Origin of the sequence: Hyalangium sp. (genome assembly GCF_045802625.1) — a bacterium.
Taxonomy (GTDB): domain Bacteria; phylum Myxococcota; class Myxococcia; order Myxococcales; family Myxococcaceae; genus Hyalangium.
Window position 1 is genome coordinate 1 of record NZ_JBJMQP010000069.1, and the last position, 57,671, is coordinate 57,671.

The 57,671-nt window shown below is 68.9% G+C and carries 42 protein-coding genes and 1 pseudogene (1 of these 43 running past the window's edge); 22 read left to right on the forward strand and 21 right to left on the reverse strand.

All coding sequences use genetic code 11. The features are described 5' to 3' along the window. Both ACJ8AT_RS13680 and ACJ8AT_RS13685 read right to left on the reverse strand, forming a co-directional pair. A pseudogene (locus tag ACJ8AT_RS13680) lies at positions 1-503 on the reverse strand (hypothetical protein); the annotation flags it as partial. Between the two features lie 147 nt (positions 504-650). Further along, positions 651-2,393, reverse strand: a complete 1,743-nt coding sequence (locus tag ACJ8AT_RS13685; RefSeq protein WP_407738152.1) for a DEAD/DEAH box helicase — start codon at positions 2,391-2,393, stop codon at positions 651-653. 78 nt (positions 2,394-2,471) lie between these two features. Here ACJ8AT_RS13685 and ACJ8AT_RS13690 point away from each other — a divergent pair, with 78 nt between their 5' ends. From ACJ8AT_RS13690 to ACJ8AT_RS13700, 3 genes are all read left to right on the forward strand, one after another. Continuing rightward, positions 2,472-3,185, forward strand: a complete 714-nt coding sequence (locus ACJ8AT_RS13690; RefSeq protein ID WP_407738153.1) for a hypothetical protein — start codon at positions 2,472-2,474, stop codon at positions 3,183-3,185. Positions 3,186-3,253: 68 nt separating this feature from the next. Continuing rightward, on the forward strand, positions 3,254-3,949 hold the full coding sequence (locus tag ACJ8AT_RS13695; protein ID WP_407738154.1) for a histidine phosphatase family protein: 696 nt from the start codon (positions 3,254-3,256) through the stop codon (positions 3,947-3,949). Between the two features lie 20 nt (positions 3,950-3,969). Further along, positions 3,970-5,037 (forward strand): phosphotransferase family protein, encoded by a 1,068-nt coding sequence (locus ACJ8AT_RS13700; RefSeq protein WP_407738155.1) that lies wholly within the window; start codon positions 3,970-3,972, stop codon positions 5,035-5,037. A gap of 23 nt (positions 5,038-5,060) precedes the next feature. Here ACJ8AT_RS13700 and ACJ8AT_RS13705 read toward each other — a convergent pair whose 3' ends face one another. Further along, positions 5,061-6,161: a hypothetical protein gene (locus ACJ8AT_RS13705; protein WP_407738156.1), complete on the reverse strand. Its 1,101-nt coding sequence runs from the start codon at positions 6,159-6,161 to the stop codon at positions 5,061-5,063. Positions 6,162-6,685: 524 nt separating this feature from the next. Here ACJ8AT_RS13705 and ACJ8AT_RS13710 point away from each other — a divergent pair. From ACJ8AT_RS13710 to ACJ8AT_RS13725, 4 genes are all read left to right on the forward strand, one after another. Further along, positions 6,686-8,524: a hypothetical protein gene (locus tag ACJ8AT_RS13710; protein WP_407738157.1), complete on the forward strand. Its 1,839-nt coding sequence runs from the start codon at positions 6,686-6,688 to the stop codon at positions 8,522-8,524. Positions 8,525-8,541: 17 nt separating this feature from the next. Then, entirely contained in the window at positions 8,542-9,609 is a 1,068-nt protein-coding gene (locus ACJ8AT_RS13715; protein WP_407738158.1) for a hypothetical protein, read from the forward strand. 123 nt (positions 9,610-9,732) lie between these two features. Then, positions 9,733-10,887: a MalY/PatB family protein gene (locus ACJ8AT_RS13720; protein WP_407738159.1), complete on the forward strand. Its 1,155-nt coding sequence runs from the start codon at positions 9,733-9,735 to the stop codon at positions 10,885-10,887. 53 nt (positions 10,888-10,940) lie between these two features. Further along, positions 10,941-12,356, forward strand: coding sequence for a B12-binding domain-containing radical SAM protein (locus tag ACJ8AT_RS13725; protein WP_407738160.1), 1,416 nt, complete (start codon positions 10,941-10,943; stop codon positions 12,354-12,356). Here the strand turns inward: ACJ8AT_RS13725 and ACJ8AT_RS13730 are convergent. The 3 genes from ACJ8AT_RS13730 to ACJ8AT_RS13740 all read right to left on the reverse strand — a co-directional run bounded on the left by ACJ8AT_RS13730 (position 12,333) and on the right by ACJ8AT_RS13740 (position 17,700). After that, the gene (locus ACJ8AT_RS13730) at positions 12,333-16,652 is read right to left on the reverse strand and encodes an AAA family ATPase (RefSeq protein WP_407738161.1); all 4,320 of its coding nucleotides are present in this window, start codon (positions 16,650-16,652) and stop codon (positions 12,333-12,335) included. The genes ACJ8AT_RS13725 and ACJ8AT_RS13730 overlap by 24 nt on opposite strands. Before the next feature lie 3 nt (positions 16,653-16,655). Further along, the gene (locus ACJ8AT_RS13735) at positions 16,656-17,057 is read right to left on the reverse strand and encodes a hypothetical protein (protein ID WP_407738162.1); all 402 of its coding nucleotides are present in this window, start codon (positions 17,055-17,057) and stop codon (positions 16,656-16,658) included. Between the two features lie 115 nt (positions 17,058-17,172). Further along, complete coding sequence (locus ACJ8AT_RS13740; protein ID WP_407738163.1) at positions 17,173-17,700, reverse strand: molybdenum cofactor carrier protein; 528 nt, start codon at positions 17,698-17,700, stop codon at positions 17,173-17,175. 291 nt (positions 17,701-17,991) lie between these two features. On the opposite strand from ACJ8AT_RS13740, the gene ACJ8AT_RS13745 reads away from it, so the two are divergent. Next, positions 17,992-18,336, forward strand: coding sequence for a hypothetical protein (locus tag ACJ8AT_RS13745; protein ID WP_407738164.1), 345 nt, complete (start codon positions 17,992-17,994; stop codon positions 18,334-18,336). A gap of 36 nt (positions 18,337-18,372) precedes the next feature. Here the strand turns inward: ACJ8AT_RS13745 and ACJ8AT_RS13750 are convergent, their stop codons facing one another. The 6 genes from ACJ8AT_RS13750 to ACJ8AT_RS13775 form a co-directional block, all read right to left on the reverse strand. Then, complete coding sequence (locus tag ACJ8AT_RS13750; protein WP_407738165.1) at positions 18,373-21,672, reverse strand: protein kinase domain-containing protein; 3,300 nt, start codon at positions 21,670-21,672, stop codon at positions 18,373-18,375. Positions 21,673-21,683: 11 nt separating this feature from the next. Then, a complete protein-coding gene (locus tag ACJ8AT_RS13755; protein ID WP_407738166.1) occupies positions 21,684-22,547 on the reverse strand; it encodes a hypothetical protein in 864 nt (287 codons plus the stop codon). Between the two features lie 10 nt (positions 22,548-22,557). After that, entirely contained in the window at positions 22,558-25,101 is a 2,544-nt protein-coding gene (locus tag ACJ8AT_RS13760) for a TonB-dependent receptor plug domain-containing protein (RefSeq protein WP_407738167.1), read from the reverse strand. A gap of 370 nt (positions 25,102-25,471) precedes the next feature. Further along, positions 25,472-26,374, reverse strand: coding sequence for a PhnD/SsuA/transferrin family substrate-binding protein (locus ACJ8AT_RS13765; RefSeq protein ID WP_407738168.1), 903 nt, complete (start codon positions 26,372-26,374; stop codon positions 25,472-25,474). Then, positions 26,371-28,893: a tetratricopeptide repeat protein gene (locus ACJ8AT_RS13770; protein ID WP_407738169.1), complete on the reverse strand. Its 2,523-nt coding sequence runs from the start codon at positions 28,891-28,893 to the stop codon at positions 26,371-26,373. The genes ACJ8AT_RS13765 and ACJ8AT_RS13770 overlap by 4 nt, the downstream gene beginning before the upstream one ends. 12 nt (positions 28,894-28,905) lie before the next feature. Next, on the reverse strand, positions 28,906-30,519 hold the full coding sequence (locus ACJ8AT_RS13775; protein ID WP_407738198.1) for a SpoIIE family protein phosphatase: 1,614 nt from the start codon (positions 30,517-30,519) through the stop codon (positions 28,906-28,908). A gap of 323 nt (positions 30,520-30,842) precedes the next feature. Here ACJ8AT_RS13775 and ACJ8AT_RS13780 point away from each other — a divergent pair, with 323 nt between their 5' ends. From ACJ8AT_RS13780 to ACJ8AT_RS13795, 4 genes are all read left to right on the forward strand, one after another. Then, a complete protein-coding gene (locus ACJ8AT_RS13780; protein ID WP_407738170.1) occupies positions 30,843-32,081 on the forward strand; it encodes a metalloprotease in 1,239 nt (412 codons plus the stop codon). A 123-nt stretch (positions 32,082-32,204) separates the two neighbouring features. Next, a complete protein-coding gene (locus tag ACJ8AT_RS13785) occupies positions 32,205-33,212 on the forward strand; it encodes a thiamine pyrophosphate-dependent dehydrogenase E1 component subunit alpha (protein ID WP_407738171.1) in 1,008 nt (335 codons plus the stop codon). A 2-nt stretch (positions 33,213-33,214) separates the two neighbouring features. After that, entirely contained in the window at positions 33,215-34,270 is a 1,056-nt protein-coding gene (locus ACJ8AT_RS13790; RefSeq protein WP_407738172.1) for an alpha-ketoacid dehydrogenase subunit beta, read from the forward strand. A 93-nt stretch (positions 34,271-34,363) separates the two neighbouring features. Beyond that, entirely contained in the window at positions 34,364-34,855 is a 492-nt protein-coding gene (locus ACJ8AT_RS13795) for a GNAT family N-acetyltransferase (RefSeq protein WP_407738173.1), read from the forward strand. A 14-nt stretch (positions 34,856-34,869) separates the two neighbouring features. Here ACJ8AT_RS13795 and ACJ8AT_RS13800 read toward each other — a convergent pair whose 3' ends face one another. Beyond that, a complete protein-coding gene (locus tag ACJ8AT_RS13800; protein WP_407738174.1) occupies positions 34,870-35,232 on the reverse strand; it encodes a TIGR02266 family protein in 363 nt (120 codons plus the stop codon). A 348-nt stretch (positions 35,233-35,580) separates the two neighbouring features. Here ACJ8AT_RS13800 and ACJ8AT_RS13805 point away from each other — a divergent pair, with 348 nt between their 5' ends. Then, positions 35,581-36,852: an SGNH/GDSL hydrolase family protein gene (locus ACJ8AT_RS13805; protein ID WP_407738175.1), complete on the forward strand. Its 1,272-nt coding sequence runs from the start codon at positions 35,581-35,583 to the stop codon at positions 36,850-36,852. A 135-nt stretch (positions 36,853-36,987) separates the two neighbouring features. Further along, positions 36,988-38,196 (forward strand): hypothetical protein, encoded by a 1,209-nt coding sequence (locus ACJ8AT_RS13810; protein ID WP_407738176.1) that lies wholly within the window; start codon positions 36,988-36,990, stop codon positions 38,194-38,196. Here ACJ8AT_RS13810 and ACJ8AT_RS13815 read toward each other — a convergent pair. Together ACJ8AT_RS13815 and ACJ8AT_RS13820 are read right to left on the reverse strand one after the other, a co-directional pair. Beyond that, positions 38,127-40,793, reverse strand: a complete 2,667-nt coding sequence (locus tag ACJ8AT_RS13815; protein WP_407738177.1) for a phosphoenolpyruvate carboxylase — start codon at positions 40,791-40,793, stop codon at positions 38,127-38,129. The genes ACJ8AT_RS13810 and ACJ8AT_RS13815 overlap by 70 nt on opposite strands. 176 nt (positions 40,794-40,969) lie before the next feature. Continuing rightward, complete coding sequence (locus tag ACJ8AT_RS13820; protein WP_407738178.1) at positions 40,970-42,757, reverse strand: bifunctional metallophosphatase/5'-nucleotidase; 1,788 nt, start codon at positions 42,755-42,757, stop codon at positions 40,970-40,972. 261 nt (positions 42,758-43,018) lie between these two features. On the opposite strand from ACJ8AT_RS13820, the gene ACJ8AT_RS13825 reads away from it, so the two are divergent. Then, on the forward strand, positions 43,019-43,213 hold the full coding sequence (locus tag ACJ8AT_RS13825) for a hypothetical protein (protein WP_407738179.1): 195 nt from the start codon (positions 43,019-43,021) through the stop codon (positions 43,211-43,213). Between the two features lie 33 nt (positions 43,214-43,246). Here ACJ8AT_RS13825 and ACJ8AT_RS13830 read toward each other — a convergent pair whose 3' ends face one another. Further along, on the reverse strand, positions 43,247-45,790 hold the full coding sequence (locus ACJ8AT_RS13830) for a DEAD/DEAH box helicase (RefSeq protein WP_407738180.1): 2,544 nt from the start codon (positions 45,788-45,790) through the stop codon (positions 43,247-43,249). 82 nt (positions 45,791-45,872) lie between these two features. Between ACJ8AT_RS13830 and ACJ8AT_RS13835 the strand changes: the two genes are divergently transcribed. The 3 genes from ACJ8AT_RS13835 to ACJ8AT_RS13845 all read left to right on the forward strand — a co-directional run bounded on the left by ACJ8AT_RS13835 (position 45,873) and on the right by ACJ8AT_RS13845 (position 49,388). Next, positions 45,873-46,682, forward strand: coding sequence for an SDR family oxidoreductase (locus ACJ8AT_RS13835; protein WP_407738181.1), 810 nt, complete (start codon positions 45,873-45,875; stop codon positions 46,680-46,682). A 114-nt stretch (positions 46,683-46,796) separates the two neighbouring features. Continuing rightward, positions 46,797-48,401, forward strand: coding sequence for a fumarate hydratase (locus ACJ8AT_RS13840; protein ID WP_407738199.1), 1,605 nt, complete (start codon positions 46,797-46,799; stop codon positions 48,399-48,401). A gap of 15 nt (positions 48,402-48,416) precedes the next feature. After that, positions 48,417-49,388, forward strand: a complete 972-nt coding sequence (locus ACJ8AT_RS13845; protein ID WP_407738182.1) for an ADP-ribosylglycohydrolase family protein — start codon at positions 48,417-48,419, stop codon at positions 49,386-49,388. Positions 49,389-49,399: 11 nt separating this feature from the next. On the opposite strand, the gene ACJ8AT_RS13850 is transcribed toward ACJ8AT_RS13845, so the two are convergent. Beyond that, the gene (locus tag ACJ8AT_RS13850) at positions 49,400-50,362 is read right to left on the reverse strand and encodes an ornithine cyclodeaminase family protein (RefSeq protein ID WP_407738183.1); all 963 of its coding nucleotides are present in this window, start codon (positions 50,360-50,362) and stop codon (positions 49,400-49,402) included. Positions 50,363-50,640: 278 nt separating this feature from the next. On the opposite strand from ACJ8AT_RS13850, the gene ACJ8AT_RS13855 reads away from it, so the two are divergent. Then, complete coding sequence (locus ACJ8AT_RS13855; protein ID WP_407738184.1) at positions 50,641-51,264, forward strand: DUF2378 family protein; 624 nt, start codon at positions 50,641-50,643, stop codon at positions 51,262-51,264. Here ACJ8AT_RS13855 and ACJ8AT_RS13860 read toward each other — a convergent pair. Next, complete coding sequence (locus tag ACJ8AT_RS13860) at positions 51,209-52,081, reverse strand: MnmC family methyltransferase (protein ID WP_407738185.1); 873 nt, start codon at positions 52,079-52,081, stop codon at positions 51,209-51,211. The genes ACJ8AT_RS13855 and ACJ8AT_RS13860 overlap by 56 nt on opposite strands. Before the next feature lie 148 nt (positions 52,082-52,229). Here ACJ8AT_RS13860 and ACJ8AT_RS13865 point away from each other — a divergent pair, with 148 nt between their 5' ends. Beyond that, a complete protein-coding gene (locus tag ACJ8AT_RS13865) occupies positions 52,230-53,270 on the forward strand; it encodes a hypothetical protein (RefSeq protein ID WP_407738186.1) in 1,041 nt (346 codons plus the stop codon). A gap of 39 nt (positions 53,271-53,309) precedes the next feature. Here ACJ8AT_RS13865 and tgt read toward each other — a convergent pair whose 3' ends face one another. After that, on the reverse strand, positions 53,310-54,479 hold the full coding sequence (gene tgt / locus ACJ8AT_RS13870; RefSeq protein WP_407738187.1) for a tRNA guanosine(34) transglycosylase Tgt: 1,170 nt from the start codon (positions 54,477-54,479) through the stop codon (positions 53,310-53,312). Between the two features lie 255 nt (positions 54,480-54,734). Here tgt and ACJ8AT_RS13875 point away from each other — a divergent pair, with 255 nt between their 5' ends. Both ACJ8AT_RS13875 and ACJ8AT_RS13880 read left to right on the forward strand, forming a co-directional pair. Further along, positions 54,735-56,336 (forward strand): ABC-F family ATP-binding cassette domain-containing protein, encoded by a 1,602-nt coding sequence (locus tag ACJ8AT_RS13875; protein WP_407738188.1) that lies wholly within the window; start codon positions 54,735-54,737, stop codon positions 56,334-56,336. 66 nt (positions 56,337-56,402) lie between these two features. After that, positions 56,403-56,798: a DUF2914 domain-containing protein gene (locus tag ACJ8AT_RS13880; RefSeq protein ID WP_407738189.1), complete on the forward strand. Its 396-nt coding sequence runs from the start codon at positions 56,403-56,405 to the stop codon at positions 56,796-56,798. Between the two features lie 50 nt (positions 56,799-56,848). On the opposite strand, the gene ACJ8AT_RS13885 is transcribed toward ACJ8AT_RS13880, so the two are convergent. Then, complete coding sequence (locus ACJ8AT_RS13885; RefSeq protein WP_407738190.1) at positions 56,849-57,589, reverse strand: double-CXXCG motif protein; 741 nt, start codon at positions 57,587-57,589, stop codon at positions 56,849-56,851. A 5-nt stretch (positions 57,590-57,594) separates the two neighbouring features. Then, positions 57,595-57,671, reverse strand: partial view of a TIGR02269 family lipoprotein gene (locus ACJ8AT_RS13890; protein WP_407738191.1) — the final stretch only. It continues 643 nt past the right edge of the window; the window shows 77 of its 720 coding nt (coding positions 644-720); its start codon lies off the right edge, out of view; its stop codon occupies positions 57,595-57,597.

Consider the following 57,671-nt stretch of genomic DNA (forward strand, 5'->3'; position numbering starts at 1 on the left):
TCCAGCACGGGGCTCTTGCTCAAGGCCATGGCGAGCATGTACCGGCCTTGCATGTCCAGGTACTTGCCCCCCACGAGCGCGCCCCCCAGGCAATCGCCCTCGAAACCCTGGGCACTGCGACACCATGCCTTGTAACGGCTGACGAGCTGCTGTTCCCCCTCCGTCAACGCCCCTTCCAGGGGCACGCCCGACTCCAGCGGGACGAGCTTTCGCTCTCGCAGCAGGTAGAGGTAATCCCCATAGAGCGCGTCCAGTTGAAACAGTCGTTCCACTGTCTGCCGGGGTGAGCCCGTCAAGCGCACCTCGCGCGCCAGTCTTCGGATCGCCTCGGTGACTTGCTCCGGTGCCACCTCCACGGGCTCCGCCGTGGCGGCGCGGGAGATGTAGATCAGCGTTTCTCCCTCTGCTCCTGAGTCCACCCGGATCACTGGCTGAGCGGTGCTGCACCCCACCAACACGGCAAGGAACAGCGCTTCGGCCTTCCAGAGAATCCGCCAGAGCATGGGCACCCCTTGGTGTGAACAGGGGAGCAGGTTAGGAGGCCGCCACCCGGCAGAGGAGGACATGCCGGGTGGTGTTCGCTCCAGGAACCACGGGCTCCGCGGGCAGGTGGCTCCCCCGCGAAGAGCTGCCGCTCTCCGCCAGCGCCTTCAGCCCCGATCCCGGCGCACGGGGACCTTCTTGCCCCGGAGGGTCGCCTGACGCAGCGCCGTGATGATCCGCTCCGCGTCCGGCTCGGGCACCTCCACCAGCGAGAAGGCATCCGCGATCTGGATGGCTCCAATCTTCGAGGACTCCAGGCCCGCCTCGCCCGCGATGGCTCCCACCAGATCCGCCGGGCGCATGCCCGCGCTCCGGCCCGCTCCAATGTACAGCCGGGTGATGTCCCAGTCCGGCCGCTCCGCCCGGCGCCGGGGACTCCGATCCGCCCGCTCGGGGCGTCCACCGGCGGGAGGCTCCTTCCCCAAACGCCCCGTGGAGGGGGCTCGTCCGGGGGGCTCGGAGCGGGGCTTCTTCTCCGGCGGCGGCGCGACGGCGGGGATCTCCTCCTCTTCCCGAGCCTTGCCGTCGTCCCGAGACTCCTGAAGCAGCTTCACCGCCGCGGCGGCGACGTCCATCACATCGAACTCGGCGGCGAGCTCCTCCACCACGCCTCGGAAGGAATCGATCCCGCCGGCCACCAGCACCTCTCGCAGCGACGCTCGGGTGAGCTCCAGGTGCCGGGCGCGCAGATCCGCCACGGTGGGCACGGCGGCCACCTCGATGCGCTGCCCCGCGAGCTTCTCGAGGTTGCGCAGCAGCCGGTGCTCTCGCGGCTCCACGAGCGTAATCGCCACGCCCTCGCGCCCGGCCCGGCCCGTGCGCCCGATCCGGTGCACATAGGCCTCGGGCGCGTTGGGCACATCGTAGTTCACCACGTGCGACAGCCTCGGAATGTCGAGCCCGCGCGCCGCCACGTCCGTGGCCACCAGCAGATCCGCCGTGTGCGACTTGAGCTGCTTGATGACCCGATCTCGCTGCTCCTGGCTCATGCCTCCGTGGAGCGCCTGGGCCCGCCAGCCGCGGCCATTGAGGGACACGGTGAGCTCGTCCACCTCGGTGCGAGTGCGGCAGAAGACGATGGCCGCCGTGGGCGACTCCACGTCGAGCACCCGGCAGAGCGTGGCCACCTTGAAGCCCCGAGGGACGATGTACGCCGTCTGCCGGATCCGAGGCAGCTCGCCCGGCTCCACCTTCTCCTTGGCGATGCGCACGCGCACGGGGTTGCGCAGGTGGCGCTCGGCGATGCCGGCGATGCGCGGCGGGAGCGTGGCGGAGAAGAGCGCGGTCTGCCGCTTCTCGGGGGTGGCGGAGAGGATGGCCTCGAGATCCTCGGCGAAGCCCATGTCGAGCATCTCGTCGGCCTCGTCGAGCACCACCATCTGCACCTGCTCGAGCCGCAGCGTCTTGCGCTCCAGGTGATCCAGCGCGCGGCCCGGGGTGGCGACGACGACGTCCACGCCGCGCTTGAGCACCCGGAGCTGCTGGCCGATCACCTGCCCGCCGTAGAGCGGCAGCACGCTCACGCCGAGCTTCTGGCCGTAGCGGTGGATGGCCTCGGCCACCTGCATGGCGAGCTCGCGCGTGGGCACGAGCACGAGCGCGGAGGCGGTATGCGGCGCGCGGGCCCCGGGCGTGAGGTGTTGCAGGAGCGGCAGGGCGAAGGCGGCCGTCTTGCCCGTGCCCGTGGCGGCGATCCCGAGCAGATCCTTGCCCTCGAGCAGCGGCGGGAGGGCCGTGCGCTGAATGGGGGTGGGCTCCTCGTATCCAAGGTCCCGGAGGGCCTCGACGAGCTGGGGCTTGAGCCCCAACGAGTCGAAGCTGGCATCAAGAGGTGTAGAAGGTTCCTTCACGGCCGCCGCTTGTAACACCCTCCGGAGGAGCAGGTCGGAGGAAGACGCTTCCACCGTTCGGGGGTGTATGAATAGGCCATGACCGAGTCGACTCCGAGACCCTCCGGCTCCCCTCCTCCCGAGCTCGGGCGCATCGCGTTCCATGCCGTGGCCTCCGGGCTGACGCCGCTCATCCCCATCCCCTTCCTGGATGACTACGCGCTCCGGCAGGTGCGCGAGCGCATGGTCCGGGCCGTGCTCGCGGAGCATGGGCTGTCCACGGTCCCGCCCAAGGCGGTGGGGATCCTCGCCGGCTCGCACGTGACGGCCACGCTGGGGGGCCAGCTGCTCGGGCTCCTCAAGACGCTGGCGCTCTTCCCCTTCAAGAAGATCTTCCGCAGGACCTTCATCGTGCTGTGGGTGAAGGACTGTGTCGACATGGCCTCGTACTCCCTGCACCACGGCTACCTGCTCCAGCACGCCCTGGCCCGGGGCGATCTCAGCGCGAGCACCGTGGAGGGAGAGGCTCCGTTGAAGGTGCATGGCGCCATCGTCGCCGCGTGCAAGGAGCTGGACTCGCGCCCCATCAACCAGCTCCTGGGACGGCTCTTCGCGGGCAGCAAGCTGCTGATCGCCGAGGCCACCAAGGCCCTGCTGAATCCCCTGCTCGCCCAGCCTCGCGTGCCCGAGCAGGGCGAGGCCGCCGAGGTGGCCTCCCTGGCGGACCGGCTCGCCGCGGCCCTCTGGGAAGAGCGCGGCTACTTCACCACGCTTCAGGAGCGCTACGAGAAGCACTTCGCCCAGGGCCGCTGATCCCTGAAGAACGCCTTGGACGGGCGCGCTCCCGGGCGTTAGCTTCGAGCCCTTCCCCACTCCGAGCAATGACCCGCCTCTACCTCGTCCGCCACGGCCAGGCCTCCTTCGGCGCCAGCCACTATGATCGGCTCTCGCCTCTGGGCGAGCGCCAGTCGCTCCTGCTCGGACAGCACCTCCAGCGCACCGGCCTCCGAGCCGACGCCTGGATCAGCGGCACCCTGGACCGGCAGCGCTCCACGCTCGCGGCGATGCTCCAGGGCCTGGAGACACCGCTCTCCACCGACTCGCACGCCGGCTTCAACGAGTACGATCACGAGGCCATCTTCGGCGCCTACCTGCCCCGGGTGATGGCGGAGCTGGGGCTGTCGCCGGATGATCGGGTCGCCCTCTTCTCCGACACGCGCCAGTTTCAGACGGCCTTCGTGCGCGCGATGCAGCACTGGATCGAGGGCACCCCTCACGAGCGCCCGCCCTTCGAGACGTGGGAGGCCTTCCAGGGCCGCCTCCGCGAGAGCCTGGAGCACCTGGCCCGCTCCGGCCACGAGCGCATCGTCGTCGTCACCTCGGGGGGCCCCATCGCCTTCGCCGTCCAGGCCGCGCTGGGCCTCACCACCGAGAAGACCTTCGCCCTCAACTGGACCATCTACAACGCCTCCGTCACCGAGCTGCGCATGCGCAAGGGCTCGCTGATGCTGTCCGGCTTCAACGCCGTGGCCCACCTGGAACTCGCGGGCGATCCCAGCCTGCTCACCTACCGCTGAGCCCTCCCCGAGGAACGACCATGAGCACTCGCGACGAGACCTCTGCCCCCCGCTCCGGCGAAGAGCTGGATGCCGGCAAGCTGCTGGAGTGGCTGAAGCGCCAGAACCCCGTGTTCACCGGCCCGCTGCAGATCACCCAGTTCCCCGGCGGCGCCTCCAACCTCACCTACCTGCTGCGCCAGGGCGGCCAGGAGTGGGTGCTCCGCCGGCCGCCCTTCGGCACCAAGGCCAAGACGGCCCACGACATGGGGCGCGAGTTCCGCGTGCTCTCCGCCCTGCACCGCGTGTTCCCCTACTGCCCCAAGCCCACCGTCTCCTGCGAGGACGAGAGCGTCATGGGCTGCCCCTTCTACGTAATGGAGCGGCTGAACGGCATCATCCTCCGCAAGGATCTGCCGCCGGAGCTGACGCTGAGCCCCCAGGACGCGCGCACGCTCTGCGAGCACCTGGTGGAGGTGCAGGTGGCCCTGCACCACGTGGACGTGCAGGCGGCGGGGCTGGCGGACTTCGGCAAGCCCGAGGGCTACGTGCGCCGCCAGGTGGAGGGCTGGAACGAGCGCTTCCGCAAGGCGCGCACCGACGACGTGCCGGACGCCGAGGAGCTCATGAAGTGGCTCGCCGGGCACCTGCCTCCCGAGAGCGGGCGCGCCGCGCTCATCCACAATGACTACAAGTTCGACAACGTCGTGCTGGATCCGAAGGATCCGCTGAAGATCATCGGCGTGCTCGACTGGGAGATGGCCACGCTGGGCGATCCGCTCATGGACCTGGGGTGCTCGCTGGCGTACTGGATCCAGGCGGATGATCCCGAGGAGCTCCAGCTGGCGCGCATGCTCCCCACGAACGTGCCGGGCATGATGACCCGCCGGGAGCTGGTGGACGACTACGCGCGCAAGTCCGGCCTGCCCATCCACGACTTCCACTTCTATTACGTGTTCGGCCTGTTCCGCCTCGCGGTGATCGCCCAGCAGATCTACTACCGCTACGTGCAGGGGCAGACGGCCAACAAGCGCTTCGCCCAGTTCGGCCTCTTCGTGGGGCTGCTGTGCTTCCGCGCCGAGCAGGTCATCCAGAGCGGCACGCTCTGAAGCACGGCCCCACGCAGCCCCGGCTATTGCCCCTCGTCACGGTGCGCGCTGCTGGGCCCCTGCGAGGGTGCAGGCGCCGTCCCAGGCGCGGCGCTCTCCGCGATCCAGCGCGAGATCAGGGTGGTCGCCTCGTTGTCCACGATCACGGTGCCCAGGGGCGGCATCTGGAGCGCCACGTAGCGTGAGCTCATTCGCTGGAGCACCACGCTGCGCTCGGGGTGTCCGGGCTCGATGCGAAACACCGCATCCTGCGTCTGCCCCGAGGCCCTGGCCTTGACGGGGTGCAAGACCGCCGTGGCGATGGCGCGCTCGAGCGTGCCGGGCTCGTGGGTCAGCGCATGGCGCAGCGCGAACTCCAGGTTCTTCAGCTGGCTGTCATCACTGTGGCAGTGGCCGCAGTTGCCGTGCAGGTAGCCCAGCGCGGTGCGCTCGGTGGGGTTGGCCGCGGCGATGCGCGGCGGCGTGTCCAGCAGCGCCTTCGGCAGCCCCCGGAGCAGCTTGTTCTTCACCAGGTAGCTCAGCTCCACCCCCGGCGCGGGCATGGGCTCGCCATGCAGCGCGTTCGGATCCCGGTCCGGAGACAGCTGGAGCGCGCTGAAGCCCAGCACCTCCGCGCTCCGCCCCTGGTGGCAGGCCTTGCAATCATTGAGGCTGGGGATGGAGTGGGCCTGCCCCGCGCCCAGCGGGTACGCACGCGGCTGGCCCTTGTCCGAGACGAGCACCGCCTCGGTCTCGTCCGCGTTCCACGCGTACGTGGCATACAGCCACGTGCCGTCCCCCTGGCGCTCCAGGTAGCGCGTCTCGATGCGCCGGCCGCCGAAGGAGAACTCCTTCCAGAACTTCGTGCCCGCCGGGAAGACCCACGCATCGGGCTTGGAGCCGTCGATGAACGTGCCCGGTGGCAGCCGGAACCAGCGCCGCTTGGCGGCCGCGTCCGTCCAGAGCGGGTACTGCGGCGAGTACTGCAGGTTCTCCGGGGCCACCACGTGCTGGTGGAAGTCGGAGTACAGCCCCGTCTCGCTCAGCAGTTGGGGGGCCGCGTGCGTGCGCGACACCTTGCGCGCGCCGGCCGCTCCGGCCCAGAGCACCACGGCCACCGCCGCCACCCCAGCAAGCCATTTCATCCCAGGCCTCCGGACTTCCATACCCATCTCGATATGCTGGACCGTAATGCATCCCTGGGTGAGCGCCAAGCGAGCCTGGCCGCCTCCCAGCACCGCGAGCAGAAGGGGCCGGGCGCTCCCGGAAACGCTCTGCCAGGGAGGGCTCCACCACCCGCCAAAACCCACCGGCTGCAACCCCGCCCGCTGACCGAGCAGGGCGGGTGCCTGGACCCCTCCGTGGGGAATGCCGTAGCATGTCTACCTGCAGACAGAAGGAGCTTTGCCGTTGTCCTCCCCGGCCGGCGTCCGGTCGTGACGCACTGCCTCACTCCCACGCCCCAGGGTGCGCCCCCCCGAGAGTCAAGCCCCAGGATCCCTAATCCGTGGGCTGCGTTTTGTCCGTAACAGGTGCCTATGCTATGACCGCCAGCCTCCATTCCGCCCATAAGAACGACTCTGGTGCAGTGTCAATGACCCGATCCTCACTTCTGACCGGCGCACTCTGTGCGCTCTTGTTGCCCAGCCTCGCTTGCAATCTCCTGAATGTGTCCGATTCGGAGAACGCGAAAGGCCGCGGCGCTCAGGTGTTCGACCCGTATCAGGCCTCTGCCTCAGGTGCCATCCGCCTGTCGCTGCAGTGGTACAACGGCTGCGCCATGCTGCCCACGGGGCAGACGGTGCCCAAGAACTCCACGCCCATCCCCTACCCGAACACGTGCCCGGATCCGACGGAGGCCCCGCCGTTCCCCAACGTGCACCCGCCCGGCGAGCTGCGCCTGCTGGCCAACAACACCTACTTCTGGAACCAGTTCACGGTCACTGACACCGTGGTCAACAAGCACACCAACGGCCAGGACATGTCCGCGCCGTTGAACTGGATCAAGCGCGAGTCGCGCTTCAAGAACCTGGACTGGACCAACGTCGGCCAGAGCCTGGAGGACTGGCTGTTCTTCAACCAGATCCCCGGCACCTCCCAGGACCGGTGGAGCCGCGTCGTCTACTTCGACAACGCCAGCTGGCGCCAGGTCAAGGACGATTCCTTCAAGCTCGAGTTCCTCGACGCGGAGGGCACGGTGCGCGGCACGCCCGTGGAGTACAAGCGCTCTGAGTTCCTCGTCGAGTCGGCGCAGTCGGGCCACACCTCCTTCACCTGGCGCGTGGAGGGCGTGGGTCCCCCGAAGTTCCCCGGTGACACCGAGGTCCACCCGCTGCCGGAGATCCCGGGCTGGCCTCCGCAGTCGCCCACCTACCGCACCATCGCGCGCATGGATGTGGTCGGCAGCACCAACCCCTTCAAGACCTTCAAGACCCCGGATCTGCGCGGCCCGGGCGCCGTGCGCGTCACCTGGAGCCAGCTGCCGGACGAGCCGTTCTACTTCCCGGTCACCTACGTCACCAAGGACGACATCGCTCCCACCTGCTACGACGACAACGGCAACCAGACGGTCCAGTGCGGCTTCGGCATCAACCCGACCGCCAAGTTCATTCCCCCCGCCAACGGCCAGTACTACGTGCCGGGCGAGGTGGTGAACATCATGGTGGACGTGCGTGACGGGGATGGCAACCGGCTGCACCACCCGGACCAGCTCCCGAGCACCTCGGACTTCAACGCCAACAAGACCAACGGCCTGCTCTACGCGAGCCTGCCCACCATCGCCAACCTGACCGAGGTGGACCAGTTCCCCATGGTCAACGTGGCCGGCCCGCTGCAGAACATGAAGACGGCCAGCAACCCGAAGGAGCCCAAGCCCTACTGGACGCCCGCCTTCGCCTTCGCGATGATCAACGAGACGTCGACCACCCCGGCCTTGTTCGGCGACATGGAGCCGGCGTGGAACACGCGCTACGGGGTGCAGCTGCCCAAGAACGCGCAGCCCGGTACCTACGTGGCCCTGGTCAAGTTCAACCGCTACTGGCTGGGTGAGCGCGTGGCCAAGCTCAAGCCCTTCTTCTTCCAGGTGGGCACCACCGAGAAGACGCGCTACCCGGGCCGGGTGGGTAACTGCCAGATGTGCCACCGCGGCGTGCTCTCCCTGGACAACCTGCGCCATGGCCTCTCGGTGGACCACGTCGAGGCGTGCAAGACGTGCCACGCGACCGAGAACTCCAACGCCGGCTCGCTCATGGAGCACGTCCACCGGATCCACATGCGCTCGGCCAAGTACCCCATGCCGAAGAACGACTGCACCACCTGCCACCTGCAGAAGGAGAGCGCCACCCGCCCGAGCCTCTTCGCGTGCACCTCGTGCCACCCGTCGGCCCACGGCGAGCAGTACTTCGCCTCCAAGTTCGTCAACGGCACCGAGCCGAGCCAGTACGGCAACTGCGCCCAGAGCTGCCATGGCGACAAACCGCCCCAGCTCCACATCCTCCCCCAGAACTGACAAGGATGCTGCTCACCATGAATCGCTACATCCGTTCCGCGGCCCTCATTGGCACGTGCCTCCTTGGCGTGGGGTGCGAGCAGTCCACCGCTCCTGACGAGTCCACCTTCTTCCCCGAGGCGGAGTACATGCCCGCCGGCGCCATGACCCCCACCACGCGCGTCTCCGGCGTGGCGTGGGATCCCGAGGCGTTCTTCATGAGCATCGCGGCGTGCGGCCCCAACTGCACCATGCCGCCGTTCCTCAGCGAGGGCATCCCGCTCTACCAGCGCTCGGCGGTGGGGGGCGCCTCTGTCCTCGCGTTCGATCCAGTCGCTGGGCACCCCGTCGGCCCCCCGGCGACCTCGGCGCCAATCGGCTTCTGGCAGCTGCCCCAGGTGCCCAGCCGCGGAGACGCGCCGTTCTTCATCGTGTCGACGGGACAGGGCTCCATCCCCTCGACGCCCGTCCTCCCGAACCCGCCGTTCGCGCCCATTCCTCCCACGCAGTACATGCCCACCTTGACGATGCGCCCCATCCGCACCGTCTGGGGGCACTGCACCTCGCAGGAGGCCGTGAGCGTCGGCAGCAACGGCATCCTGGAGGCCGTCGCCAAGTACCTGTCGGTCGTCAAGGGCCAGCCCACCCAGGTGACGGACTTCCTGGATCCCACCAAGTTCCTCTCGGTGGTCGTCGTCGACGCCTTCCACGCGGGCAACTTCGATCTGAGGGCCCCGGCGGACTCCGTGGCCATCGAGGCCACGGCCGGGCAGGTCTACTACATTGACTGGGCGCCTCCGGGTGTTCCGCCGGCCAGCCTGCGCTCCACGCGTGGCTTCATCGTCAACGACACGGCCACGACGGCCTCCCTCGGCATCGCCGTCGTGTTGTTGCCGTCCAACGGGCCGCCCCCGCCGGTGATCGCCTACACGCTCAAGGACACGAAGACGGACAACGTGGCGAGGAGGCCGTGGGTCTTCCCGCCGGTCGCCGCGCCGCCCGCGCCGACCATCATCGGCTTCCTGGGGCTGCAGGCCCAGTACGCGCCGGGCCCCACTCCGATCTACGAGGACCCGCCGCCGCCGTTCTTCTGCCTGCCGGAGTAACCGGCTGACTGCCATCCGCTGAACCGAGGGGCGCCTTCACGGGCGCCCCTTTTTTATTTTCCCGCCTCCCGCCCTGCCCCGGTGCGCACGCCAGCGCCGGGCGGCTCGTGAGAAAGTGGGGCCATGGCCCCTGACTTCGACACGTTCATCGACCGGAGACCCAGCGACAGCATGAAGTGGCGCCAGTACGGGCCGGACGTGCTGCCCATGTGGGTGGCGGACATGGACTTCCAGGCTCCGGAGGTCGCCCTGCGCGCCATGCGCGAGCGGCTCGAGCACGGTGTCCTGGGCTACGCCTACGAGCCGCAGTCGGAGATCCTCGAAGCCATCACCGGCTATCTCTCCCGGCACCATGGCTGGAAGGTGGATCCCTCGGCCGTCGTGCTGCTGCCCGGCACCGTCCCCGGCTTCCACGTGGCCTGCCGGGCCGTCACCCAGCCAGCGGACAGCCTGCTGACGCTGGTCCCCGTCTATCCCCCCATCCTCCAGTGCGCGAAGAACCTCGGGCTCGGCCTGGACGAGGTGGTGCTGACGCCCGACGCGAGCGGCGCCTACGGGATCGACGGGGAGGCCCTCCAGGCGGCGATCCACTCGCGCACGCGCGTGCTGCTGCTGTCCAATCCCCACAACCCCGTGGGGCGCGTCTTCCGGCGCGAGGAGCTCACCCTGCTGGCGGAGGCGTGCCTGCGCCAGGGGCTGAGCATCGTCTCCGACGAGGTGCACTGCGATCTGGTGTTCCGCGGCCACCCGCACCTGCCAATCGCCCTGCTGAGCCCCGAGGTGGAGGCCCGCACCATCACCCTCATGTCGCCCAGCAAGAGCTTCAACCTGGCCGGGCTGAAGACGGCCTTCGCGGTGATCCCGAACGCCGCGCTCCGGGAGAAGTTCCTCGCGGCGCGCGAGGGCCTGTTGGCGGCGCCCAACCTGCTGGGCTGCGCGGCGATGAACGCCGTCTACCGCGAGGGAGATCCATGGCTCCGAGCGCTGCGGGAGTACCTGGAGGGCAACCGCGACTTGCTCGTGGACTTCGTCCGCACGGAGCTGCCCGGGGTGCGCGTCACGGCCCCCGAGGGCACCTACCTCGCCTGGCTGGACTGCCGCGAGGCGGGGATTGCCGGGCGCCCCTTCCCCTTCTTCCTCAAGCAGGCCCGCGTCGCGCTCAACCCCGGCGAGAGCTTTGGCCGGGGCGGCGAGGGCTTCGTGAGGCTCAACTTCGGCTGCCCGCGGGCCGTGCTGCGCGAGGGGCTGGAGCGGATGCGCCGGGCCCTCCATGAATGAACGACTCTAAAACTGTCCTTCGTTCAACGGTGTGGCAAGATTTCACCCCCATTATGCGCATTGCCATCATCGCCACGTACACCCATCCCACCCGGAAGCGCGTCAAAGAGCCGTCCATCATGCAGTCCTCCGTTCCGGAGCTCATCGCCGGGCTGTGTCCGCCCCACGCCGAGATCGAGCTCTTCAACGAGAAGGAGACGGACATCCCCTTGGACCGGCATTGGGATCTCGTCTTCTTCAGCTACCTGCACTCGTACTACGAGCACACGAAGGTGCTCTCCACGCTGTTCCGCCAGCGGGGCATGAAGACGGTGGCGGGCGGGCGGCACGCGGGCCACTTCGCCGAGGACGTGGAGCAGTACTTCGACGCCGTGGTCACCGGAGAGCCCGAGGCCAACGTGCCCGCGCTCATCCAGGACTTCGAGAAGGGCCAGCTCCAGAAGCGCTACAGCCGGCCCTCGCTGGGGGCGGCCGCCATCCAGCCGTACCGGTACGATCTCATCGACTACAAGAGCAACCGGTGGCGGATGCCTCAGATCGAGGCCTCGCGCGGGTGCCCCTTCACCTGCAACTTCTGCGTGCTCACCGGGCACGAGAAGTACCGCTTCCGGCCCGTGGCCCAGGTCATCGAGGAGATCCAGACGAAGATGACGTGGAACCGGAACTTCTTCGGCGTGGTGGACAACGTCTTCGGGTTCCTGGACAACAACCTGGGCGGCTCGCCCAAGTACCTGCGCGAGCTGTGCGAGGCGCTCATCCCCCTGAAGAAGATCTGGGGCTGCGCGCTCACCTTCAACATCCTCAAGGACGAGGCGCTGGTGAAGCTGATGGCGCAGGCCGGGTGCCGCTACATCTACACCGGCCTGGAGTCGCTCAACCCGGACTCCATCAAGTCCATGAACAAGGGCCAGAACAAGCTGTCCGAGATCGACGCGGTGATCCGCCGGGCCTTCTCGCACGGCATCGTCCTGTCGTTCGGGCTGATCGTCGGCTCGGACGGAGACACCAACGAGTACCTGGAGAAGATCCCCCAGTACCTGGCGGACCTGCACTACTTCTCCATCACGTTCCTGGGCATCGTCTGCCCGTACCCGGAGACGCCCTTCTTCCGCGAGCTGCAAGCCGAGGGGCGCCTGCTGCCGGGCACCCTCAGCCGGGACTATGACGGCTATACCCTGTGCCACCGGCCGAAGAACCTGCACCCCTCGGAGGTGGTGGAGCACTTCCAGCGGCTGTGCTCCACGCTGGGCACGCTGCCCAACATCGTCCGGCACTACGGCTCCAAGCTGATGATGAGCGACATGCCCCGCTACAAGGGCGCCCTGCTCGTCTCCGGGCCGGAGATCCTCAGCATCCGCAACCCGGTGAAGAACAAGGCCCGCCGCTACATCGCCGGCCAGGACGCGCTCGAGGAGTGGGACGCGCAGCAGCTGGAGAAGCTGGGGCTACAGCCGCAGCGACTGAGCTGAGGTGGCCGTGGCCGAGGGCAGAGCCGCGGGCTGCTTCAGCAACGGAGCGCCCTCGGCCTCCAGCCGCTGCACGCGCCGCAGCTCGCCCTTGGCGCCGATGGCGGTGAAGATCTCCCGGGCGCGCGCCAGCAGCGGCGCCCGCCGGTGCGGCAGGGCCACGGCCGCGTCGAAGCACGCCACGCCCAGCTCCCACCGGTTGGGCCCCTTCTCGAGGATCTCGATGGCCTGGAGGAACAGGGGCTCGGCGGCGGGGATGCCCTTGCGCAGCCGCAGGGAGCGGGCCGTCACCCGGAGCGCCGGGCCCTTCATGTACGGGTAGATGCGGGACAAGGCCCGCGCCTTGAAGGAGCCCAGCCGGACGATCCGCAGCAGCTTCGAGCGGGGCACCGAGGTGGCCCCCTGCTCCAGCGCGAAGAGCGCCGCCTCGGCCGCGTCCACCAGGCCAATCTGGAGGAAGGGCACCAGCACCTGGTACTTCCACACCGTGTCGAAGGCCTGGACGGCCAGCTTCGCGGCATCCTCGGCCCAGTGCTCGCGCACGGCGACGTTGGCCAGGTGGTTGAGCGCGGCGCACTGGTTGGCCAGATCATCCACGTCGATGCTGATGTTCAGGCCCTTCTTCAGCTCTCCGCAGAGCTGCGCCACGTCCCCCTCCCCGCGGAGGTAGCGGCACATGGGCACCCAGGCGTGGGCCCACCCCTGGTGCATCATCGCGTTGAGCTCCAGGCCCAGCTCGCCCATCTGCTGGTAGTACCGCTCGGCCGTCTCGAAGCGGGAGGCGAGGAAGTGGCTGGTGGCCACCACCATCATGGAGGTCTGCACCTCCCACCGCTCGCCCACCTGGCGGAGGATGGCCACGGCCTCCTCGCCCAGCTTGCCGGCGTGATCCAGCTCGTTCTTGAACATGGCGTTGAAGCCCAGCCGCTGCAGCGCGACGCCCTCGGCCACCGAGTCGCGCGAGCGCCGGCCGAAGTCCAGCGCCCGCTCGAGGTAGCGCGTCGAGCGCTTCAGCAGCCCCGCGCCGAAGAGCACGGTGCCGTAGTACGAGCTGGCCTGGCTCAGGCCGTACTCCGTCCGGGAGCGCTCCGCCATGTTGATGGCCACCAGCGTGGCCCAGATGAGCTTGGAGAGATCCACGAAGTAGTAGATCCGCCCCAGGGAGATCAGCGTGTTGAGCTGCTTGATGAAGAGCGCCAGCCGGTGGGCGGGCACGGGCCGGAGGATCCCCGGGAAGACGATGCTCAGCAGGTGGACGCCGAAGTTGAGCGCCGTGCGCAGCACCAGCCCCGCCCGGGTCCTCGGCGGCGCGCGCCCCATGAGCTTCATCGCCAGCTCCAGCTCCTGGATGGCGCGGCCGGACTCGCCCTTCTCCTGGAAGGCGCGGCCCAGGCCCACGTGGATCTCCGCGCGCAGATCCGCCGCGTCCTCATCGGCCAGGCGCTGCTCGAACATCGAGATGGCGTCCTGGTACTGGCCGGCCTGCAGCAGCGTCTGCGCCAGCTCGAGCATGACCTGGCGCGTGTCCTCGAGCACCACCACCCGATCCAGCGTCTCCGAGGTGGAGAGCACCTCCAGGGCCTTGTTGTAGTGGTGGATGGCCTCTTCGTTGGCGTACTGCCGCTTGGCGGCCCGCGCGGCCATCAGCGTGTACTCCAGCCCCTTGGCCTCGTCGTTCCCCGCCAGGTAGTGGTAGGCGAGGATGCCGGCCGGCTTGACGGGGGTGTCCTCGGCCTTCTTCTCCAGGAAGCGCGCCAGGCGCCGGTGGAGATCCTCTCGCCCGGACACCAGCAGCGTGTTGTACGCCACGTCCCGGATGACGATGTGCTTGAAGAGGCAGGTGAAGGGCTCCTCCATCTCCAGGAGGATCATCCCCAAGCCCGTGAGCGCGGACATGGCCCGCTTGGCCTCGTCCAGCTCGATGCCCTCCGGCAGCAGGGCGTGCACGGCGTCCAGCGAGAAGATGCGGCCGACGACGGAGGCCACCTTGACGATCAGCTTCTCCAGCTCCGGCAGCAGATCAATGCGGTTGAGCACCACGTCCTGAATGGAGTCTGGGATGCGGATGCTCTGGAGGCTGCGGCGCAGCACCCGGCCGCCGCCCTCCAGGTCCTCCAGGTGGCGCTCCTCCACCAGCCCCTCCACCAGGGCCTCGATGAAGAACGGGTTGCCCTGGACCTTGGCCAGCAACATCTCCTCCAGGGCCGTGTTGGGCGGAGACAGCTTCAGGTGCAGCCGCAGCAGCTCGCGTGCGTCGTCCTCGTTGAGCTGGGCCAGCTCCACCATGCGCAAGGTGTCCAGCTCGTGCAGCGAGCGCAGCGCCTCGCCCGGCCGCATCGTCACCAGCAGCGTCATCCGCAGCGGGGAGATCCGCGTGGCCACGTACTCGATCAGATCCAGGGAGATCCGGTCCGCCCAGTGCAGATCCTCGAAGAAGAGGAGCAGCGGCATGGCCTCGGACAGCTTCACCAGGATCTGGTGGATGATGTGGAAGACCTGCAGGTTCTTCTGGCGCGCATCCAGCGCCGCGGTGAGCTCGGACTCCACCACGGACAGGCCCATGATGGCCGCCACCACCGGCACCCACTCGAGCCCCACCCCCTCCAGCCCCTGGAAGAGGCGGCGGATGCGCTCCAGCCGCTCCTCCGGGCCGTGCGACTCGTGGAACTGGAAGGCCTGGACGAGCACCTCCTTCCACGGGAAGAACGGGGTGAACGTCTCGTAGGAGTAGCAGATGCCGTACAGCGTCAGCGCGCCGTGGGCCTCGGCCAGCTCCACCAGCCGGCTGGACAGGCGCGACTTGCCGATGCCCGCCTCGCCCGAGATGACGCAGATGCGCCCGGCCCCCGCGACGGACTCCTCCACCGCCCGGCGCAGCGTGTCCAGCTCCGCCCGGCGGCCGACGATCTCTCCCTGGCCCTTGATCAGCAGGCTGCGCACCTGCCGCGACTCGGTCTGCACGCGGTAGACGGGGACCGCGCGTGAGATGCCCTTGAGCTGCTCGTTGCCCACCAGCACGGTGGAGAACTCGTGGTGCACCTTGCGCTGGGTGGTCGCGTCCACCTGGACGGCGGACTTGCCCGCATGCGCCATGAGCCGGGCGGCCAGGTTCACCGCCTCGCCCAGCGCCCAGTAGCCCTTGCGCGAGGGGGCCCCCATCTCCCCCCAGTACGCGGGGCCGGTGGCGATGCCGATGCGCAGATCCTCGATGGAGGGGAACATCGCCTGGCCCTGCAGCAGCTTCTTGGCGAAGTGGCAGGCCAGCACCTCCTTGTTCTGCTGCGCGGTGGGCGCGCCGAAGACGAGGTAGAGGACGTTGCCCTTGTCCGTGAAGTCCGGCATCAGCAGCACGCCCCGGTGCGCGGTGCTCTCGCGCTGGGCGAACGTGAAGAAGGCGTTCATCTCCCGCACGAACGCCTCGGCGTCCACGTGGGGGCTCCGGGTGCCCACGCGCACGAAGACGCAGGTGAGATCGCGGAAGTCTCCGGTGAAGCCCTGGTGCGTGGTGATGACCTTGCGCAGCAGCTCCGGGTGCAGCAGCTGCGAGCACTGGCCCAGCGCCCGCGCGCCGCCCACCGGCAGCGGCCGCGTGGGCAGCGTGGCGAGGTTCGCCGGCGGCACGAAGTGCAGGAACCCGTCGCGCAGCTCCCCCGCCGAGCCCCGCGGCAGCAGCGCGCTGGCCTCGCGGCTGAGGACCACCTCTCCGCCGCCGGACTTCTTCTCCGCCGCCACCGCCTGCTCCAGCGGCTGGCCGATCAACCCCGACTGCAACCACTGGTCCGGCTCACCGAGGATGATCCGGTAGCAGCCGCCCACGCCCACGCCGATGCGCGAGGACAGGGTGAAGCGCTGTCCCAGCAGCTCCACGCTGGCGTAGCGGGCCAGCCGCTTCTGCACCTGCGTGCCGCAGATGGCCGCGCGCCGCACCACGTCCGCGTCGCTCTCTCCGCGGTCCGGCTCGAAGAGGGCCAGCACCGAGTCCCCGGCGAACTGGTAGATGTCACCGCCGTAGTCCCGGATGCCCTCCACCATCTCCGTGAAGTAGCTGGACAGCAGGCGCTGGAGCGCGTCAATGCCCCGAGGCCCGGCGCCGCTCAGCGAGACGACGATGGGCGTGAAGCCCGCGATGTCCAGCAACAGGCTGGCCCCGTGCGCCGACTCCACCGGAGGCAGGGGCACCTCGCCCAGCTGCGCCAGCCTGCGCACGATGGCCGCGGGGACGTAGGGGGCCAGCGACGCCAGCGTCATCCGCTCGTTCACGCCTCCCCCCTCGGGAGCTGTGCGGCTGTCAGCGGCCATGGCTCAGGCCAGCACCGAGAAGCGGATCCACATCGACAGGCCGCAGACCAGCGCCCAGACGGCAATCTCCAAGGTCTCCGAGAGCGGCTGGATCTTCCGCACCGCGCCATAGAGGTGAATGAGGACCATCAGCCCGCAGGTGAGCGTCACCAGATCGAACAGGCGGTAGTAGCCCTTCGGATCCGGGATGGCGTGCGCGATCGCGATCAGCATGGCCAGCGCCACTCCGCCCAGGCAGCGCCCGAAGTAGACGGTGAGATCCGTGCCCCCCTCCGGCAGCTTCCACCGGAACCAGCGCGCCCACGTCAGCGGCACGAACAGCAGCGGCAGGGCGACGACCACCATGAAGAAGAAGGTGGCCACCACGAGGAACCAACTGGCCAGCGGATAGTCAGGGCTGATCATGGAGGGGGCGGCGTCTGGGCTGCCGTGCTAGAGGAGGCACAAGGTGGCGGAACTCTTTGCCACCCAGCATAGCAGAGCCCTCGCGCGGCCAACCCCGCAGGTTTGCGAGACCCAGCTAGTGCACCGTCTCCAGCAGCCAGTCGCAGACCCGCTCCAGCGAGTCCGTGCGCTCCAAGGGCTCCGGAAAACGCCGGAACTCCCGCTCTGGCCCGAAGAGCACGGCGGGCTTGCGGTAGCGCACGGCCAGCGCCGCCTCGGAGGCCGTCCCCGCCCCTCCCGGCAGCACCACGAGCGCCTGGGCCGTGAGGACGTTGAGGTGGTTGCGGCTCATTGCTTCCTCACCCTGCGAGCCCCTCAGCGGCAGGTGGGTGAACACGGGCAGCTCCACGCTCGGGTTCGGGTAGCCGGCCCGGGCCCGGTACACCCCGTCCACCAGCTCGCCCGGGACGATGCCAATGGACAGGCCCTTGCGCCCGGGCACCGCGACGAACGCCTCCGCCGCCACACGCATGACGCCCTCGCCGGCGCCCGTGAGCAGATCGTACCCGTGCTCGGCGATCCACCGCGCCAGGGGTACCACCCACTCGCGGTACTCGTCCCTGCCGGAACCCAGCACCCCGATGACCTTTCTGCGCTGCACCATGACCCTTCCCATGTAGGGAGGCGGAGCCTCGAAATCCAGACTTTCGATGCAATCTCGGTGCTCAGCACAGCCACCGGCTTCCAATGCGTCGAGCAGGCGAGCAAGCCTCTTCGCCCGGCACTGAACCTTCCGCGATGCTCTTCTCTGTAAAACATGCCCGCTGCGCGACACGTTCCCTGGACTCGGGTCGCACGGGCCACGCGGCAGGGCTCCCACCCTCGCGGCGTGGCCCCGGAGCCTCATGTCGGATCCGGATCCTACCGTGGCTCCAGGTAGCCGGGAGGATCAGGGATGTTCGATGTATGCGCGGGGTGCGAGCGGCGCGGCCAGGTGTATGAGATCTTCGACTGGTGCGCCCACTGCGAGCGCTCCCTCTGTCCGGGCTGCCTGCGGGAAGGGTGCTGCCAGAGCATCCCCGCGCGCTCCGGCCAGCGGGCCTTCAAGCAGCGCCCGGGGCGCCCGGGCTGGCGGGCCCGGTGGCTCAACGTGCTGAGCTCGCCGGACCGAGCGGAGCCGCCCCTGCCAGCGCACTTCGGCGGGCGCTGCTGTGCCCGGGCCAGGGCCGTGCAGTGCTCGTGCGCGTTCCACTGGATCTGCCCCAGCCACGGGGACCGGCACGTCGGCTCTCACGACTGAGGCGCGGCCGCGCCCCGGGCCTCCCCGCGCCCGGGCCTACTTCCTCGGCCGCGGATCGATGTCGATCTCCTGCCCCGGCACGGCCATCACCGAGGTGGCGAACACCCCGCTCGGGCAGGTGACGATGACGTCCAGCTCCTTGCCCGCCTCGATGGGCGCCTTGAGCGGAGTGGCGCTCTGCAGCATGTCGTTGCCGACCTTGGCGTGGCAGGGAGCGGGATCGCCGCCAATGTTCAGCGTGCCCGCGCCCGGCTGCGACAGCGCCTCGGGGATGGTCCGCACGTCAATGCGATCCCGGCGCTCCGTCCTCCCGAAGCGGTGCAGCTTGCCATCCACGGCGGTGGACACGAGCAGCGCCCCTGGCTTCTCGAGGCGCGGGGAACCATCCACGCGGATGCCGCTGATGTAGAGCCGCTCACCGGGCGCGAGGTTGACCACCTCGATGCCACCGCCACTGGCCAGGGAGCGCCAGGCGGCGAACCCCAGGATGGCCAGGGCCACGAGGGCCGAGAGGGTGATGACGAGCCCCTTGCGCGACGAGGCCTGCTCGGGCGTGACGGCCGGAGCCGGAGCGGGCGCCGGGGGCACGGGGACGGGAGCGGGCGCCACCGCCGGCATGGCAACCCGGGACTGCGCGGGGGCCGGAGCGGGCGCGGAGCGAGGAGCCGTCGCCACCGAGGCCATCTGCGTGCTGGGGCGCTGCACGGGGGCGGTGGCCACCGCGGCGGCCTGAGCCGAGGCCGCAGCGGCCCGCTGAGAAGTCGTCGGTCCCTGCGCCACGGCGGCCATGGGCGCGGAGGCCACCCCGGACGGAGCGGGCGCGGCCGAGCCCGTGGTGGGCATCTGCTGGATCCTCGAGCGCGTGGAGCCGCTGGCGGAAGCCTGGGCCGCCGGGGCCGCCCCCGAGAGCGCGGGGCGCTGCCCTGTCTGCCCCGTCCGGGCTTGCTGGCCGGCGGCCTGCCTCATGGGGGCCTCCGCCTCCATGCTGGCAGCCTCGACCACGGGAGCCTGAGCCGGCTGCGCGGCCGGGATGGGCCGGGGAGCGCTGCCCGTGCGGGGCGGAGCGACGGGGTTGGGACGAGGGCCGGAGCCGACGCCGGGGCGCGAGCCTGTCAGGTTGGGACGGGAGCCCGAGCCGGTGCCGGAGTTGGAGGCAGACCCCGCCAGCCGCGCCGAGGAGCGCGTGTCGGAGGGAGCCAGCTCGCCGGTGTTCCCGGTGGAGATGCGCGGGTGCGAGCCGGAGCCGGACGAGGTTCCGGCCGAGGCGGGCGCGTACTCCACCAGCCTGTCCGACAGCGTGTCCTTGAAGAACTGGGCCACCGCGGCCGGCGAGGAGTTGAGCCGGTGGTGCGCCATCACCGCTTCGATCTCCTCGCGCATGGCCGCCGCCGAGGGCGTGCGCCGCGACGGATCCTTCACCAGCGCGCGGAGGATCAGATCCGACACGTCCTGGGGAATGCTCGGCTTGAGCTGCGAGGGGACGGGCGCCGGCTCACGGACGATCGCGTTGAGCGTGGCCGCGTCATGATCGCGGCGGAACGGCAGCTGGCCGGTGAGCAGCTCGAAGAGCACCACGCCCAGGGCGAACACGTCGTTGCGCGCGTCCAGCGGACGGCCCGCGGCGGCCTCCGGGGAGATGTACGAGATCTTCCCCTTGAGCACGCCCGCCTGGGTGTGATCCTCGCCCTGCACCTTGGCGATACCGAAGTCGCTCAGCTTGATGGCGCCGTCGAGCGACACGAGGATGTTGTGGGGGCTGACGTCGCGGTGCACCACCGGGTGCGCGTTGCCGGCCGGATCCACGTAGCTGTGAGCGTAGTGCAGGCCCGCCGCCGTCTCGGCGACGATCTTCAGCGCGTGCTCCATGGGCAGCGCCAGGCCCTTGCGGCGCAGCTCGTTCATGAGCCGCTTCAAGTCCGGGCCGCGCACGTACTCCATCAGGATGTACGCCACGCCCTCGGTGACACCCACGTCGAAGGTCTGCACCACGTTGGGGTGCGTCAGGCGCGCGTTCGCCCGGGCCTCGGCGAAGAGCATGTCCACGAACTCGGGATTCTCCGCGAACTGCGCGAGAATCTTCTTCATCACCAGGAACTTCTCGAAGCCCTTCACGCCCACCTGCTTGGCGAGGAAGACTTCGGCCATGCCGCCCTGGCCCAGCCGGCGGATGATCTGCAGCTTGCCGCCGCCGTGCGAGCCGCTGATGTCCGTGTTGCCCGGGTTGGCCTGGGGCTCGGCGTTGGCGGCGAAGAGGAACTGCGTGGTGGCCTTGGCCTCCAGCGCCTCCACGTCCTCCAGCAGGCGATCCGTCAGCGGCACGCGCGCCAGGAACTGCGGCAGGTTGGGGATGGAGGCCAGCCGCGAGGCGCCGCCGCACACGGAGCAGGGGCGCTCCTGGCCCTCGTTCTGGCGCAGCATCTGGAGGAAGGTGGCCGCGTGCTGGCGCTGGTGGTGCAGCTGGCCGCAGTTCTGGCACTCGTACGGCAGCCACAGCGAGTGGATCTTCGCCGGCAGCGGCTTGCCGGACTTGGCCAGCGGCGAGAGCACCGAGGGCGGCACGCGGCAGAGCACCACCTGCGAGCCCTTGCTGGCCGTCTCCAGCACCTGCTCCAGCTTCAGCACGCCCTCCAGCTCCACCTTGGCCACGTGCGAGAAGTCGAACGCCACGCGCCCTTCCAGCCCCGAGGCCAGCCGGCGCACGTTCAAGTCACCCCGGATCACGCTGGCCAGGGTGACGTAGGTAATATCGTCCTGCACCACCTTCAGGTGCGTGGGCAGATCCAGCGGCTCGGCGGCCACATAGAGCCGCAGGTAGCGCATCACCACCGGATCCACGGTGCCCAGGTTCTGCCGGCGCATGTAACCGAAGAACTCGCCGGGCAGATCCGCGAACTCCAGCGGGTTGGAGCACACCGGGCAGTTGTGCTCGGGGGCGCGGTTCTCGGAGATGATCTGCGCCTCGTCCATCAGGTTCACGGCGCGCAGCCGGTCCTCGCTGCACGTCTTGCACGTGTACGGCGCCAACACCGTGAGCACGCGCGAGACGCCCGCAAAGCCCTCCACCATGTTCAGCTGGTCCACCACCACCGGCGGTGCGTAGACCACGTACATGCTGATGGCGCCCGGCGGCAGCCTGGAGACGAACTCGATCCACTTGCGCACGCCGAACGAGCTGATGCGATCGATCGCGCCGAGATCGACGATGACAATCCCGTTGAGATCGGGGCTGGCGGACGTGAGCGGGAACGTCTCGTCGATGACGCCGGAGATCCGCACGTGGGTGATGTTGCCCACGCGGAAGCGGTTGATGACTGCGTTGGAACCCTGGTTCTCCACCGGCCCTACCCTCATTCCGTACAGAAGAGCAGCGACTTGGGGAGCGCCGCTCGGCGGCGCGCATCCCCCAGATCCACCGCGCAAAGGACCCGCGACTCACGCCCTCGCACCACACGCACAGCAATGGCATCGCTGTGCTCGATCATCCGCCTCAGCCCCAGCCCCGCCCCACCGCCCGAAGAATTGACCTGCACGCGCCCCCCGTAAGACTCCAGCGCCCGGGCAAACGGCCCCGTCGTCAACCGGCCGAACCGATCCACCGCCTCCAGGTACATCCTCGCGCCGTCCACCGCGAGCGCCAGCTCGCAGGCGTCCTCCGCCTCCACCTCCTGCACCTCCGTCCGCCGGTGTGCGTACTTCGGTTGGCCCGTCGAGTCCACCGGAGCGTCAAGCAAGGCATTGGCCGCCAGCTCGTGCAGCACGTCCGCCGCCAGCTGGGCCGCCGTCTTGGAACCCCCGGACTCCTGCACCACCAGCGAGGCCGCCTCCGCCGCGTACTGCATGTCCTTGAGCCGCCGGATGCGCTGCCGGGCCACGGACAGCCCGGCGGGCATCAGCGTGCCGCCTCGCAGCACCGCCCCCAGCAGGTGCGCCTCCCACTCGGTGGGGCCACTGTCCGGCGCACGGGTGGCGAGCAGGAGCGTGGGCGGATCGCGGGTGAGCAGCTCCGCGTGCGCCGGCGTGAGCCGGCCGTCAAAGAGGACCAGCCGGCGGGTAGGGCCTCGCGGGCTGCCCGCCTCGTCGGTGCTCGAGTACAGGGAGACCCCACCGCGTGCCAGCGTGGGGGCTACCTGCTCGAGCACCGTCGGTGCGAGCGAAGGATCTGCGATCAGCAGGAGGCCACGGGTGGCCTCCAGGTGGGGGGCGGTTCGCACAGCGGCCTTGCTAGTAGTGAAGCTTGACTTCCGTGTAGAGCCCCCGAGGCGGCGCCGGGAAGCCGTGAGACTCCTCGTACTTCGAGTCGAAGAGGTTGGTGCCCAGCAGCGACACGGACATCTCATCCGACACGTTCACGCCGATGCGGGCGCTGGCGGTGACATAGCCCGGCAGGCTCACGCGCTGCGTCTCGCCCGTGTCCTCCACGATGAAGCCCGGATCGAAGCGGTTGCCCACATACAGGCCATACACCTCGACGAAGCCCAGCTTGCCCATGTTGGTGCGGGCGCGCGCGTACACGCGGTGGTGCGGGGCGTAGTCCAGCTGGGTGGAGGGGCTGCCGTCATACGGCAGGTTCGTCGCGTCCAGGTACTGGTAGGCCACGTCGAAGGAGGAGTTGGCGGCGGGGATCTGCGCGGAGGCCTCGAGCTCGGCGCCCAGCACCCGCGCGTTGCCGATGTTGCGGAACTGCGAGGTGGAGCCGAACAGCAGCGTCTGGTTGATGAAGTTCTGGGCGCGGTTGTAGAAGCCCGTGGCCGTCAGGCGCACCCGGCGCTGGAAGGGCCAGAAGTCCACCGCCAGCTCGTAGGTGTCCAGCGTCTCGGCGCGCAGGTCCGAGCTGCCCAGCAGCGTCGCCGCGTACATCTGCTGGTTGATGGCCAGCTCCGCCAGCGTGGGCGCGCGGAAGGCGCGGCCGTAGTTGGTGCGCAGCGTGAGATCATCCATCGCGTGGAACACGATGCTGGCGCGCGGAGAGATTTGATCCGTGCGGTGGGCCCAGATCTTGTCGGGGATCTGGTAGCGATCGTAGCGGGCGCCGGCGCCCAGCACCAGCCGCTGCGTCGGCCGGTACTCGGCGTCCACGAAGCCGCCGATGATGGTCTCCTTCGTGTCATCCGAGGTCAGCCCCGTGAGCACGTTCTGGTTGTTGACCAGGTCGTCCTTGGCGTCGCCGCCGAAGGTGAGGTTGAGCTTGCCCAGGGACGCCAGGGCGCGCACCTCACCGCCGTAGCGGCGGCGCTTGCCGAGCGAGGGCTGCAGATCGGTGGTGATCAGGTTCTTCAGGCTCACCACGCGGCGCTTGAAGAGCGTGTAGCCCTGAGCGAACACGCGCACGTTGTCCGTCACCTGCTGATCGAACTGGGCCGAGGCGTTGAGGTTCTGCACGTGCTCGTTGTCGTCCGGCGTGTAGTGGCAGCGGCCGCAGTTGCCCACGGTGGAGATCTGCTGCCCGCCCGGGCGGCCCAGGTTGGAGTCGGTGAAGTCCGCGTTGAGCGAGAAGTTCTTCACCTTCACCTTGCCGCTCACCTGATTCACCTTCGAGTCCTCGTTGGTGTCGGTGATCTGCTTGCGCGCGTCGGTGAAGAGCTGCGGGCCGTCCGAGAAGAAGCCGTAGTAGCTGGCCAGCGCCTCCACCGGGCCGCCGCGGCCGGCCACCGTGGTCTGCACGCGGTAGGTGTTGTTCTGGCCCGCCAGCAAGCGCCCATCGGCGCCCACGTTGTGGCCCTCCTGGATGAGGTCGCCCGGCTCACGCTCGATGAGGTTGATCACGCCGCTGAAGGCGTTGGAGCCGTACAGCGAGGATCCAGGGCCGCGGATGACTTCCACCTGCTTCAGGTTGGTCATCGGCGTGGTCTCATCCGCGTAGAACTGGCCCGTCCACGGATCCGTCAGCGGGCGGCCGTCCTTGAGCAGCAGCAGGCGGTTGGACAGGTAGTTGGAGCCGAGGCCGCGGGCGCTCACCGCCACCTTGCGCATGGCGCCGCGGCGGCACTCCAGGCCGGGGAAGTACTGAACGGCCTCGCAGAGGCTGAAGGCGCCGGTGCCCTCGAGCTCCGAGGCGGGGATCCACGCCACCGTGAGGGGCACGTCCTGGATCTTCTGGGCGCGCTTACCGGCGGTGGTCACCACCGCCTCGCTCAGCAGCTTGTTCACGCCCTCCTCGATGGAGTTCGCTCCACCGAGCGGATCCTCGGGGCCAATGCCCGCCATGCTGGAGGGCGGCGGCAGCGCGCCCGTGCCCGTCGGCCCGGAGAAGCGCGAAGAAGACGGGGTGTTGGAGGTATCGAGCGGGTTGCCCGCCAGACCGCCGGGAGCAGGCGTCGCGGGCGAGCTCGCCGCGGAGGAGCCCGCCGCGGAGGCAGGCGCCGTCACGGGAGCCGGGGCCGGAGCCGGCTCGGAGGGCGGCGGCAGAGGCAGCGTGGGCGACTCGGTGCTGCCGCTCGGCACGGGCGAGGAGGACGCATCCGGCGGCGGGGAGGCCGTGGGATCATCCGTGGACATCCCCTCCATCGGAGCCGGCGCGGGCGCGGGCGCCGGCGCGGGCGGCGCGGCCTGGGCGCCCTTGCCCTTCTTGGGGAGCTTGCCCTTGAGGGGCTTGCCGGACTTGGTCTTCGCATCGGCGGCGCCGACGGCCCTCGGCTTGGGCTGGGCCTGCGCCGTGCCAGCCGCGAGCCCGGCGGCGAGACAGAACGCCAGGGAGATCCGCAGGTACGCGCGAGCCCCGTGGGGCCCCGAGAGAACCAAAGCCGCAACACGCTGCGGCCAACTCATGACAGTCGAGTGCATCATTCTCACATCCGCTAGAGGAGCAGCCTTGTTCTTGAAGCCCCGGTCCACAGTCCGCGCGGAGGAGCCCCCTCCTGCCAAGGGTGGGGCGCAATCGCTCGAACTGTCAGATTCAAGTTACCCTACTGCATTGATATGAGCCAAGTGTAGGGCCAGAACCGCCCTGGAGCCGCATCCCCACCCACCCCATGGAGGGCGATGACGCGGCGCAAGGCGGCCCGAGCCTGACCCCTGGCTCCCCAACCCCTGGCCCATTTCCCCCCTGCCCTCCCCCACCTGACAGGTGCGGGAGTCCCTTGCCCTTCATTCCTACCTGCCCGGTGGTGACGCCCCGGGCCCGGTGCACAGCCCTGCGTCAGTCGTCCGGCTGCTCGTCGGAGACGTCCATGGCGCTGACGAAGTTGGGCAGCACGGGGTTGAGCTCCGCCGAGTTCACCAGCGCGTCCGTGTTCACGCGCAGCACCGGAGACTCGACGATCACCGGCTGCCGGCGCGGCGGGCCCTGCTGAACGAGCTTGCGGAAGTCCTCGAAGTCCTTGCCCTGCACCTTCACGAAGGCGCTGAAGGGCTCCACGGCGCCCAGCTTCCCCAGGCTCTCGTCCACGTTGGCGCCGCGCAGGGTGACGAACACCGCGCCCGGCACCTTCGTGCTGCGGTAGATGACGCGCGCATCCTTGGGGGCGTGCGACAGCGGCACCAGCGCCGCCTCGGCGCCCTTGGCCTCGAGCATCTTCAGCGCCGACTCCACGTTGGGCACGGACACCATCTTGAAGTGCTTCTGCGCGTCCAGATCGCCCGCGAAGATGACGTTGGAGACGAACTTCGGATCCGAGGACCCCGCGCCCTTGGTGATGGCCAGGCGCTTGCCGGACAGATCCTTCACGGAGCCCTTGCCGTAGGAGATGACGGCCCAGCGCTGCGCGGTGTCCCCGGACATGGCCGCGAAGGCCACCGGGACGGCCCTTGCGCCCAGCTGCACCGCCGCCCACGCGTCCACCACCGCGAAGTCGAGCGTTCCATCCGAGATGGCCTTGGAGAAGTCCTCGTAGCGGCCGAAGCTCTTGGCCGCCACGGGCTGGTTGAGCGAGGCGCCCAGCTGCGCCGCGAGCTTCTCGGCGAAGCCGAAGCGCTGCTGGCCATCCGTGAGGGTGGTGGGCAGGAACACGCCCAGGGTGGTCTTCTTCTCGGCCCGCGCGGCGGGTGCCCAGGCACACACCAGCGCAAGCCCCAACAACAACGAGAGGCGGGTGATCTTCATGGAGTGGTCTCCGTGGCGGTGGCCTCGCTGGGGTTGGCGTCGGCGGAGGCGCCGCCCAGGCCGTAGATGGCCACCAGGCGGTCCTTCCACTCGCGCACGGTGGCCATCCGGGGCCCCCCGCTCGAGGACAGGTAGCGGCGGTAGGCATCGACCGCCTCGGGGATGTCATTGCGGCGCTCCTGGGCGTCGATGCCCAGGTTGAGCGTGGCGGTGGACACGGAGGACTCCAGCCTGCGCCAGGCGGCCACGGCGTCATTCGCCTTGCCCTTGCGGTAGTCCACGCAGGCCAGGTTGTGCTGGAGCAGGGCGTTGTCCGGATCGGCGGCGAGCGCGGCCTTGAAGGCCTTCTCCGACAGCTTGAAGTTGCCGGTGGCGTAGGCGTGCTCACCCTCGAGGCGGTTGAGCGCGTTGGCGAGGGAGGCGATCCACTTGGCCTGCCAGGGCGAGGGCTTCTTGGAGCCGCTGGCCAGCACCTTGCGCGCCTGGGGCACCAGCTCCTTGCGGTAGAGCATGTACGCCTCCGTCAGCGCGCGCGTGTTGGCGCTCGCCCAGCGCGGGGCCGGGACGAGGGCGCGCTTGAGGAACGCGCTCGGGTCCGCGCCGCGCCGCTCCTCGGTGATGACGAGCGCGCGGGTGAAGGAGGCCAGCCTGGCCAGATCCGGCTGCTTGTTGAGCGGGAACTTCTCGGCCAGCTCCACGTCCTTCTGCGCGGCCCCGGCGTCGCCCTTCTCGAGGCTCGACAGCGAGCGGCGCAGCAGCATGAGCGGGAGGTTGGCCTGGGCCAGCTCGCGGGCGGCCTTGGAGGGGCCGGGCTCGGACAGCCGCTGCACGGCCTCGTCCACGCGATCCAGCCCCACCTGCGCCAGCGCCGCGCCCACGGACACATCCGCCAGCTCTCCGGGCTCCTCCGTCAGCTTCCCGGCCTGCTCGAAGGACTCCAGCGCCTTCTGCGCCTCGCCGGCCCCGTTGCGGGCGTAGCCCAGCAGCCAGTGATCGCGCCAGGTGACTCCCGGCAGCGTCACGCCCTGCTCCAGCACCATGCGCGCGCCGGCGAAGTCACGCTTCTCCAGCAGCGCCGCGCCGAGCCTGCGGGCCATGGGCGCGCTGCGCTCGAGATCGAACGCGCGGCGCAGATCTCTCACGGCGTCATCCAGCCGGTTGCTCTCGGCGCGGCCGCGAGCGCGGTGCGCCAGCGCGCGAGCCAGCCACTTGCCGGCCAACGGGTTGCCGGGCTCCACGGAGAGCGCGTTGGTGTAGTCCTCGACGGCCTGATCCCACTGGCCGGTGGCGAAGTGGTCCGCGCCCAGCAGGTTGTACCCAAGCGCCTGGCGCGGAGCGAGCTCCACCACGCGGCGGTGCACCTCCACGGCGCGCTGGTACTTGCCGGCGCGGCGGTTGACGGAGCCGAGCGAGGCCCACAGATCCAGGTTGTTGCCACCCTCCTGCACGGCGGCCTCCAGGTAGCGGATGGCCTCGTCGTTGCGGCCCTGCGCCTGGAGCGCCTTGCCCACGGCGATCTTCGCCGACACCAGGGTGGGCGCCAGCTGCAGCACCTTGCGGTACTCGGCCTCGGCCTCGGCGTGCTTCTTCTGCGCCAGCCGCACGTCACCCAGCAGCAGGTGCGCGCTGGCCGTGTTGCCCAGCTTCACCAGGGCCACCGCGTGCGTCTCCGCGCCGGCCACGTCGCCCGCGTTCAGCAGGATGCGGCCCAGGCGCTCCTTGGGCTCGGGCGCCTGCGGGAAGCGGCTGACCAGGCCCTGCACCAGCGCCTGGGACTCCTGCATCTTGCCCTCCATCTCCAGCACGGCCGCCAGCCCCATCTGGGTGGAGACCGTCTCGGGCCGGCCCTTCTGGGCCTGCTGGAAGGCGGCGCGCGCGGAGGCCGGATCCCGCCGCAGCAGGTGCGCCTTGCCGATGAGCTCGTAGATCTGGAAGTCGTTGGCGGCCAGCTTCTCCGGGCGCTGCGCCAGGTAGCGCTGGAGCTTGGCGATGGCCACGTCTCCGCGCTGCTCGTACATGTAATACGTGCCCAGGTAGTAGTTGACGATGAGGTAGTCGAGCTTGTCCGCGGTGGAGACCAGCTCCAGCAGCGGGACGGCCTCCTGGAAGCGGCGCAGCTTGTAGTACGCCACGCCCAGCGGGTAGGCCACCGTCAGCTCGTTGGGGTTGGCCGTCATCACCGGCTGCAGCTTCTGCACCACGCGGTTGAAGTCCTGGAGCGCGTTGCCCACGGTGCCCAGGCCCACGGCGGCCGTCATCAGCGCGGGATCGGCGGTGAGCGCCTGCTCATAGAGCTGCAGCGCGCTGCGGTACTTCTCCTCGGCTTCCTTCTTGTTGCCGGCGGAGACGGCGGCGCTGGCGGAGACCTGCGCGGCGTCACCCTCCTGTACCAGGCGTTGGGCCTCGGTCAGCGGCGGCGGGCGATACTGCGCCAGGGCCGCCGTGCCGACGAGCACGTGAACGAGAGCGAGCGCCGCGGTGAGGCGGCGCAGCCAGTGGGTTCGAGAGGAGCGACTCATGAGGTTCGGGGGCTAGGAGGCAGGGCTGAACTCGGCGACGACGATGGTGATGTCATCGCGCTGGGGCTGACCGGCGCTGAAGGAGCGCACGTCCGCCATGATGGCGTCCCGCAGGCCCTCGGCGGAGAGCTGGGCGTTGGCCTGCATGGCGGCGTTGAGGCGCTGGGTGCCATAGAGCTTGCCGGCCCCATCGCGCGCCTCGGTGAGGCCGTCCGAGTACCAGACGACGATGTCACCCGGCCGCAGCTGCGCCTGGCGCGAGGAGTACTGCGAGGCGACCGAGGCGCCCAGCAGCGGGCCGCGCGCCGGCAGCGAGGCGACCTGCCCCGACATGCGGTTGAAGACGCTGGCGGCCGGGTGGCCACCGGCCGCGTAGTCAATGAAGCCCGTCTGCGTGTCGATCACCGCCAGCGCGCTGGACATCTGGTACTCGCCGCGGCCCAGGTGGGCCAGGGTGATGTTGAGCGCGCTGATGAGCACCTGCGAGTTGAGCTGATCCGGCTCGCGCATCGTCATGGCCGAGGCGAACCCGGAGGTCGCGCTGGTGGCCACCAGCGCCGTGGACAGGCCGTGGCCCGTCACGTCCCCAATGCCAATGGCCACGCGCTGCTCGTCCAGCGGCGCGCGGAACCACCAGTCACCGCCGCACGCGTCCGCGGTGACCACCACGCCGGCGATGCGCAGCGGGCCCACCTGGAGCGCCTCGCGGCCCGGAGACAGCGTCTCCTGAACGGTGCGCGCCAGGGACATCTCGCGCTCCAGCTGCGCCTTGACGCGCACGTCCTCGAGCAGGACCTTGATGCGCTCGGCCATGTGGTTGAACACGACGCCCAGGGTGCGCACCTCGCGGCCGGTGCCCGAGGCCTGGCCGGTGCTGCGCGCGTTGAGATCGCCCGCGGCCAGCTGCATCACCCGGCGCGTGAGCATGCCGAGCGGACGGGTGATGCCGCGGCTGAGCGCCAGCGCGAGCACGGCGGCCAGCAGCACGCTGCCTCCGCCCAGGGCGACGGTGCGCACCGTGGTGGCGAACAGGGCGTTCACCTTGGCCTCCTCCAGCTCCTGGCTCTGCTTCTGCAGCTCCTCCTGCGAGTAGCTGATGACGATGAGGCCCTTGCCCGCCGTGGAGCCATAGTCGAGCGGCTCCTGGAACTCGAAGACGGGCTGGCCCTGGTACACCACGGTGGCCAGGCCGCGCTCCACCTTGCGGGTGCCCGCGGAGCTGCCCAGCTTGGCGTCCTTGTCCGAGTCCGCCACCAGCTGCTGCTCGGCGTCGAACATCTGCACGCGGAGGATGTTCTTGTTGTCCGCGACGATGGAGCGCGCCACCTCGGTGAGGAAGCCGTAGTTGTTGTCGCGCAGCGACGTGGTCGAGGTGAGCGCCAGGGTGTGGCTCACCGTCTGCCCCAGCTCGCGGGACTGGGACTCGAGCCGGTCATGGAAGTGGCCCGTCGTCTCCTCGAACTGGCTCTTGTACGAGTAGAAGGACATCGCCGCCAGCAGCGCCACGACGACCACCATCAGCGCGGCCGTGGTGATCAGCAGGAGCTGATCCAGCCGCATGCCGCGGATGGAGGCCACGTCCGGGAGTTCGCCCGCCTCGAGCGGCGCGACGATGGTGCCCGTCATCTCCCCCGCTACCGGCGCCGCCAGCGTGGTGCTGGTGAAGTGGGCATTGTGGCGAGTCGAGGTCGATTCAATAGGCTGAGTCCCGGTGCCAGTTACCTCGGGAGCTCCGTTGGGAATCTCGGTCTGGGAGGCGTCATCAGTCACGGCACTGAAGCGCTGAGTCTTCTTGGGCAAGGGCACACCTGGCTGCGAGCCGCGCAAGGAACGCGGGCTGACGTGAGAAGCGGCGGGACTTTAGCGTACTTCTACGCGAGTGCGAGTCCCCGCCTCCCCCTCCTGCGGCCGACCGCCGCCCCCATATATGATGAGCATACCTGATCCCCATGGCTCTGCGCTTCCAGGTGGCTGGCTTCCCTGTCCAGGTCCACCTCCTCTTCGTCCTCACCACCCTGGCACTCGGCTGGACCGAGTCCTCCGACCCCGCGCGGCTGGCAGTGTGGTTCAGTGTCGTCTTCGTCTCGGTGCTGCTCCATGAGCTGGGCCATGCGCTGGCGTTCCGGCGCTTCGGCCACGGGGCGAGCATCTCGCTGCACGGCATGGGAGGGACGACCACCAGCGAGGGCGGCAGGCCGCTCACCCACCGGCAGGATCTATGGATCTCCCTGGCGGGGCCCGGCGCCGGCTTCCTGCTGGGGGGCCTGGTGCTGGCGCTACAGCACTTCACGCACGTTGGGCAGGGAAGCAGCCTGGCGCACTACAGCGTGGTAGCTCTGCTCTGGGTGAATATCGGCTGGGGCGTCTTCAACCTGCTGCCCGTGCTCCCGCTGGACGGAGGCCACGTGATGGCGGCCATCGTCCGCGAGCGCGGGGGCCCCCGCTTCGAGTGGCTCATCCCTGCCATCTCCCTGGCGACGGCGGCCTGTGGGCTGGTGCTCTCCCTCCTCTGGAAGCAGCGCTGGCTGGGCATGTTCGCGCTCATGCTCGCGGTGTCCAACGCGGGGCAGCTCGCTCAGGCGTGGATGGAGCGGCGCTATGCGCTGCGGATCCGCGCCTCGCTGAAGCGCGTGCGCCCCACCGTCGACGGAGCCAAGGCACCCAGCGTGGACCGGCTCCTCACGGAGCTGAGCCTGCCCTCGCGCTACACCGCTCCCGAGCCCGGCTCGGCGGCCCCGCCCGAGCGCCAGGCTCCGCCGCCCGAGCGCCACGCGCCCCCCCCGAAGCGCCCCGACCCGCCACAACCCTCGGCGGCCCTGTCCGAGCCCGAGCTCCCCGAGATGCTCCACGATCCGTGGTTCGTCGGCGAGCTGCTGCTGTCCAACGATCTGCCGGAGCTGGCCATCCGCCCGCTGAGCGCAGCCTTCTACGAGGTGCCCACGGTGCAGCGGGGCCATGCGCTCGTCACCGCGCTGCTCGAGGCCGGGCGCTACGCGGACCTCCTCCGCACCCTCTCCACTCCCAGCCAGCGGCACCTGGGAGACGAGACGCTCCTGCTGATCGTCACCCGCGCCGAGACCGCCGCCCAGCCCGCGCTCGCCGCTCGCGCCCGCGAGCTGCGCCAGGGCCGAGCCCGCTCCAAGCCCCTCCCCTCGCGCAGCGCGCATGACTCCAAGAAGCCCGGCTGATTGCCGCACCGCGCCACGCGCAGGGCCTTTCCTGGCTGGCGGACATCCCGCGCGCAGCACGCTTGAGTGCACCGGGAGTTGTTGAGTTATAGGGGCGTCTCCCCACTCTCCAGGAAGCCTCGCGTGTCACGACCTCGTTTGATCAACCGCGAAGAAGCGTCCGCTCCCATCGAGCGCGAGCTGCTCGTTCGGATGCACGATCTGATGGTGAAGGCGCGCGTGCTCGAGGAGCGCCTCATCCAGATGTACAAGCAGGGCCACGGCTACTTCTGGATCGGCGGCCCCGGCGAGGAGGCGTTCAACGTCCCGCTCGGCCTGCTGATGAAGAAGGGCCAGGGGCTGGACTACGACTACCTGCACGCGCACTACCGTCAGTCCGGCACGCTGCTGGCCATGGGCGAGGAGCCCATCGGGGCGCTGCGGCAGATGAAGAACACGGCCACGGACCCGTACTCGGGCGGCCGGAACTTCGCGGGCCACTTCTCCAAGAAGGAGTGGAACATCGCCCCGGTCTCCTCTCCCATCGAGGTGCAGTACGCCATCGCCCCGGGCACGGCCATGGCCCAGAAGCGCCACGGCGGTGACGGCATCACCATCGTCACCGGCGGAGACGCGGGCACCGCCGAGGGCGACTTCGCCTCGTGCCTGGTGTGGAGCAACCGCCCCGCCAACCCGCTGCCCATCCTGATCATCGTCACCAACAACAAGTGGGGCATCTCCACGTCGGCGGACGACCAGCACGGCGAGTCGCGCATCTCCGACCGCGCCCGCGCCTTCAACATCCGCTGCAAGACGATCAACGGCAATGATCCCCTCGAGGCCTATCGCGAGCTGAAGGAGGCGATGGACTACGTCCGCCAGGAGCGCAAGCCCTTCATGATGGAGGCCCTGGTGTCGCGGCTGTACGGGCACTCCTCCGCGTCCGGCGCCAACTTCGTGACCAACGAGGTGGACTGCCTCAAGGAGTTCGAGGCGAAGTTGGAGAAGGACGGCGTGCTGACGCGCCAGCAGATGGACGAGCTGCGCAACCGCTACACCGAGGATCTGGCCGCCGCCGCCCGCCTGGTGCGCGACGAGCCGCAGCCGGCCCCTGAGACCATCTGGAACCACATCTACGCGGAGAAGAAATAACCATGGCCAACATGGCACAGGCCATCCGCATGGCCCTGCACTACGCCGAGGAGCACCTGGGCGTGATGGACATCTTCGGCGAGGACGTGGGCCCGCCGCTGGGCGGCGTCTTCACGGTGACGCAGGGCCTGAAGAACGCGTGGAACTCGCCGCTGGACGAGCGCGGCATCATCGGCACGGCCATTGGCCTGGCCATGGCGGGCCAGCGCCCCGTCGCCGAGATCCAGTTCGCCGACTACATCTACAACACCATCGATCTGCTGAAGATCGCGGGCAACACGCTCTGGTCGAGCAACGGCGACTGGAACCTGCCCATGGTGGTGAAGACGCCGGTGGGCAGCGGCATCCGCGGCTCCATCTACCACTCGCACTCGTTCGACGCGACGGCGACCCACATCCCGGGCTGGAAGATCGTCATCCCCTCCAACCCGCTGGATGCGTACGGGCTGTTGATCTCCGCCTGCCAGGACCTGAACCCCATCATGTACCTGGAGCCCAAGGCGCTGCTGCGCGTGAAGGGCGAGGAGCGCATCCCCGGCGAGCCCGAGGACGACAAGCAGCTGTCGAAGATGATCGACGCGCCGCTGGGAGACCGCTCGGCGTGGAAGCCGCAGTGGCCGGCGCTGGAGGCGTACGCGGTGCCCATCGGCAAGGGCAAGGTGGTGCGCGAGGGCTCGCAGGTGACGGTGGTCAGCTACGGCCGCACCCTGCCCCTGTGCGCCAAGGCCGCGGACTCCTTGCGCGAGCAGGGCGTGAGCGCCGAGGTGATCGATCTGCGCACGCTCTGGCCGTACGACTGGGACCTGGTGAAGGCCTCCGTCGAGAAGACGGGCCGCGTGCTGTACGTGAACGAGGACACCGAGGTGACGAACTTCGGCGAGCACCTCGTGCGCCGCACCGTGGACGAGCTCTTCTTCAAGCTGCTGGCGCCGCCGCGGCTGCTGGCCGGCAAGTTCGTGCCCGGCATCGGCCTGGCGGACAACCTGGAGATGGCGTCCGTGCCGCAGCTCTCGGACATCACCCAGGCCATCCAGAAGCTGGCCGTTGAAGAGCCGTAAGCAGGCCGTCAGCGCGGCATCGCATGTAGGACCCCGGGCCGTCGTCCCTTCGAGTTGGAGGAGCGGCGGCCCTTTCGTTAGACTCGGCCCTCCGTGTCCACGCCTATCGCCAAGAGCCCGATGCCCTCGCCTGCGCCCGCACCCTCGACGCAGTCCGCGTTCCGCATCCGCCGCGCCCGCCGGGGAGATGCCGAAGCCCTCGCCACGCTCCTCAAGGAAGCCGGCTACCCGGAAGGCTCGGACACGCAGACGGTCCACTGGGTCACCAGCCATCCGGAGATCGAGATCTTCGTGGCGTGCGATTCGCAGGACAGGCCCGTGGGCATGCTCAGCCTCTCGCACCGCCCCCAGCTCCGGCTGCGCGGGCGCATCGCCACGGTGGACGAGCTGGTGGTGACGGAGTCCTGGCGGCGCCGCGGCGTGGGCCGGGCGCTGCTGCTGCACGCCATCGAGCGCTCCCGCGTGCTGAGCGTGAAGCGGCTGGAGCTCGCCTCGCGCCAGGATGCGGGCAGCGAGAGCGCGCGCTTCTACGAGGCGTGCGGCTTCGTCAGCGACTCCATGGTGTTCCGCCACGAGGGCCGCTGAGGCCCTGGCTCCCTCTAGGGCTGAAGGCTGTCGATGACGCGCTGGAGCCGGAGCCGGTCCTCCTCGCTCAGGTTCGTGAAGCGCACGCCAATGGCCTCGGACTCGTCGCGCACCCAGGCGATGACACCTTGGATCTGGAAGGCCTCGCCCTCCACGACCATGTCCATGCGCACGGGCGAGCCCACGTCATAGGCCCGCCGGGTCCTGAGACACAGCCCGCCCGCCGAGATGTTCAGCGAATAGGCCCTCAGGGCCTTCGCCGCATCCTGCGCCTGGGTGAAGTGCACCTCGAAGCGCGCGGGTACGCGCTCCTCACCCCGGCGATTGAGCAGGGCATCCTTCCCCGTGGCTGGCATATCCGCGGAATTGCTGTTCATGCGGCACCAGAACTCTCAAGAGCAGCAGTGCAAAGCAAACGGACGACCTGACGATTGTGCGCTCTCTGCCTCCTGCACATCGCCCGGAGCGCCTGCAAGTGTCGGCTGTCTCGCGGGCCCGGTTCAAGGGGGAGCCCTGCTCGGACGTTCGCTCTGCGGGCTCGTGATTCTCGATTGTCCGGGAGTTCCGAGCCGCTCCGCCTGTCTACGCCCGGGCCGAGGCCCTGTCTCCCCGCACGCTCTCCGAACGTGGGAGCCCCGGGAACAGGTTGAGGACCCAAATGCCAGGCACCACTTCCTGGTTCATGGGGAGCCGTTCAACCGACCCCCCTGCCAAGGAGTGCAGAGATGCGGAACAAATCAGGACTCTGGGTCCTCGTCATATGTGCCTGGAGCCTGCTGGGAGCCTGTGGCCCGGGCACGCCAGGAGCCTCGGCCGAGCCCTCCGCGGGAGGGGACGAGATCTCCACCCCAGCGCCCTCGACCCCGGTGGTGGAGCAGCCCGCGCCTCCGGGTGATCCCCAGGCCCCCGGCCCGGTGAGCCCCCCTTCGGATCCCTCCCCGAGCACTCCGCCCCCCGCGCCCACCTTCCAGTCCGCCTTTCACCAGGCGCTGCGCTGGTCCAAGAGCGTGGGCAGCCTGACGACGTTCCGCATGCGGGTTCCGGTGGGCCGGGCCGGCGAGCGGCTGCGCGTGACGTTCCGCTCGGGAGACGGGAGCCTGACGCTCCAGAAGGCCACCATCGCACGCGCGGGGGCGAACGGGGCGCTGGCCTCGCAGCCCGTCCAGCTCACCTTCAATGGGTCCTCGGGCTTCAGCGTGGGCTCTCGCAAGCTCGTCACGTCGGATCCAGTGTCCTTCCCGGCGGGCTTCCGCGACGAGGTGGACATCTCGTTCGAGGTGACTGGCGCGCTGGCCATGAGCGCCATCAATGCGTTCCCCGGCGGCTTCATGCGCTCGGGGGCGTACTCGGGCCTGACGGGAGCGCTGGGAGGCTCGTCGTGGCAGCAGGCCATCGGCATCGCCTCCGTGGAGGTGGAGGCCCCGCCCCGCCGCGCCTTCGTGGCCATCGGCGACAGCATCACCGAGGGCTACATGGACACCTACAATGACACGCGCAACGCGTGGCCCTCGCTCGTGGAGCAGCAGCTCGGGCTGCCCGTGGTGAATGCCGCGGTGTCCGGGCAGGGCTTCTGGGGAGAGCTGGTCAACCTGGATCAAGAGGTGCTGCCGATCTCCGGTGCCACGGACTGCCTGGTGCTGCTGGGGACCAATGATCTGACGGCCCTGAGCGTCGCGGATCTGGAGACGCGGATGACGACGCTGATCAACCGGCTGAAGCCCTTCTGCCACCCGTGGGTGAGCACGCTGCTGCCCAAGGAGCGGACGAACTACGGCACCTATGATCAGGTGAAGCGGGATCGCGCCTCGTTCAACGCCTGGATCCGCCAGCAGACCCTGGCCGACGTGATCGATCTCGAGGCCGTGACGCGCCAGCCTGACAACGTGAACCTCTTCATTGACGGGCTGGAGGTGGACGGCATCCACCCGAGCACCCAGGGGCACCGCGTCATGGCCGCCGAGGTGGCTCGCGTGCTGCGCCAGAAGTACGGACTCTAGAGTTGGAGGGCAGCAGGACGCTCAGATTGTCGCCGGAGTCAACAATTTGATGGAACTGCGTCAACCGGCCCAGGTTCTCCCGGGCTTCGGGTTTCGGACTTGTGGAAACCGGGAAGCGGAGCGTATGGCGGGCCCATGGCGAGCAAGTCGAGGGCCGCGGTGCCTTGGGTGTGGCTGGGGGTGGCCGGGCTCGGAGTGGCCGCGCGGCTGTGGCTCTGGTGGACGACGTTCGGCAGCAATGACTCCGCGATCTGGGGCTTGCATGGGCAGCACGTGCTGGCGCTGGGCCTGAGGGGCGCGTACGAGACCTACGTCGACTTCAATCACCCGCCCTTGATGGGGCTCTACTCTGGCGTGGCTTGGGCGAAGGGCGCAGGCCAACCGCTGGCCTTCGCGCGCCTCATCAAGCTGCCGGGGCTCGTGGGCGAGGCGCTGTCCCTCTGGGGCCTGTGGCGCTTCGCGAGCCCGCGAGCCGCCGCCGCGTATGCCCTGGTGCCCGTCTCCATCCTCGTGAGCGGTTTCCACGGCAGCACCGACTGCCTGTACGCGGCCTTCATCTTCCTGGCGGCGGTGGCCTTCGATCGCGAGCGCTACTTCCTCTCGGGGCTCTTGTGGAGCGCGGCGCTCAACGTGAAGGTGCTGCCCATCGTCCTGGTGCCCATCGTGCTCCTGGCGCCTCGGGATCGGCGCTCGTTCCTGCGGCTGGTGGCGGGAGGGGCGCTCGGCTTGCTGCCCTTCGTTCCTCCTCTGCTGGTAGCCGCGGGGAGCATGTACCGGAACATGCTTGTCTATAACTCGCAGCCGAATGACTGGGGCGTGCTCGCGTTCCTCAACGCCGTGGACCGCGAGCCCCGCATCCGAGCGCTCTTCTCGGCGCTGCGAACCGACTTCATCGAGCGTGGCCGATACCTCATGCTGGCGAGCATCACCGGGGTGGCGCTGCTCTCACGGTTCCGGCTCAAGCTGTCGATGACGGAGCAGACGGCCCTGGGCGCGGCGCTCTTCTTCGTGTTCGCGCCGGGCTTTGGCGTCCAGTACCTGGTCCTCCTCGCGCCGGTGCTGTGCTTCGTGGAGCTCCGGGCGGGGCTGTGGTGGGGGTGGCTGACGGGCGTGTTCGCCGCGCTCTTGTACGGCATCTTCCTCAGGCCGGATTTCCGCCCGCCGTTCGCGGAGTTCGGCCCCTACCCACAGCCCGCCGTGCTCGTGGGCGTGCTGGCCTGGGCTTACCTGCTCCAGTTCGTATGGGCGCGGCTCCGCGACGCGTGGGTGCGCACTCAGCCCGTGTTGCGCATGCCGGCGGCGATGCCGTTGAGCGTGAGCAACAACGGCCGGCCCACCTCCTGACCCTCGCGCTTGCGCCGCAACAGCTCCACCTGGAGGAAGGACATGGGGTCCACGTAGGGGTTGCGCAGGGCGATGGAGCGCTGGAGCTGCGGGTTGTGATCCAGCAGCTTCTCCTCACCCGTAATCCGCTTCACCCAGCGGCGGGTGCGCGAGTGCTCCGCCCGGATGGTCCGCCACAGCGGGCGCGTGGACTCCGGCGCGAGCTTCGCGTACCGCGAGGCGATCGAAATATCGCTCTTGGCGAGCACCATCGTCACGTTGTCGATGACCATGCGGAAGAACGGCCACTCGCGATACATCCGCTTCAGCAGGGCCAGCCCCTCGGGCTTCGCCGCGAACGCCTCCAGCGCCGAGCCCACGCCATACCAGCCCGGCAGGATGGCCCGGTTCTGCGTCCACGCGAACACCCAGGGAATGGCGCGCAGCGACTCGAGCCCCCCCGCCTTGCGCTTGCTCGGGCGCGAGCCGATGGGCAGCGCGGAGATCTCCTCCAGCGGCGTGGCGGCCATGAAGAACTCGACGAAGCGAGGATCCTCCCACACCAGCGCGCGGTACTCGCGCCGGCCCGTCTCCGCCAGCGTGTCGAAGGCCTCGCGGAAGACGGTCTCATCCTCGGGCGAGGGCCGCGGCTGCGCATCCATCACATGCAGCAGCACGCCGCCCAGCACCAGCTCCAGCGTGCGCCGCGCCAGCTCTGGCTGCGCATACTTGTGGTCCAGCGCCTCGCCCTGCTCCGTCGCCTTGTAACCGCCCGCGAGGCTCCCAGGCGGCAGGGCGAGGATGGCCTGCTGGGCCGGGCCGCCGCCGCGCGCCACGGACTCGCCGCGGCCGTGGAACAGGCGCAGGGCAATCCCCTCCTCCTTCGCCACCTGGGTGAGCGCCACCTGGGCCCGGTGGAGCGCGGCGGCGGCCGCCAGCAGCCCCACCTCCTTGCCCGAGTCGCTGTAGCCCACCATCACCTCCTGCACGCCGCGCGCCTGAAGGTGGCGGCGGTAGGTGGGATCGGCGAACAGGGTGCGCAGCACCTTCGGGCCGTCATCCAGCGCGCCGAGCTGCTCGAACAGCGGGACGATGTCCACCGTGGCGCAGCCCCGCTCCGCGTCCCAGAGCCCCGCGTGACGCGCACACCGGAACGCCGCCAGCACATCCTCCGCGGTGCTGGCCATGGAGAGGATGAAGGTGCGGCACGCCACCTCACCGGACTCGGCCTGGGCCTCACGCACCCGGTCCAGCACCGCGAGCAGCCGGGCTCCTCCCTCCGAGGCCGCGGGCCCGCCGGAGATCGAGGCGTTGGCGCTGATCGCATCCTCGGCCGGTGCGCGGAACTCCAGCTCGGCCAGGTGGAAGCCCATGACGCGGACGCGCTCCAGCACGCGGCGCACCTGCCGGACACCGGCGCGCTCCGCCTTCACCTGCAAGAGCGTGCGCTCGAGCAGCTCCAGATCCTTCAGGAACGCCGCGGGAGAGCGATAGGCCGCGGGAGCCATGAGCTCGGTGCTCCCGGTGCGCTGGCGCTCCACGTACTGGAGCGCGAGCTGGAGCCGGGCCTCCATGAAGCGCAGCTTGCGCCGCCAGGGCTCGCCCGCGGTGCGAGGCCCCTGCCGCTGCGCCACCTGGGGAAGCTCCGCCTCGTCCGCCTCGATCGAGGCGCGCAGCTCCTTGGGAGTGGGCGCGTGGCGATCCGACTGGGACAGGGCCACGCCCAGCTCCTCCACGTCGTGCAGCAGCATGCGCAGGCCGCGGGCGCGGTGGGCATGCAGCGTGTCCGCGAGCACCTCGGGCGTGACGAGCGGGTTGCCATCCATGTCTCCCCCCACCCACGAGTGCACCTTCACGGGGGTGGGGACACGGCCCAGCGGCTCGCCGTAGACGGACTCGAAGGCCCAGGAGATCACCTCCGGCAGCCGCGAGAGCTGATCGGCGAGCACCTCCTCCACGTACCAGAGCGCGTTCTTCACCTCGTCACCCACGGTGGGGCGCATGCGCCGCAGCTCGTCCGACTGCCAGAGCGCGGTGATCTCCTCGCGCACCGTCTCCAGATGGTCCGCGCTCTCCTGGGGCGTCAGCGAGCAGCGATCCCACTCCTCCAGCAGGAGCTGGATGCGGTAGAGCTTCTCCAGCAGCGTGCGCCGCGCCGCCTGGGTGGGGTGCGCGGTGAGCGTCAGGGTGACCTGCATCGCACGGAGGGCCTCGCGCACCCGCTCGGCGGGGATGCCCGCTTCCTTCAAGGTCTGGAGCGCCGCCTCCAGCGAGCCGCGCTGGGGCTTGGCCTGGGGATCGCTCGCGTGCGCGCGGAAGCGGCGGATGCGGTGGTGCTGCTCGGCGAGGTTGACGAGCTGGAAGTAGACGGAGAAGGCGCGGAGCACGGGCTCGGCCTGCTCGAGGGGGAGCTTGTGCAGGATCGCGGCGAGCTCCGCGGCCACGGCCCGCCGGCCCGCCTTGGGTCCGCGACGGCGCTGGATGGCGAGGTGGCGGACCTGCTCTTCGAGTTCGAAGAGGGCCTGTCCTTCCTGCTCGATGAGGACTTCTCCGAGGAGCCGGCCTAGCAGGCGGACATCTCGGCGGAGGGGTTGGTCTACGGTTCGGGTGCGCGCCATGACGCACCGCACCCTAGCTCCACCTCGGGCCCGGACTCACAGAAAGCGATCACATCGCACAGCAACGGACACCCGGGAGCGGTGCCGGGGGTCACCCGCTCCACTCGCCCCCTGACAAGTGGTCTTGCACACGGTGTTTGACACGCGAGAGGCCGAGCAGGGCTACCTGATCGTGGCTACGGCGCAGAGCACTTCACCGGCCCCTGCGAGGCCTTGAAGAAGTACGAGTAGAGGTCCGGCGTGAGCGAGAAGTTGCACGTGTTCACGGCCTCCGGGTCGAGGTTGGGGTGGCCCTGGATGTAGCGAGCGATGTAGTCGCGCACTCCATCCGCAGAGGACCACAGCAGCTTGCCCTCTTTGAACATGGAGAAGCCGCCGCCACCGCCGCCCCGGTAGTTGTTGATGGCGATGTGGAACACCTGGCCATCGGTGACGTCCTGCCCGTTGAACTTCAGGTGGGTCAGGCGCGAGCCCGCGGGCCGGGTGAGATCGTAGCCGTAGTCGATCTTCGAATAGAGATCCCAGTTGTAGTCCTGCGCGTTGGGCACCTTCGCGGACGCCGGGTTGGAGGAGGCCGGAGGGGCGCTGGTGTTCCACTGCGCGAAGTACTGGGCGTTGAGCTCCAGCGCGCGGCGCAGGATGGAGCCGTTGATCTCCATCACGTAGAGCGTGTTGTCGTAGATGTAGATGCTGTACGCATCGCGCAGGGTGATGTCACCCGCGGGCAGCCTGCCGTCATCGGTGAACAGGGCGGCGAGCGAGAGCTCCACCGGGTGGCCGTTGTCCTCGGCGGCCTGCTCCTGGACGGAGTTGATGAGATCGGCCAGCGCGCTGTCCACGTAGCGGGCGGCAAAGCCCCCGGGGAAGGCCGCGCGGGTGGAACCAATCCGGGTGCTCACATACGCGAGCGTGGTGTCATGCGCGCCGCGGGTGAGCTGGGCCACCTGGGCATCCTCCGCGACGTTGGCATCCACCGCGAGAAGCCGCGAGTCCTTGCCGTCCACGGTCCAGTGGCCGTCCTTGTAGACCATGGAGAGATCCACCTGGCCCAGGTGACTGCCCCAGCGGTTGGGCTGAATGAGCAGCACGTCCTGGCCCTGGGTGTTCTTCAGCAGCATCTTCGGGATGGGCTGGTGGGTGTGGCCCGTGAGCAGCACGTCGATGCCGTCGATCTGCTGGGCGATCTGCACCGCCTCGTTCTCGCCCGGCACGTTGCCGCGGTCGGCCCACTTCGTGGCATCCGAGTAGTCCGTCAGCCACGAGGCGGGATCGCTCGCCTTGCCCGTGGGCTGCTTGTCCGGACCGCTGTGGATGGCCACCACCACGACATCGGCCCCCGCCTCGCGCAGCTTGGGCACGTAGGCCCGGGCCGTCTCCAGCGGATCATCGAAGCGCAGGCCCGGGATGTTCTCGGGGCGCTCCCAGATCGTCACGCCCGGCGTCACCAGGCCGAGGATGCCCACCTTCACACCGCACACGTCCTTGATGAGGTAGGGGGTGAAGGCCTCGCTGCCGTCGGCGCTCTTGCGCACGTTGGCGCCGAGGATGGGGAAGTTCACCTCGCCCTTGAACTTGTTGAGGACGTTCAGGCCGTAGTTGAACTCGTGGTTGCCGAGCGCCATGACGTCATAGTTCAGCTCGTTCATGGCCACGGCCATGGGGTGCTTGGGCGTGTTGTCCACCAGGGCGTAGTAGGTGCCCAGCGGTGTTCCCTGAATGGCATCCCCGGTGTCGATGAGCAGGTTGCAGTTGGGGTTCTCCGCCCGGGCTTGCCGGACGAGCGTGGCCACCTTGGCCAGCCCGCGCGAGGCGTCCTCCTTTCCGGTGAAGTAGTCCCAGGAGAAGATGTTGGTGTGCAGGTCGCTGGTCTGCATCAGCCGCACGGTGCGCGGCGAGGTGTCCACCGGCGGCGGCTTGGGATCGTCGCCACAGGCGGTCAGCGAGAGGAAGGCACAAGTGGCCATGGCAGAGAGCCAGGCCGAGCGGCGCGGAGCCGCGAGAGAACGCGAAGGCATGAGTGAGGACCTCGGAAAGGAGCTGCCCGGGAGATCTGCTTCCGGGTAGCTGATCCTCTTACCCTGAGGTGGCGCCTTCGGGCTGCAGAGTCTTCGCGCCATGAATCCGAGAGTTGGCAAGCAGGCGAGCCGTTCCTCGCACGGCGGGTGGCACCGGAGGCTTTGCTCCCCAGCCATTGCGGAGCTGGGAACCTGCGTTACCTCAAATACATGACCGAAGTGCACACCACTCCGCGTGACTACACCCTCCCCGAGGGCTGCCCCACGTGCGGCGCGGATCTGCCGGTGCGGGTGACCGCGGCTGGGCCGAACGGCGTCTGCAAGCACTGCGGATGGTTCGGCCGTCCGCTCATCACCGTGACGCACCGGGGACTGCGCATCAGCTACGAGGGCGCCCAGGCCTGAGGCCGAGCGCCCCTACCACGCTCCAGAACCTGATCAGGTGCCGATGCGCTGGAGGATGAGGATCGGTCCGTCATCCAGCCTGCGGCCGCGCAAGTCGATCTCGCAGTCCAGCATCCAGTCCCCGTGTCCCTCCGGGTCCATGATGCGCTGCTGCGCTTGCCACAGCCGCTGGCCCGTCTCCTTGATGAACGTGAGGCTCGGCCTGCGCGCCGCCGGAGTGAGGAGCACCACCTTGTGCTCCTCGAAGTAGGGCGCCATCGCCTGCTCCAGCTTCGGCGCCGTCCACTCGCCCACGGCCCCATCCAGCATCTCCAGCGCGTCCATGTAGCGCTTCTGCCCCAACGCCCGGAGCAGCCGGTGCAGCTCCTCGCGCACTCGCGCCGCGAATGCCTTCGGATCCTCCGTCAGCTCCTTGGGCTTGAGCTCCACCACGGGCTTCGGCGCGAGCGCCGCCCCCGGGTTGCGCATCCGCTCCCACTCATCCAGCAGGCTGGAGTCCACCTGCCGCAGCGTGGCCCGCAGGTGGTCGATGATGTCCTCCACCGCCTCGTCCTTGAAGCGCTCGGGCACCGTCTGCACCAGCGTCTTGTACACGTCGCTCACGTACCGCAGCAGCACGCCCTCGCTGCGCTGAAGGCCGTACTCGCGCACGTAGTCGTGGAAGGACATGAAGCGCTCGAACATGTCCCGCACGATCGACTTGGGGCGGATGTTCTCCTGGCCCACCCACGGGTGCTTGCGCTCGAACTCGTTGAAGGTGGAGTAGATGAAGTCCCGGTTCGGCTTGGGCCACTCCAGCTTCTCCAGCTCCGCCATCCGGTCGTCGTACTCGATGCCCTGCGCCTTCATCTCCGCGATCTTCTCCCCCTTGAGCTGGTGGAGCTGCGCGTAGAGCACGACGTCCGGGTTCTCGAGGATCGACTCCACCAGCGTCACCACGTCCAGCGCATACGTCTCGGTGGTGGGATCCAGCTTCTCCAGCGTGTCGAGCAGGTACAGCGCCAGGGTGTGGTTCAGCGAGAAGTCCCGCTGGAGATCCTCCGCCACCTTCACCAGCGCCCCGCCCGGCCGGCTCTCCACGCTGACCACGCCCGCCCCGCGCAGCGTCCGGAAGCACGCCGCCGCCGTCTTCAGGTGCCGGCGCTTCACGTAGTCCGAGTCATGCGTGCGGCCAATGAGCTGCACCAGCCGCCGGTAGCCGCCGCTGCCCTCCGTCAGATCGCTCTGGAGCAGGTTGAGCAGCAGGCCGTGGGACACCTCGAAGCGAGACTCCAGCGGCTCGGGGATGCCGTTCTGCAGCCGCTCGAAGGTGCTCCGATCGTAGTTCACGAAGCCCTTCTGCGGAGGCTTCGCCTTGGGCGCCTTCTTCTTGCCCGCCGCCTCCTTCTGGGCCTGCTTGATGTTTTCGATCACGTGCTCGGGGGCCTGCGCCACCACGGTGCCCTGATCATCGAAACCCTTGCGCCCGGCCCGGCCGGCGATCTGCTGGAAGTCGCGCACGCTCAGCGTGGCCAGCTTCTCGCCGTTGAACTTGAACAGCTGCGTGAAGAGCACCGTGCGGATGGGGATGTTCACCCCCACGCCCAGCGTGTCCGTGCCGGAGATGACCTTGAGGTGCCCCGCCTGCGCCAGCTTCTCCACCAGCAGCCGGTACTTGGGCAGCAGCCCCGCGTGGTGCATGCCCACGCCGTGGCGCAGGAAGCGCTGGAACTCCTTGCCGTACGGCGTGTCGAAGGGCGCCTCCATCAGCGCCTGCCGGATGGCCTCCTTCTCCTCCTTGGTGGAGAAGTCCACGCTCATGAGGTTTTGCGCCTGCTCCGCCGCCGCGCGCTGCGTGAAGTTCACCAGGTAGATGGGGTACTTCTTCTGGGCCACCAGATCCTGGATCGTCTCGTGGAGAGGCATCTCCCGGTACTCGAAGTCCAGCGGCACCGGGCGCTTGGCGCTGCGCACCGAGATCACTTCCTTCCCCGTGAGCTTGAGCAGCCCCTCCTCGATGACGTGCGTGTCGCCGAGCGTGGCGGACATCATCAGGAACGTCGTCTTGGGCAGGCCCAGCAGCGGCAACTGCCAGGCGGTGCCTCGCTCGCGGTCCGAGTAGTAATGGAACTCGTCCATCACCACATAGTCCACCGGGGCGCGCGAGTCCCGCATGGCCATGTTGGCGAGGATCTCCGCGGTGCAGCAGATGATGGGGGCCTCGCGGTTGATGCTCGCGTCGCCGGTGAGCATGCCCACGTTCTCGGGCCCGAAGGCGTCGCAGAGCGCGAAGAACTTCTCGTTCACCAGCGCCTTGATGGGGCACGTGTAGTAGGAGACCTTGCCCTCGGCCATGGCCTTGAAGTGCAGCGCGGTGGCCACCAGCGACTTGCCCGAGCCCGTGGGCGTCTTCAGGAACAGGTGCTTGTCCGCGAGGATCTCGAGGATGGCCTCCTCCTGCGCCGGGTAGAGCGACAGCCCGTTGGCCGAGACGTAGCCCACGAAGCGGTTGAGGATCTCGTCGGAGCTCAGCGGGGGCTCGCCCCGTGCGGGGAGGAGGGCAGCCAGGGGAGCGCGTTTCTCGGCGGGGGTATCCATCTCGAAGATGGAATCTAGCGGGCAAGCCTGGCGCTACCTGGAAAAATCGCGTTCCGGCCCGCGCCTCTGGAAGAATGCCCGGATGGCCAGCATGCAAGGAAAGACCGTCGTCATCACCGGAGCCTCCGCGGGGATTGGGGAGGAGCTCGCCGTCGTGCTCGCTTCACGGGGGGCGAACCTGGTGCTCGCGGCCCGGAGCGAGGAGGCGCTCGCCCAGGTGAAGCAGCGCTGCGAACAGGCGGGGGGCAAGGCCCTCTCCGTGGCGACGGACGTGGCGGATCCGGAGGCCTGCCGGCGCATGGTGGAGCGCGGCGTCGAGGCATTCGGGGGCATCGACTGCCTGGTGAACAACGCGGGTATCACCATGTGGGCGCGGCTCGACGAGGTGACGGATCTCTCGATCTACGAGCGCCTCATGCGAGTGAACTACCTGGGCTCGGTGTACTGCAGCTACCACGCCCTGCCCCACCTCAAGGCGCGCAAGGGGCTGCTGGTGGCCATCTCGTCGCTGACGGGGAAGACGGGAGTGCCCACGCGCAGCGCCTACGCCGCGAGCAAGCACGCCATGCAGGGGTTCTTCGACTCGGTGCGCGTGGAGCTGCGGGGCACCGGGGTGGACGTGCTCGTGGTGTCGCCCGGGTTCGTGGCGACGGAGATCCGCGCACGGGCGGTGGGGCCGGATGGCAAGCCCGTCCAGAAGAGCAAGCGCAACGAGATGAAGAACACCATGGACGTGCAGACCTGCGTGGCGCAGATCGTCCGCGCCATGGACCGCCGCGATCGCGAGCTGGTGATGACGGCGCAGGGGAAGGTGGCGCAGTTCCTCAAGCTCGTAGCGCCGGGCGTGGTGGACCGGATCGCTCAGCGGGCCATCGAGGATAAGGACTCCTAGCAGAGAGGCTTACGGCCAGACGGTGTGGAGGGAACGACTCGGGCGCGCGCCTGTGGTAACTGGAAGCCCTCTTCTCGCGAGGACCGCACCGTGAGCGCTTTCACCTATCAGGACATGCTGCCGCTGGGCGAGGACACCACCCCCTACCGGCTTCTGACGAAGGAGCACGTCTCCACCTTCGAGGCGAGCGGGAAAACCTTCCTCAAGGTCGAGCCCGAGGCGCTCACCCTGCTCACCCGCGAGGCGATGCGCGACATCGCCCACCTGCTGCGCCCCGGCCACCTGCAGCAGCTCTCGAACATCCTCAAGGATCCCGAGGCCACCTCCAACGATCGCTTCGTGGCGCTGGAGCTGCTGAAGAACGCCAACATCGCCGCCGGCCGCGTGCTGCCCTCCTGCCAGGACACCGGCACCGCCATCGTCATGGGCAAGAAGGGCCAGAACGTCTTCACCGGCTTCAATGACGAGGAGGCCATCTCCCGCGGCGTCTTCGAGACGTACACCACCAGCAACCTGCGCTACTCGCAGCTGGCGCCGCTCGACATGTACAAGGAGGTCAACACCGGCAACAACCTCCCCGCCCAGATCGAGCTGTACGCCACCCAGGGCGACGCCTACAAATTCCTCTTCATGGCCAAGGGCGGCGGCTCGGCCAACAAGAGCTACCTCTTCCAGGAGACCAAGGCGCTGCTCAACCCGGACAGCCTGATGAAGTTCCTGGATCAGAAGATCCGCTCGCTGGGCACCGCGGCGTGCCCGCCCTACCACCTGGCCATCGTCGTGGGCGGCACCTCGGCGGAGTTCGCCCTCAAGACGGCCAAGTACGCCTCGGCGCGCTACCTGGACACCCTGCCCACCAGCGGCAACAACCAGGGCCAGGGCTTCCGAGACGTGGAGCTGGAGGAGAAGGTGCACCAGCTCACCCGCCGCATGGGCATCGGCGCGCAGTTCGGCGGCAAGTACTTCTGCCATGATGTGCGCGTCATCCGCCTGCCTCGCCACGGCGCGAGCTGCCCGGTGGCCATCGCCGTCTCCTGCTCGGCGGACCGGCAGGCGATGGGGAAGATCACGAAGAGCGGCATCTACCTGGAGCAGTTGGAGACGGATCCGGCCAGGTACCTGCCGGAGACCACCGACTCGCAGCTCGGCGGCGACGTGGTGAAGATCGATCTCAACCGCCCCATGTCGGACATCCGGGCCGAGCTCAGCCGCTACCCCACGAAGACGCGCCTGTCGCTGACCGGGCCGCTGATCGTCGCGCGAGACATCGCCCACGCGAAGATCAAGGAGCGCCTGGACAAGGGCGAGGGCCTGCCGCAGTACATGAAGGACTACGCGGTGTACTACGCGGGCCCGGCGAAGACGCCGCGGGGCTACGCCTCGGGCAGCTTCGGCCCTACCACCGCGGGCCGCATGGACAGCTACGTGGATCTGTTCCAGTCCCAGGGCGGCAGCCTCGTCATGCTCGCCAAGGGCAACCGCTCCAAGGCCGTCACCGAGGCCTGCAAGAAGCACGGCGGCTTCTACCTGGGCAGCATCGGCGGCCCGGCGGCCCGGCTGGCTCAGGACTGCATCAAGAAGGTGGAGGTGCTCGAGTACGCCGAGCTCGGCATGGAGGCGGTGTGGAAGATCGAGGTGGTGGACTTCCCCGCCTTCATCGTCGTGGATGACAAGGGCAACGACTTCTTCGCCGAGCTGAACGTCTCCGCCAAGGACTGAGTCAGAGGCATGGCCATGGACCGCTCTCGCTTCGTCGGCTGCATCGTGGGTCTCGCAGTGGGGGACGCGCTGGGCTATCCGGCGGAGTTCCGCACCCGTGCGCAGCTCCAGCGCGAGCTGGCCCCCGAGGGCATCACCGGCTTCCTTCGCCTGAAAGACCCGCGCTTCTCCCGCCCTTTCATCACCGGGCCGGATCACCCGCCGGGCACCTTCACGGACGACACGCAGATGACGCTGGCGGTGGCCGAGGCACTGCTCTCCCATGGCTCCGCCGGACGGGAGGCCCTCATGCAGGAGATGGGGCGCCGCTTCGTCGAATGGCACCGCTCGCCGGACAACAACCGGGCGCCGGGCGCCACCTGCGGCAAGGGCTGCGAGAACCTGGAACGCGGCATGCCATGGCGCGAGGCTGGCGTGGCGGAGAGCAAGGGCTGTGGCAGCGCCATGCGCGTGGCTCCCATTGGTCTCTTCTTCGAGAGTCTGGACGAAGTGGAGTCCATGGCCCGGGACTCCTCGCTCCTCACCCACGGGCACCCCGCGGCCCTCGAGGCCTGCGCCGCGGCCGCCTTGCTGGTGGCCCTCGCGCTGCGCGGCACCTCCCCCGAGCGCATGTACGAAGAGGTGATGCGCCGCTGTGGGGGCCGCAGCACGGACTTCGACCAGTGCCTCTCGCGGGTGCCGAACCTGCTGGGGCGCGCCCCGGAGGAAGTGCTCACCCGGAACGTGCTGGGCGAGGGATGGGTGGCGGAGGAGGCCGTCGCCAGTGCCCTCTACTGCTTCTGGCGCCACCCGGACGACTACCGCGCCGCCGTGCTGGAGGCCGTCAACACAGATGGTGACTCGGACAGCCTGGCCGCCATCACCGGCTCGATCAGCGGGGCCCGGCTGGGCCTGGGCGCCCTGCCCCCCGAGTGGGTGCGGGAGGTAGAGCGCTCCACCTATCTCCAGGACGTGGGGGCCCGGCTCGCTGCCGCGCGTGGGCTGTAGCAGGCCTGCTCCTACCCGCTGCCCACCAGATCGAACAGCTGGCCCACGCCCTTGGCGCGCGCCACCTCGTAGAGCCCCTTGGCCAGCGCCACGTCCTGCACCGCCAGCCCCGTCGAGTCGAAGATCGTAATCTCATCGCCCTGGCGGCCCTTCTTCTTCCCGGCCACCACCTCGCCCAGCGTGCCCGCGATCTGCTCCTTCCGGAGCTGCCCGTCGTGCAGCGGCACATTCACCTCGCCCGAGTGCAGGGCCTGATCCTCGTCGTCGATGAAGATCCGCCCGTCCAGCAGGATGCGCGGATCCAGCTCCTGCTTGCCCGGGGCGTCCGCGCCCATGGCGTTGATGTGCGTGCCCGCGCGGATCCACTCGCGCTTCACCACCGGCGAGCGCACCGGCGTGGACGTGCACACGATGTCCGCCCCCGAGGCCTCCTGGAGGCTCACCACGCGCCCGCCCTTCTCCTTCTGCAGCGCCTGGGCCGCCGCGGGCGAGGCATCCGCGAGCAGCAGCTCGAGCCCCTCGAACAGCGCGCGGTGCGCGTCGATGAGCACCCGCGCCTGCACACCGCAGCCCACCAGCCCGAGCGTGCGAGGCTTCGAGCGCGCCAGGTACTTCGACGCGACGCCTCCCGCCGCGCCCGTGCGCCAGGCGGTCAGCAGCGTCCCATCCATGATGGCCAGCGGAGAGGCCGTCTCCGGATCACTCAGCACGTAGACGGCGCGCACCGTGGGGAGCTGGTGCTTCTCGGGGTTGCGTGGGTGCGCGTTCACCCACTTCACGCCCGCCGCGCCGTCCAGGAACGCCGGCATGGCTCGGAAGTCACCGTCGTACTTCGGTAGGGAGAGGTACACCTTCGAGGGCATGAGGGCCTCGCCCTGGCCGTGCGCGCGGAAGGCGCGCTCCACGGCGTTCAAGCCCAGGTCCACGGAGTACAGGCTGCGGAGATCGTTCGCACTGAGGAGGAGGGTCGGCATGGGGGCGCCTTATAGCGGGGGGAAATCCCCTGGAACATGGTGCATGTGGAGGCCCAACGTCCGTTGGCACACTGTAGGCCAAGGTACCCGTGGCAGAATTTTTCCTGGTCGCTAGAATCTTCCCGCACCTGATTTCAGGGCTTTTCACGCTAAGGGAGAGACAGCTTCACCGGAAGTGCTTCCCGCAGTTGCTGATCAGCACCGAGAGCGTAGTCCCACTGAACGTTTTTTCACCAACGACCGAGCAACTCTCCGCTCCGTCGAGTAGGGTGCCCGCCATGACGCCAGAGAAGCTCGTCCATGCACAGACTGTCGAAGCGCTGTTCGTCCGTGCCTTCGAGAACCGCCTGACGCCGGCTTGCCGGGAGGCCCTCAAGCGGGCCGGGTTGGACCTGGACCAGAAGCTGGAGCGGTCCTACACGCTGGATCAATGGAAGGACTTCCTGCGCACGGCCGCGGCCCACGTCTACGGTGGGGTGCCGGCCGAGGCCGCGTACTACTCACTGGGTGAGCGGTTCATGGATGCGTGGTTCGGCACCTTCCTGGGGAAGGCGCTGCTGGGCGTGGCCAAGCTGGCTGGCCCTCGGAGGGTGCTGCTGCGCGCGGGCCACGGCTTCCGTGCGGGCAACACCTTCAGCGAGGTGCGCGTGGTCGAGCGCGGCCCCCAGTCCATGGAGCTGTGGATCAACGAAGTGCTGGCGGATCAGCCCACGTTCGCGGCGGGGCTGCTGGCCCGCGCGGTGGAGCTGGCCGGAGGCTGGCGCGTGGTGGCCATCCCCGAGGGCTTCGACGGCACCTCGTGCACCCTGCACATCCGCTGGTCCGAAGTGCCCGCCGTGGCGACGCTCAACGAGAGCGCCACTGCGGGTGCTCAAGCAGCCGCGCCTCGACCTCGGGCGTGAGCTGAGCCCCATGCGGGGCCCGGGAGGAGGAGCGGCGCCACCGCTCCAGCCACCGGGCTCCCAGCGGGGCCTCGAGCGCTTCCAGCCGGGTGGCCGCCACCGTCGTCTCTCCCTTGGTTCCGGTGGACACGCCCGCGCCTACGTAGAAGCCGGCCAGCAGCAGTGTGACTCGGGTGGGCGTGGCCGCGCTGTAGGTCATCAGCAGCGCCCCCTCCCCGTCTTGCCGGCAGTGGGCGCGCACCCGTGAGAGCACGCCTTCGGTCCACATCTCCGGGTTGGAGGCCGGGGAGAAGGGATCGAAGTAGACGAGCTCCGCGGGAGGCAAGGCCTGCTCCAGGTGGGGGATGGCGTTGCCCAGCAGGAGCCGCCAGCGGATCCCCTCTGCCTCCCACAAGCCGTCGCGCATGAGCGCCTCGGCCGCCAGGCGGAAGGGCTGGAGGAAGGGAAAGCCCGCCGGGTCCGCCAGGGCCAGCCGCAGCGGCGCGAGATCCACCTCCAGGCTGACGAGCTCCAGGGGCCTGCGGCGCTCGGCCCCCAGCTCCCGGGCACACGAGAGCGCGGCCACCGCGTTGGTGGCGGCCCCCAGCCCCACATCGAGGATGACGAGCGGGGGCCCCGGCTGGCGCAGGCGCTCGGCCAGGCGAGGCTGCTCCACATAGAGCCGGAGGGCCTCCTGCCAGGGGCCGACGCTCGGGTGCATCACCTCGCCATGCCCCAGGTGCCGCACGGCGCGCGAGCCGTTGCGCAGCGTCACGAGCTCGAAGTCGCCGTCGCGCGGGGAAGTGTTGGGCCCGGGAGCCTCATTCGGGGAGGACATGGCGCTCCCTCTATCGGCACAGGGAGGATGCGGGCAACCTCTCGGTGGCCCAGGGCCTCCGCCTGGCTGCTCGGCGTGGCTTGTCCCCCGCCCTGACGGAAAGCGATGATGGAGCCCGGATCCTTCTCCCGGGAAGCAGGTGTTTGCCGTGGCCCGTCGCAGAAGACAGCTCCTGCCGTGGATCTTCTCGGGGGCCCTGCTGGTAGCGGCCGTGGGATTGGTCGTCGCGAAGCTCGAGGAGTCGACGTACCACGGGCGTCCGCGAGAGATCGATGATCCACCGATGGATCCCGCGCAGCGGTCCTTCCAGGACATCAAGCGGGTGGAGAAAGAGAGCTCCAACCAGGAGCACCTGACGGCGGCGCAGACGGCCCTGGCGGAGAAGAAGCTGGCAGAGGCCAAGGCGGAGCTGGACAACATCAACCCGGACACGCTCATGTTCGAGCAGGTGTCCAAACAGAAGCGCGCGCTGCAGGACGCCGCCGAGGCGCGTGTACGTGAGGCGCAAGCCCTGCTCGACGCCCATCAGCTCGACCAGGCCGTAGCCATCGCGGACGACGTGCTCGCCGCCTTCCCCGAGAACGCAGCCGCCAAGCACATCTCCGAGCAGCGGCCCCCCCCGGTCCCCATCGCGGATCCTCCCCCGCCCTTCTGGGAGGAGGCCGTGGACCAGTTCGTGCGCGGAGACGTGGACGGCGCGATCACACTGGCGAAGGCGTGCGCGGCCACATCGCCCCCGTGCAAGTCCGGCCTCAAGGATTTGACGGAGTTCGCCAGCCTCAACAAGAACCCGGCAGCGGTGGACGCGCAGAAGATGAGGCGCTTGCTGGAGCTGGAGAAGAGCATCCAGGGGCCGACCAGGCCCAGCCGGGTAGCCCAGAGCGCCGGTCCGATAGCGGCGCGGATGTTCTACCAGGCCGCCGTGAAGGCGAAAGCGGCGCACCAGTGGGCGCGTGCCGTGGACTACGCGCTGCAAACGCTCAAGGCGGATCGCAGCCACGCGGGCGCCACCCAGCTGCTCGCCGATCTGAAGCTCAAGGCGCAGGAGCTCTTCCTCGAGGCGTACTCGGTGAAGACCTCCTCTCCCGAGAGCGCCATCCCGAAGTTCCGCCTGGTCATGGCCCTGACGCCCCCGGAGGACGACATGCACCGGAAGGCCGAGCAGTGGCTCATGCAGATCCAGCGCTGAGGCGGCGGAGCGCGGCGGAACCGGGCTCGCCGCGAAGGCTCAGCCCACGTCCTTCAGCGTGACGGTGTCGGGAGACACGTCGCCGCGCAGATCCTTCGGCGGAGCGATGGCGGCCTTCAGCTCGGAGTACACCTGGGCGTAGGAGCCCCGGAGGATGGCCTCGCGCAGCCGGCCCATGAGCAGTTGGAAGTGCCGCACGTTGTGGATGGAGAGCATCCGCGAGCCCAGGTGGTGCTTGCCCCGCATCAGGTGCTGCAGGTAGCCGCGCGTGTAGCGCTTGCATACAAAGCAGTCACAGGCCGCATCCAGCGGCGAGTCCTCCAGCCGGTGCGCCATGCGGGTAATGCGCACCAGGCCCTGGAACGTATAGGCGTAGCCCTGCTGCGCCATCTTCGTGGGGATGATGCAGTCGAACATGTCGACGCCGCGCATCACCGCCTCCACCAGATCCATCGGAGTGCCCACGCCCATCAGGTAGCGCGGCTTGTCCGCCGGCAGCGAGCCCGTCACGCGCGCCGTCATCGTCTCGCGCTCCTCCTTCGTCTCGCCCACCGCGAGCCCGCCAATGGCGAAGCCATCGAAGGGGTGCTGGGTGAGGAAGGCGGCGCTCTCGTCTCGCAGGCTCGGGTGCACCCCACCCTGGACGATGGCGAAGAGGGCCTGGCCAGTGGACTCCTTCTCCTTGGCCTTGAGGCTGCGCAGCGCCCAGCGGTGGGTGCGCTCCATGGCCTCGCGCGTGCCGGGCTCGTCCGTGCGCGAGTCGATGCACACGTCCAGCACCATCATGATCTCCGAGTTGATCGCCTGCTGCATGGCGATGCTGGACTCGGGGCTGAGGAGCTGGCGGCTGTTGTCATAGAAGCTGCGGAAGTGCGCGCCCTTCTCGGTGATGAGCCGGTCCTCCGGCAGCGAGAAGATCTGGAACCCACCCGAGTCCGTCAGCACCGCCCCATCCCACTTCATGAAGGGGTGGATGCCGCCGAACTTGCGGAACACCTCGGCGCCCGGCCGCAGCATGAGGTGGTAGGTGTTGGCCAGGAGGATGCGGGCGCCGGTGTCCCACACCTCCTCCATGCCCAGGTGGCGGAAGGCGGCGTGAGTGGCCACCGGCATGAACATGGGTGTGGGGAACGTGCCGCGGCGGGTGTGCAGCACCCCGGCGCGGGCCCCGGTCGGATCGGTCGCGAGAAGCTCGAAGCGGACAGCCATCGCAGGGCCTTATACCTGCCGCGCGCCCGCTTCACCCCTACGATGTGAGCGCCCCTTCCCTCGCTTGAAGGCCTGGCTGCGGTGCGGCCTCCGAATCCATCCCACACGGGCGCGAGCCCCGAGCCGGGAGGTTGCCCGCACCGGGGGCATGAATGCCTGAGCCGGTGCGTTAAAAGGACTCACACCGCGCTTGAAGCGGTGCTATTGCCGCGCGCCTCAGGCCGCTGGCCCCCTTTCGCAACACGAGCGTCGCCCATGTTCAACGTCATCAATGTCTCCAAGGCCTACGGACCCAAGAAGCTCTTCGAGGAGGTGAACGTCGCCTTCTCGCCCGGCCGCCGCTACGGCCTCACCGGCCCCAACGGAGCGGGCAAGTCCACCTTCATGAAGATCCTCGCGGGGGACGAGGAGGCGGACATGGGCACGCTCTCCCGGCCGAAGCGGCTGGGCATTCTGCGCCAGGACCACTTCCGCTACGAGGACACCCGCGTGCTGGACGTGGTGCTCATGGGGAACAAGCCCCTGTGGGACGCCATGCACGAGAAGAACACGCTGCTGGCCAAGGCGGACATCACCGAGGAGGACGGCCACCGGCTGGGCGATCTCGAGGGCATCATCGCCGAGGAGGACGGCTACGTCGCCGAGAGTGACGCGGCCACCCTGCTGGTGGGCCTGGGCATCGAGGAGAAGTTCCACGAGGGCCCCATGCGGCAGCTCACCGGCGGCCTGAAGCTGCGAGTGCTGCTGGCGCAGGCGCTCTTCGGCAAGCCCGAGGGGCTGCTGCTGGACGAGCCCACGAACAACCTGGACATCGAGTCCATCCGCTGGCTGGAGAACTTCCTGAAAGAGTACCAGGGCGTGCTGATCACCATCAGCCACGACCGGCACTTCCTGAACGAGATCTGCACGCACATCGCGGACATCGATTACGAGACGATCATCCAGTACACGGGCGGCTACGACGAGATGGTGCACCAGAAGGCGCAGGTGCGCGGCCGCATCGAGTCCGAAGTCTCCGAGAAGAAGAAGAAGATCGCCCAGCTGCAGGACTTCGTGGCGCGCTTCCACGCGGGCACGCGCGCCTCGCAGGTACAGAGCCGCATCAAGCAGATCGATAAGCTGCGCACGGATGACCTGAAGCGCTCGAACATCGCGCGGCCGTTCATCCGGTTCGATCAGAAGCAGGCCAGCGGCAAGCAGACGCTGATGATCGAGGGCATCCACAAGACCTTCGACGGGGTGCCCGTCATCAAGCCGTTCAACTCGCTGGTGGTGAAGGGCGAGAAGATCTGCGTCATCGGCAAGAACGGCGTGGGCAAGTCCACGCTGGTGAAGATGATCGCGGGGCAGCAGGAGCCGGACGGCGGCAGCATCAAGTGGGGCCACCAGGCGTCCATGGGCTACCTGCCGCAGGACCACCACGGCACCATCCGCAAGAACACCACGGCGTTCGAGTGGCTGCGCGACATCAACGTCAAGCTGACGAACGAGGAGATCTCCGGGGTGCTGGGCCGGATGCTGTTCTCGGGCGAGGAGCGGATGAAGCCCACCAACACGCTGTCCGGTGGCGAGACGGTGCGGCTGCTCTTGTGCAAGCTGATGCTGACGCAGGACAACGTGCTGGTGCTCGACGAGCCCACCAACCACCTGGATCTCGAGTCCATCAGCGCGCTGGCCGAGGGCCTGAAGAAGTTCGAGGGCACGGTGATCGTCGTGACGCACGACCAGGAGCTGATCTCGGAGGTGGCCACGCGCATCTGGTCGCTGAAGGAGGGCCACGAGGTGATCGACTACAACGGGCCCTTCAGCGAGTTCCTGGAGAAGCACGCGGCGGACACGGCGATCCGCCGCCGGTAGTGCGCGAGGAGCAGTCAGGCGTCCGGGGGAGGTGCTAGCGTGCCTGCCCTCACCCAAGGAGACGCCATGTCCAAGACTGCGTTGAAGTTCCTGCTGCCAGCCCTGCTGCTCACCACCACCGCGTTCGCCGCCGGGAAGGCGGATGTGAAGGTCGGCACGGCCATCGAGAAGTATGAAGTGACGGGAGCCTCGGACTCCTTCAAGGTCGCGCCCGAGACGAAGCTCTACGCGGGTGCCAAGATCTCTGGCTTGGAGAACGGCACCGTGACGGTGGTCTTCTCGAAGGAAGGCACCCCGGAGTCGGAGTCCAAGGTGGAGCTGAAGGTACCGCGCTCGCCCTACCGGACCCACGCGTACAAGACGTTCCGCGCGGGGGACTCGGGCAACTGGACGGTGAAGGTGCTGGGCCCGGACGGCGCGGAGCTGAGCTCCAACAACTTCAAGGTAGAAGTCTCCGGCTGATCCCACCGGCCTGATGCAGGGCTGCGGCACCAACGCCGCGGCCCTGTGCTTCAAGAGCGCTGGAGAGGAGTGCCGCGCACGGGCAGTTCCTTGAAGGCGATGTCCTCCTCGTAGCCCAACCGCCGCACCGCCTCGACGAAGCGCTCGGTGCCGATGATCATCGTCTTGAAGTCGGCAAGGCGGAACAGGTCCAGGTCTTGCGGCAGCGTGGCCGCGTCCAGGATGGGCTCTTCCGGACGTTTGAGGCCTCTCCGCTCGCACTTCGGGCAGGGCGACGGAGGTTCCGGCACGGCATCCGAGTGGAAGTCTCCCAGAGGCAGCAACTCCATCTCCAGCAACTCGGGCGGGTTCTTCTTTCGGAAGCGCAACTCCGTGCGGACTCCCTTCAGCCCCTGCAGCCCCTCGGCTTTCAAGCGCTCCAACGGCTCGCGTCTCATCAGCAGCGTCCACGGGTGGTGCAGCACCAGAGGGCCGAACTCGCCCCGAGCCAAGCCATTCATGGGTCCGAACTTGGTCCCTGGCCAAAGGTGGACTCCGGGAGGAGCCAAGGGGCGCACCTGCTCGCGCAGCCGCTCGAACTCGGCGTAATCCTCCTCCACCCGTGACAAGTACTTCTTCTGCTCCTCGACCGGCAGGTGAGATAGGTCCACCGAGGGGTAGGAATCTCCGGTTGTGGCCCAAGTGTCAGTGCACACCGGGCAATGCACGCCGGGTAGGCCCCATTTGTTCCCGTAATCGTGCCCACCCGAGTACCGAGGGTTCGGCACGTCGCGCAGCCAATAAAATCGCATGCTCCTCAATACCCTGAAGGTAAGGGTGGTGGCTGTTTCCAATACGGCATGACAGGCCCGAAGAGCTGGAACTCGTAGATGA

Bases quoted from the DNA above. Each gene is read 5' to 3' on its own strand.
- ACJ8AT_RS13690 (WP_407738153.1), top strand. From the start codon at position 2,472: ATGACCGAGTCGACTCCGAGACCCTCCGGCTCCCCTCCTCCCGAGCTC.
- ACJ8AT_RS13695 (WP_407738154.1), top strand. From the start codon at position 3,254: ATGACCCGCCTCTACCTCGTCCGCCACGGCCAGGCCTCCTTCGGCGCC.
- ACJ8AT_RS13700 (WP_407738155.1), top strand. From the start codon at position 3,970: ATGAGCACTCGCGACGAGACCTCTGCCCCCCGCTCCGGCGAAGAGCTG.
- ACJ8AT_RS13705 (WP_407738156.1), bottom strand. From the start codon at position 6,161: ATGAAATGGCTTGCTGGGGTGGCGGCGGTGGCCGTGGTGCTCTGGGCC.
- ACJ8AT_RS13715 (WP_407738158.1), top strand. From the start codon at position 8,542: ATGAATCGCTACATCCGTTCCGCGGCCCTCATTGGCACGTGCCTCCTT.
- ACJ8AT_RS13720 (WP_407738159.1), top strand. From the start codon at position 9,733: ATGGCCCCTGACTTCGACACGTTCATCGACCGGAGACCCAGCGACAGC.
- ACJ8AT_RS13725 (WP_407738160.1), top strand. From the start codon at position 10,941: ATGCGCATTGCCATCATCGCCACGTACACCCATCCCACCCGGAAGCGC.
- ACJ8AT_RS13730 (WP_407738161.1), bottom strand. From the start codon at position 16,652: ATGGCCGCTGACAGCCGCACAGCTCCCGAGGGGGGAGGCGTGAACGAG.
- ACJ8AT_RS13735 (WP_407738162.1), bottom strand. From the start codon at position 17,057: ATGATCAGCCCTGACTATCCGCTGGCCAGTTGGTTCCTCGTGGTGGCC.
- ACJ8AT_RS13740 (WP_407738163.1), bottom strand. From the start codon at position 17,700: ATGGTGCAGCGCAGAAAGGTCATCGGGGTGCTGGGTTCCGGCAGGGAC.
- ACJ8AT_RS13745 (WP_407738164.1), top strand. From the start codon at position 17,992: ATGTTCGATGTATGCGCGGGGTGCGAGCGGCGCGGCCAGGTGTATGAG.
- ACJ8AT_RS13760 (WP_407738167.1), bottom strand. From the start codon at position 25,101: ATGAGTTGGCCGCAGCGTGTTGCGGCTTTGGTTCTCTCGGGGCCCCAC.
- ACJ8AT_RS13765 (WP_407738168.1), bottom strand. From the start codon at position 26,374: ATGAAGATCACCCGCCTCTCGTTGTTGTTGGGGCTTGCGCTGGTGTGT.
- ACJ8AT_RS13770 (WP_407738169.1), bottom strand. From the start codon at position 28,893: ATGAGTCGCTCCTCTCGAACCCACTGGCTGCGCCGCCTCACCGCGGCG.
- ACJ8AT_RS13775 (WP_407738198.1), bottom strand. From the start codon at position 30,519: ATGACGGGCACCATCGTCGCGCCGCTCGAGGCGGGCGAACTCCCGGAC.
- ACJ8AT_RS13780 (WP_407738170.1), top strand. From the start codon at position 30,843: ATGGCTCTGCGCTTCCAGGTGGCTGGCTTCCCTGTCCAGGTCCACCTC.
- ACJ8AT_RS13790 (WP_407738172.1), top strand. From the start codon at position 33,215: ATGGCCAACATGGCACAGGCCATCCGCATGGCCCTGCACTACGCCGAG.
- ACJ8AT_RS13800 (WP_407738174.1), bottom strand. From the start codon at position 35,232: ATGAACAGCAATTCCGCGGATATGCCAGCCACGGGGAAGGATGCCCTG.
- ACJ8AT_RS13805 (WP_407738175.1), top strand. From the start codon at position 35,581: ATGCGGAACAAATCAGGACTCTGGGTCCTCGTCATATGTGCCTGGAGC.
- ACJ8AT_RS13810 (WP_407738176.1), top strand. From the start codon at position 36,988: ATGGCGAGCAAGTCGAGGGCCGCGGTGCCTTGGGTGTGGCTGGGGGTG.
- ACJ8AT_RS13815 (WP_407738177.1), bottom strand. From the start codon at position 40,793: ATGGCGCGCACCCGAACCGTAGACCAACCCCTCCGCCGAGATGTCCGC.
- ACJ8AT_RS13820 (WP_407738178.1), bottom strand. From the start codon at position 42,757: ATGGCCACTTGTGCCTTCCTCTCGCTGACCGCCTGTGGCGACGATCCC.
- ACJ8AT_RS13825 (WP_407738179.1), top strand. From the start codon at position 43,019: ATGACCGAAGTGCACACCACTCCGCGTGACTACACCCTCCCCGAGGGC.
- ACJ8AT_RS13830 (WP_407738180.1), bottom strand. From the start codon at position 45,790: ATGGATACCCCCGCCGAGAAACGCGCTCCCCTGGCTGCCCTCCTCCCC.
- ACJ8AT_RS13835 (WP_407738181.1), top strand. From the start codon at position 45,873: ATGGCCAGCATGCAAGGAAAGACCGTCGTCATCACCGGAGCCTCCGCG.
- ACJ8AT_RS13840 (WP_407738199.1), top strand. From the start codon at position 46,797: ATGCTGCCGCTGGGCGAGGACACCACCCCCTACCGGCTTCTGACGAAG.
- ACJ8AT_RS13845 (WP_407738182.1), top strand. From the start codon at position 48,417: ATGGACCGCTCTCGCTTCGTCGGCTGCATCGTGGGTCTCGCAGTGGGG.
- ACJ8AT_RS13850 (WP_407738183.1), bottom strand. From the start codon at position 50,362: ATGCCGACCCTCCTCCTCAGTGCGAACGATCTCCGCAGCCTGTACTCC.
- ACJ8AT_RS13855 (WP_407738184.1), top strand. From the start codon at position 50,641: ATGACGCCAGAGAAGCTCGTCCATGCACAGACTGTCGAAGCGCTGTTC.
- ACJ8AT_RS13860 (WP_407738185.1), bottom strand. From the start codon at position 52,081: ATGTCCTCCCCGAATGAGGCTCCCGGGCCCAACACTTCCCCGCGCGAC.
- tgt (WP_407738187.1), bottom strand. From the start codon at position 54,479: ATGGCTGTCCGCTTCGAGCTTCTCGCGACCGATCCGACCGGGGCCCGC.
- ACJ8AT_RS13875 (WP_407738188.1), top strand. From the start codon at position 54,735: ATGTTCAACGTCATCAATGTCTCCAAGGCCTACGGACCCAAGAAGCTC.
- ACJ8AT_RS13880 (WP_407738189.1), top strand. From the start codon at position 56,403: ATGTCCAAGACTGCGTTGAAGTTCCTGCTGCCAGCCCTGCTGCTCACC.
- ACJ8AT_RS13885 (WP_407738190.1), bottom strand. From the start codon at position 57,589: ATGCGATTTTATTGGCTGCGCGACGTGCCGAACCCTCGGTACTCGGGT.